The sequence below is a fragment of the Fundicoccus sp. Sow4_F4 genome, from assembly GCF_052116145.1.
GTDB lineage: Bacteria > Bacillota > Bacilli > Lactobacillales > Aerococcaceae > Fundicoccus.
This window is the reverse complement of sequence record NZ_JBQKLQ010000009.1, coordinates 57672-115342: the sequence shown is the minus strand read 5'-3', so window position 1 is coordinate 115342 and position 57671 is coordinate 57672. Positions and strand designations below refer to the sequence as shown.

Here is a 57671-nt window from a genome sequence, read left to right as displayed (position 1 = left end):
ACTTATGTCTTTAATACCGTCTTGCTTGCAGCTTTGAATCATTTGACAGAAAAAGAACAAAGAACACTCGTTTTATTCTTTGGACAGAACTTAAGTTTAACTGAAATTGCTGAAAGAGATCACATCTCTCCTCAAGCAGTATCCAAAACTAAACAAAGAGCTTTAGAGAAAATGCGGCAAATAATGGAGGGAACTCACTATGGATGAAATGTTTGTAAGGGCATTAAAAGAAAATGATTACACTCAGGTTATCGCTTATTTACGTCCATTGATCTATAAGCATCTAAAGAATGTACCACAGATAAGATTAGAGGAATTTAAGCAAGAGTATTATTTAGCAATCATACAATACATGGAGAAGTTTAATAGTGTGAAGGAGGAGTGACTATCGAGGAATTTGTTAATTTGTTGGCTAATTTTGGTTTTCCAATATTCTTAGTCATCTATCTACTAAATCGATTTGAGGTATTACTCAAAGAGATGAACCAAGCGATATTACAATTAGAGAATACTATCAGTCAATACATTGAAAAGGAGATACATTAAATGTCAAGATATATTAATTTATACGCAAAAAGAGCAAATTGGGCAGTTTATAATACGGGAGGACCGTATTCTGGAGCTTACCCAGTCGGTTATTTAAATCCAAGTTTATATGGAGGATTATCTTATAAAATATCGGAATCACTAGGAAATGATTTGTATGTAATAGCTACTGAAAGTTTTGGTAGAGTCGCTATTTATGTGCCGAACGACACAGAAGGCTTGACCTGGCCTTATGCATTTTACACAGATAGTACCTATTATGGAGCTGTTTCCAATCCCACACCTAGTCAGCCTGGTAATCCTGTTCCAACGCCAGGAATTTCAGGGAATTATTTAAATCTACATCCACATATGCAATCGTGGGCTATTTATAATGTAGGAGGTCCCTATGTATCAAATTCTAAAATAGGTACACTAAGTCCAGCAACTTATGGCGGGTTACCCAATAAAATCATAGGTAGTAAAGGGAATGATATCTTAATCATTCAAACAGAGTCCTTTGGACAAGTTGCTATCTATGCGCCAGTTGATGCAGATAGTTCTCGAACTAGCAATCCTACCTATCATAACTATAATAGTGTAATTGTTGATCCAGGAGATTCAAACGATTATGTGGAGTCAGGCAGTTTCTTGAATTTGCATCCTCATATGGCTTCATGGGCAGTATATAATGAGAATGGACCTTATACGTCAGCTTACTTGGTGGGGAGATTATCTCCTCAAGAATTCGGGGGGGGGGGCTATCGTACAAAGTTCTGGGTAATCCTGTGAATGATATTTATTTAATCCAGACAGAAGCTTTTGGGAAAGTGGGTATCTATGCCCCACGAGATGAGGATAGCTCTTTAACGACATCTCCACAATACCGCGATGGAGATTTCGGCAATCCGGTTCCAAGTGGTCCTGGTGGGACATCCACGTCACCAGTAGCAGGTAATTATTTAAATCTAAATCCACCTATGAATTCTTGGGGTGTTTATAATCCCAATGGACCTTATGTATCGGCTCATGCGATTGGCCACTTAGCACCTGCACAGTATGGTGGCTTAAGCTACGCGGTCGTTGGAAATCCAGCGCTAGATGTCTAAATTATTCAAACTGAGTCTTTTGGAAGAGTCGCTATTTACGCACCAGCAGATGAAGATAGTTCGCTATCACATTTGCCAAAATATGAAGAAGGCTCAACATCTATTGAGTCGGACATATCTTATATTTATGATGGTATTGAATTAGATGGAGAAGGCGTTGTAGATATCAAACCAAGAAGTTACTGGGGAGCTTCGGGGACGATTTCATCTGGTATGTCAGGGACTAGAAGTCTTGCTCAACTGTCACATATTGTGGTTCACCATACAGCTGGGTACAGTAGTAATGATGTATCGTACATGAAGGCAGTTCAAGATTACCACCAAAGCTTAGGTTGGGGTGATATTGGTTATCATTTTGCGATTGGTAAGTCTGGAGTTATTATGCAAGGACGATCTGTTAATTATGTAGGTGCTCATGCCAAGCAACCGATGAATACAATTGCATTAGGCGTCACCTTGTTAGGAAACTTTGAATTTACAATGCCTACATCTGCTCAAGTTAACAGCTTGGTTCGCTTATTATCTTTCTTATGTAATAAGTACAATATCTCACCATCGAATATTATCGGACACCGAGATGTACCAGGACCAGCGGGCAGTACAACCTGTCCAGGAAATCGCTTCTACAATGCGACGAATGCTTTATCAGCTATTCGAAATAAGGTTAAGAGTAGTCAGACAACCTCTTTAACAAAAAATCAGAAGGATCAGCAAGTAAAAACTTTTGTCCAGAATAAATTGAATTATAGTAAATATGATAATATCATGCCCAAAATAATTGGGTATGGAGTTGAAACATGGAGCCCCCTTATATACCTTTAAGTTTTAATGTTCGTGCACGACATGGATTATTCAATAGTTATAGTCCAGAAGTTGAGTTGTTTACAGATAATTATCGCACATCGCGAACGAAATATAGTACAGTTGCACGCCGAGAAGTTGAATCGATCTTCGATAGTTTACTGCAAGAAAATCTAGGCAAAAGCTTATCTGGTATTGAGTTTTTTGATTTATTTAGTATACTAGAACCTTTGAAGAATAGTAGCAACACTGGCCTAGGTTCATCCATTGAGTATGATATCGATTTGCCAAAACGTGAGCTAACCTTGCGCTTTATCACGTCTTATTCAGTTACATTAACCGACGGTTCATCTGTTGCGAGTGCTTTAGTAACCGAAGTGGTTTTCTCAGGAATGGGGCCATTGTATACGCCAGTAGGGTCAACAGAACCGGTAAGTAGTGTGGAACCGATTAAGCAAGATGTTAACTGGCTGAAAAGTGGTGGTAAATTGGTTATGATTGGAATTGGTGCAGGTGCTATAGTTGCATTTGGAGGCCCATTAATAGCTGGGCTCTTAGTTGGGAAAGGTTTTGTAGTTGGTTCTGCTACTGTAGCTGGAGCATTACTTTTAATGGTTGAATAAATAAATTGAGAAAAGGAGATTATAAACATGATAATCTATCAGACAAATAATCCTGTTAAATATCTAAAAATTGCTTGTAAGAGACAAATAAATAGTTTGAATCCAATGACTTTTGTTATGTTTGGAATTTTTTTTGTTCTTTCGTCATCGATTTCTTTATTATTTGAGGGAGTATTCTTGGGAGAGTTGTCTTGGATTGTTATGGTATCGACTTTACTTACGATAATTTTCTTTGCTTTACTCTATCCTTTGAGTTTAAAAAAACAATTTGATAAACTAGAGCGCGATATTAGAGAGAAAAATCTTTCAGAAAATCAGAAGGATATATATAAAGATGATGGAATCGAATTTAATATATTCGGTAAGATAAGTTACCATGATTATACTTATTTTAGCAGTATTATTATCTTAAAAGATGTAATTATTGTTAGACGTAACTTAACAAATGTATTACATTATGCTAGACACTCATTCATTAATGCAACTGAAGAAGAATGGGTGAAGCTTATGAGGAGCAAAAATCCTAAGATTAAAGTAAGGCGATTCAAAAGTGGTTTCTTTTGGTATTAATCAATAACTTGAGACTATCTGATGTATATTGCGCTAAAATGTCACTCATTCATCGCTTTTGAATGAGTGACATTAAAAGAAAACTAATCGTCGATTAATAAAAAACTAGGTAGAAACCACATGATGTTGGTTTCTACCTAGTTTTTAGTTTTATGGATGGTAATTCAATTCTTCAAACAAGTCAATTAATTCTTGTTTAGTCAAATTCCGCCATTTACCATGAGGCAAATCGCCTAAGTGAATATTCATGATTCGAATTCTCTGTAAGTGAACAACTTTGTAACCTAGGGCAGCCGTCATCCGACGAATTTGGCGGTTCAAGCCTTGTGTCAGAATTATTTTGAAATCAAATTTAGATAATTGTGTGACTTTACAAGGTAAGGTGGTCGTATCTAAAATTTCGACTCCGGCAGACATCCTTCTTAGAAAATCACGTTTAATCGGTTTGTCGACGGACACGATATATTCTTTTTCATGTTGATGTTCAGATCGTAAAATTGGGTTAACAATATCACCATCGTTTGTCATTAAGATTAAACCTTCAGAGTCCTTGTCCAAGCGACCGATATGGAATACTCGAAGGGGATGATTCATCAGGTCGACAATATTGCCTGCGATATCTGAATCGGTCGTACTAGTAATACCGACTGGCTTATTCAATGCCATGTAAACTTTCTCAGTTTCAACATACACTGGCTGGTCATCAATTCGAACATCATCACCAGCTTGAACGACACTCCCTAAAGCTGCCAATTCACCGTTTATGGTCACTCTACCTTCATTAACTAATCGGTCAGCACCTCGTCTAGAGGCTTTTCCCGATTCTCCAATGTACTTATTAATACGCATTCTGACACGCCCTTATTCATGAAATATTTTTTTACGCTAATTAGATGATGCCTGAAAAATGTAAATTTGGCTAGTAAAGAACGATTGAAAAAGCAACTTACTGATCAATCCTCCTTACCAAAGTTTAGCTAAAGTTTGTTGATAAAGCTCGATAATTTCTGTGCGACTCATTCTATCTTGATTGTTTTTATACCAATAGACCGATTGAATGGTGATTCCCATAATGATTTGGCCTTTGTATTCACTACCCATTGCGATACCACTCGTGTTCTCTCCACCACTGACTCGCTTGTTTAACATATTCTGGCCATATTCTTGAATGTTTTCTAACTCAATGTTGATATCAGAATTCATTTGAAGTCTAAAAATCAGGAAAGATAGATTATCGAATTGATCGAGTAATTGCTCAAATACCAGGATAAAGAAATTTGTCCCGTCGTCATTTAAATTGTGAAAGGCGTGGTCAAAAATAATCCCCATTTTGTGTTTGATAAAAAAAGATAGGAAGTCATATTTATCTAGAAAATGTTTGTAGAAAGTAGGACGCCTGATTACCGCGGCATCACATATTTCTTTAACAGATATTTTCTCGAATTCTTTTTCACGCAGCAAGCCTTCAAAGGAATCGATCAGTGACTTGTATGTTTTCTGGACGCGTAAATCTAATTTATCGATAATAAACGTCACCTCTTTCATAGTAAATGAACAGTTGGTTCGTAAGTGTCAATTAAGTGACACATGCAGAATTATGTCTGCCGACCTTTTTTTCTATTCAAGTATAATATTAAGTGTAACAGATGTAAACAAAGTAACAGATGATAGTTAATTTACATATGACATTTAGAGTGAGGGAGGGAATTCAATGTCAATTATAAAAGTAGAACATGTAACAAAAGATTATGGCCAGGAACGTGGGATATTTGATGTTTCTTTTGAGATAAAACAGGGAGAGGTTTTTGGATTCTTGGGTCCAAATGGTGCGGGAAAAACAACTACCATTCGACATTTAATGGGCTTTATTAAAGCGCAAGAAGGAGCATTATCAATCAATGGGAAAGATTGTTGGAAATCAGCAGCCATCATTAAACGTGAGATTGGTTATTTACCAGGCGAATTGGCTTTTCCGAAAAGCATGACCGGGGGCCAATTCATTGAATTTATGGCAAAAGAAAGACAAATTAGCGATTTATCGCGGACGGAGGAATTGAAAAAAACGTTTGAACTGGATACATCGGAGAGGATTAAAGAAATGAGTCTAGGAACTAAAAGAAAACTCGCAGTCGTGGCTGCTTTTATGCATAATCCGCAGATTCTGATTCTAGATGAACCGACATCAGGCCTAGATCCAGTGATGCAAGAGCGATTTATCCAATTTATTTTGAATGAAAAATCTGAAGGTAAAACGATTTTATTGTCTAGCCACATATTTAGTGAGGTCGAGGCAACGTGTGATCGAATTGGCATCATTAAGGAAGGACAGCTCGTTTCAACCATTGAAGCCAATGACTTAAAACGAAATACAAACAAAGCTTTCAAAATAGAGTTCACTACTTTTCAAGATTATCAGATGTTTTTGACTCAAACGACATTTATGATTTCAATTAAAAGACCCGAACAAAATCAAATCAAATTGAACTTAACAGATGAGAAGTTGCAGCAACTTTTTACTGAATTAAGTGAGGTTGAGGTCCAATTTATTTCGGAAATAAAATTTACACTAGAAGATTATTTTATGGACTTCTATGATCGTAAGAAAACGATCGCTGATGGGGAGGAGAATTTACGTTATGGCTTACATTGAGATAAACCATCTAACGAAAAATTATGGTAAAGGACGGGGGATTTTTGACGTGTCATTAGCCATTGAAAAAGGAGAAACTTATGGTTTTGTTGGAGTCAACGGAGCTGGAAAATCGACGACCATTCGGCATATGATGGGTTTTCTGAAACCAGACGAAGGTAGTATCATCATTAATGGGTTGGATGCTACTAAGAGCAGTGCTGAAGTCAAACGCTATGTATCCTATATCCCTGGAGAAATTAACTTCCCTGGTAATACGACTGGCGAAGCTTTTCTAAAAGAACAAATCTATTTATCTGGTAAAGGTAGCTGGCAACGTGCAAAAGAACTGAGTGAGCTCTTTCAATTGGATGTGAGGGCTAAAGTTCGTTCGATGAGTAAAGGAATGAAACAGAAAACAGCCATTGTATCAGCGTTTGCCTCTGATGCAGCCATTCTGATCATGGATGAGCCGACAACGGGCCTAGACCCTTTGATGCGAGAAGTTTTTCTTGACCTACTAAAAGAAGAAAAAGAGCAAGGGAAGACAATTTTTATGTCGAGTCATATTTTTCAGGAAGTTGAAGAAGTTTGCGAACGAGTAGCCGTCATTCGTGAGGGCCAAGTAATTGAAGTCATTGATATGGCAACGATTCGTTATAACAAAAATAAAAATTATCGACTAGAATTTTACAACCGGCCAGATTTTGACCGCTTTTTAAACTTAAATTATCAATTTGATCAGATAAAGCTAGATGATTTACAAGTTTTTGTGCAAATTCATGATGCGGACATTAACCGCCTCATCCGAGATCTCAAACAATTTTCTTTGGTCTATTTTAAAGAAATTAAAGTGTCATTTGAAGACTACATCACTGAAGCATTCAAGGGGGAAATATAAGTGTTTTCTAAACCATTATTCAAACAAAATATTCAAGTTAATTGGAAGTTGTCACTGATTATTACAATCGTAGCTTCGGTCATCCTAGCGGGTTTTATCGTTAATTATGACGCAGCCGGTTACGGATCAATTGCGGCGGCAGCGGAAGGAACCGCTTTTTCTAATATTCTGTCTTCCATGACCAGCCTTTTAGGGAGCTTAGAAAACTTTTATAAATTGATAGCCGTTATTCTTGGGATTGTTTATGTCGTATTTACGGCTAATAATCTTGTCGTAAATGAGGTGGACTCTGGTTCGATGGCCTATACTCTGTCAACGCCGATTAAACGTTCAAGCGTGATTTTCACTAAATCCCTCTATCTAATTTTATCAGTCATTTTAATGTACAGTGTAATCGGTTTAGTAGGTTTGGCGGCTTCACAAATAACTTACCAGAATGTTACGGGCTATCCGATAACTGATGATATTCGGGCTGCCTCAGACGCTTTAAATCTTGACGAACGGTATATTTCAGAACGTTTATATTTGATTCAAGAAGATAAGCAAGCGATGCGAGAAGCAGCTGTTGCACGCGACATGGACACAGAGGCTTATAGCATTTATTTAGAAAGCATCATTAGAGACCGTTCATATGAAGCGACAGCGACCATTATTACTGATGAACGGTTTGATTTTTATGAAGACACAAACGACATAGAAGGTGATGAGATAGAAATTACTGTAGAAGAATTAGTCGCTAATCCAGCTATGATTTTATCAAGCAATGAGGCGTTGAATGTCGGCGCGAAGATACATGGGATTTCCGTAAATGATTATCACCAATTTATTAGCGAGGAAATTATAGCCTTAGACGAAAATCTGGCACCTGAACTCGCGCGAACAGAAACAGTAATGAATCGGGCAGCTGCAGAAACTAGTCAGGATAGCGAAGCACAAGAACAGATGCAGGATAAAAGGCAACTGCCAGTTATCGTAACGGAAGACAATGCCAAACTCTTATTGCAAATGGTCATTGATTCTTCAGCAGACGCATTAAAGATTAATGCTGAGCAAGTCAGTGAGAATATGACTTTAATGAAGGATCCGATTGCTTTAGAAGCTGCCACTGACGCAACTGGCTTATCTGAAGCACAAGTTATTAACATGGCGAATCACGGGATGGTATCTTCTGCACGTTCAGTCGATATTGCGCTAGAGTTCGATTTAGAAGTCTACTTATGGTTGATGCTAGGACTGTTGCTAACAATCCTAGCAATGAGTTCTATCTCATTCCTCGCGTCCACCTTTTTCAACCGAACGGGCTTTGCCTTAGCAGTCGGTGGTGGGGTACCATTTGCTTTCTTCTTAATTACTATGGTTCAGCAGTTAATGGATAGCCCAGGTGCGCTCAAGTATCTGACACTAACAAGTTTATTTGATACAGAGACGATTCTATCGGGTGGAGACTTTGGCTGGGGTTTAATTGCTTTAGGCGCAATTGCATTAATTCTCTATATAGCGTCAAATATTATTTTTGTTAAGAAAGATTTACCCCTGTAATTATCTAGGAGTTTAGTTACTAATAGAGGGTTGGGTGTTTTTTGTGGGAAGTGAGCCACTAAAACTTGGCTGAGCGATTAGGTGAGCCACTAACTCAAAGACATCGCTAAAAAAAATGGACGCCCCTTCCAGCCAATGCGTATCCAGACAGCCTATCCATAGTGACTAGGAGCTGTCCCGATTAAATCCCACTCAACACTCAATCAAGGCCCGTAAACTTCAAAACCTGCCTCCTTTCATGCTATACTAGCCCTAAACAAGGAGGGGTAACGTGACTGAACATTATGTATTATCAGATGGATTTCAAATTCCAAAAGTTGGGCTGGGGACTTATCAATTAAAAGGAGTGGATGGCTCAAGGCGAATTGAACAAGCACTGAATGTAGGCTACCGTTTGCTGGATTCAGCCTTTAACTACGAGAATGAAGGGACGGTCGGACGGGCAATTCGCAACAGTGGTGTTCCCCGTGATCAAATCACCTTCACGTCAAAATTAGCAGGGCGCCATCATGATTATCAACTAGCCTTTGAAGCGATTGAAGAATCAGTGATGCGATCTGGTTTGGATTATATTGATTTATATTTGATTCATTGGCCGAACCCAAAGGAGAACAAATATGTGGAAGCTTGGCGAGCCTTAATTGATGCGCAAAGAGCTGGTTTAGTTCGTTCGATTGGAGTATGTAATTTTCTGCCGGAACATATTCAACGTTTGGAAGACGAAACAGGAATTCTGCCGGTCATTAATCAAGTTGAACTGCATCCTTACTTTAATCAGGCAAAGCAACTAGAATTTGATCAAGCAAATAAAATCATCACTCAGGCTTGGAGTCCTTTAGGACGCCAGAACGCTTCATTAAATGAAGCAATTATAACTGAAATTTCCAAGCGGTACAATCGTAGTAATGCACAAATTGTCCTAAGATGGTTACTGCAACTAGGTGCCTTACCGATTCCTAAATCAGGACACATCCTTCGCCAAATAGAAAATTTATCACTCTTCGATTTTAACTTGTCGGCAGAAGAAGTCGCGTTGATGAGTACGTTAACCCGTGAAGATGGTCGTAATAAAGACCAGAATCCGGCCGTATATCAGGAGTTTTAAGGACTTTAGATGGACAATTGTCTGTCAATCAGTTATAATTAAACAGTTGTCAATGACCACAACACTACAACACCACAAAATTAAATAACCTTGTTAGGTGAGGCTACTGAACTAGAGATATGCTGCTGCCCAGAAACATCCAAAGATGCCAATGGGTCAACAGGAATTTCCGAATTAAGGAAATTTTTAACGCAGCTGGGAAATCCCTATGCTGTTCAGAGCTAAAACTCGACGAAGAGGTGCAGCGTTTTTTAACGATTATAGTAAATTAATCTATATCAATCAGCATACTCTTTGGGGTGTGCTTTTTTTTGTGTTTAGAAAACTTCCAGGAGGTGAGGAGCATGGACCCAAGTCCCGATTTTCAGAGGTGCAAATTTAGAAATATTACAATAAATAATCAAGAAGCAGGGTGCCCGTGCACTCTATTTTGGAAGGAATGAAACGAATGATGAATTACGAAAAAATTTTTAAAGCAGCTAAGCAAAACGACCGTGAGGGCTTCCGAGCATTATTCTTCGGACTCCACGTGAAAGACCAAATGGATTTATTTCATACCCTATATCCTCAGAATAAACGTAAAATTGAAGACTTTTTAATGCCGGACGAGTTCGCTAAATTATTTGAATGGATGACGCCGAGCGAACAACAAGAGCTGCATGAGATTTTCTCAATAGACTATATTGGTCAACTCGTGTCATATATGGAAGTTGATAATGCTGTAAAATTTTTAACCTACTTACCTGATCAAGAAGCCACACAATTGCTCGACTTACTTCCAACAGACAAGCGACACTCAATTGAAGAACTACTGGCTTTTGAACCTGAAACTGCCGGTTCAATCATGAATAAAAGTTACCTGGTTGGGCGTGTCGAAGAAACAATCAAGAATGTCACTGACCGCGTTCGTCGCTTAGCCGAAGAAATTGAAACGGTCTACTATATTTACGTGGTGGATAACTCTGGAAAATTAACGGGCGTTGTTTCCTTACGTGATTTAATTTTGCACGCCGAAGAAACCGTTTTGGGTGAAATAATGAGAACACGACTTGTATCAGTCCGTGCGACCGAAGACCAAGAAATCGCAGCCCTACTCTTACAGGAGTATGATTTAGTTGCGCTACCGGTGACGGATGCTAGCGAGCAAATGCTTGGGATTATTACGGTTGATGATGTAATGGACATTATTGTCGAAGAAACGACTGAAGATTTTAAAGAATTTTCGGCCATCAGTAAATCGAAGAAACAAGCGACTAACGAAGAATCAACCTGGAGTATCGCTCGTGAACGGCTGCCTTGGATCATTATTCTGATTTTTCTAGGGATGATTAGTGCCGGATTAATTAATTCATTTGAGGAAACATTGAATGAGGTCGTCTTACTGGCAGCCTTTATTCCGATTATTATGGACTCGGCCGGTAACGTGGGAACCCAATCTTTAGCGGTAGCCGTTCGGAAAATTACGATTGGTGAGAACCGTAAAGGGAATCACTTAGGCAAAGTCGTTTGGCAAGAATTTCTAGTCGGAGCTATCTTAGGTTTGGCAGCAGGGGTGACTTTAGGACTAGTTGTCGCAATTTTCTATGGCAACAGCTTATTGGGCTTAATCATCGGTATTTCTCTCTGGATCACATTGTCCGTATCAACTGTGGTTGGCGCAGTGATTCCAATTTTAATCAATAAATTGAACATTGATCCAGCGGTCGCTTCTGGACCGTTCATCACGACCATTAATGACACGTTTGGCTTATTGATTTACTTTTCGATTGCCACCCAATTGTTGCATTTATTATAAATCGTTGACTCCCTTACTTCAGTGAAAGGGAGTTTTTCAGCAGCCAAAATATGAAAGAAAGCCTGTCTGCTTTAACTAACAATAGCTGATTGATACCCACAATTATAGTCAAGGTAGTGAAGACCTCATGATTAGTTTTCAAGGCTCTTTAAGACCTTGGAACAATTTGTTATAATAATGATTAGAATGTATTAGGAAATGAGGAAGTTATGTTCGCGATATTTAGAAAGTTAGGATGGTTTTTCAAAATGCGTTGGAAAACCTACAGTTTAGCCATTGGTGGCTTAATCGCTTGTGCGATTTTATCCGCAATGATTCCGTTAATTATTGGGCGTTTAGTCGACCAAATGGCACAGGGAACCATTACTTGGGATGGTTTGATTCAACAAACAGGCTTTTTGTTGGCGATTGGCGTGTCGATGTACGGCCTGCGTTATATGTGGCGTAGTAATTTATTTGGCAACTCTACTTTACTAGAAGCGATTATGCGTAATCGTTTGTTTAGTCACTTTACGAAAATGGACCAAAAATTCTACAATGATTATCGTACGGGGGATTTGATGGCACACGCGACCAATGATTTAGCTGCTTTACGTTTTGTGGCGGGTGGAGGCATTATGACTTTGGTGGATTCTTTGTTTATTACTTTGTTCACTTTGCTTTCGATGTTTTTCTTAATCGATTGGCAGTTAACCTTAGTGACAATTCTACCTTTTCCCTTGTTAATTTTTGTAGCACGTTATTTAGGCCAATTGATTAACAAGCATTTTCATGGATCTTTACAGTCTTTCTCAAAAATGAACGATCACGTCCAAGAAAGCGTCTCGGGCATGAAAGTCATTAAAGCTTTTGGTGAAGAAGAGGAAGATTACCAAGATTTCGTCAAAGAAACAGAGAATGTCGTTGAAAAGAATCGAAAAGTTTACCTGATTGATTCAGCTTACACGCCAGTAATTGATGTGATTACGGGCTTAACGTATGTTTTGACGATTGCTTTTGGGACGTATTTTGTCCAGAATGGTCGAATTTCGATTGGTCAATTAATTGCTTATTTCAGTTATCTTGGGAATATGACTTGGCCTTTATTGGCAGTTGGACGTTTGGTCAATACAATGGAACGCGGGAATGTCAGTTACGACCGTGTCACCGATTTGTTATCGGTGAATGCAAAGGTTGAAAACGCGTCCGATGCAGTCAGTGGTTTAGCTTATCATGATCTAGCGGTTAATATTGAAAGTTTTAGCTACCCGGATTCTGACGCAGTGATTTTAGAACATGTCGACTTTAAGTTAACAGCCAATCAAACATTAGGGATTGTGGGTCGAACTGGATCGGGTAAGAGTTCGCTGTTTTCCTTGTTAGTGCGTAACTTTGATATCGAAGATGGCCAGATTTTAATTGATGGTCAGCCGATTGCGCAAATTGACTTAACGGAATTAAATGACCGTGTGGGTTATATCTCTCAGAATAATTTACTGTTTTCAACGACAGTTCGCGATAATATCCGTTTTGGACGCCCAGACATGACACAAGCAGAAGTTGAACGTTTTGCGAAGTTGGCGGATGTGCATGAGGATATTCTCGACTTTGCTCAAGGCTATGATACCTTAGTCGGTGAACGTGGCGTCAGTCTATCTGGCGGTCAAAAACAAAGAATTGCGATTGCTCGAACCTTGGCAATGGAGCCGCAAATTTTAATTATGGATGATGCCTTATCGGCAGTCGATGCGAAAACCGAACAAAGAATCTTGGCGAATTTAAAAGCATTTAGAACACAAGGGATTACGATTATTGCGACACACCGTATCAGTTCAATTATGCATGCGGATGAAATCTTAGTCTTGGACAAAGGTCGTGTAAGCGAAAGAGGCGATCATGCGGCGCTTCTTGATCAGGCTGGTTGGTATGAAAATATGTTTACTCAACAACAATTAGAGGAGAAATTATCAGAAAGTGGTGAAGCGAATGAGTAAAGAAAAACAAAGACAGACTAGCTTCACACTGAAAGAACAGTGGAGTATTCTCGGTTACTTATTTTCTTTTGCTAAAAGTGAAGGGGGATGGTTTGCGGGATCTATTGTCGCCATGATTGCCGCGTCAAGTTTGTCCGCTTTCTTACCGATTATTATTCAGCGTTATATTGACCAATACTTGAGTAGCCGTTCAGCCACGCTTCAAATCACCTTATGGGTGTCAGGAACCTATTTCGGCCTCTTGATGTTAAGAATGGTCATTGTTTATGTCAAAGATTACACCTTTAAGATGGCATCCGAAAGAACCGTGGCGAATATGCGAAATAATATTTACCATAAATTAGGTCGTTTGAGTTTAGATTACTTTAATGTGACGCCAAACGGTGAAGTGGTGTCGCGTGTGACGAATGATACGGAGACTATTAAAGAATTCTGGAATGTCTTTTTAACCTTCTTCGATGGATTTATTAATGCGGCAACGATTGGAGTGGCGATGTTTTCGCTTAATGCAGCGATGTCTTGGGTGTTTATGGCTTTTATTCCGATAGTCCTAGGCTTAATCTATATTTATCAGAAAATTAGTACCGTCGTTTATCGTCGTATGCGTCAAGCGCTTGGGCAAGTCAACGCTCGCTTGAGTGAATCGACGATGGGCATGTGGTTAATTCAGCAATTTAATCAAACAGAGCGTATGAAAGCTGAGTTTGATAAGATTAATCAAGAGTACTTAATTGCTCGGACGAATATGTTTAAAATGAATGCCCTGTTATTGATGCCGGCGATTAATTTAATTGAACAAATCGTCTTAGTGATTGTAATCTGGATTTTTGCAGGACAATTACTGGGTGGAACAGTGGTGGATGTCGGAATCATTTATGCTTTTACCTCTTATACGAAGTCATTCTTTCGTCCAATTGGTAGTATGCTAGATAGTTTAAGTGTCTACCAAGATGGCTTAGTCGCAGCTTCACGTGGTATTGCACTCTTAGCAAGTGATCAGACTGAACCTCAACAAGCGACGGAAATGATTGATAAAGCGATCGAGGGACGCATAACCATTCAAGATTTAACTTTTTCTTATGATGGGGCGTTTGATGTCTTACGTGAGATTGAGTTGAATGCTGAACCAGGTGAGATGATTGCGATTGTGGGTCATACGGGCTCAGGTAAGAGCACCATCATTAATTTATTGATGCGTTTTTATGAATTCCAGCGTGGTCAAGTGATGATTGATGGACAGAGTATTCGTCAGATGAATAAGAAGAGTTTACGTTCGCAAATTGGTCTAGTTCAACAAGATGCCTTTATGTTCTATGGCAACTTCTATGACAATATCCGCTTGCATGGGGATTATACTGACGAAGAAGTCATTGAAGCAGCTAAATTTACCGGTGCTGATGAATTCATTAGTGAGCTAGAAGCGGGGTATGAGTCGCCAATCACCGAAGGCGGTGCGTCCTTGTCAGCTGGCCAAAAGCAGTTGATTAATATTGCCCGTACGATATTACGCCAGCCACGTATTCTTATTTTAGATGAGGCGACTGCCAATATCGATACAGAAACGGAACAGTACATTCAAAGCAGTCTAGAAAAAATACGACAACAAGCCACCCTAGTGGTGATTGCTCACCGTCTGTCGACCATTAAGAATGCCGACAAGATTTACGTCCTGCATAAAGGACGCGTGATTGAACAAGGCAAACACGATGAGTTGATTGACTTGGAAGGTACGTATTATGACATGTACCGTCTACAATCACTGCAAGGGCTGACTTAAGCCACAATAATAATAAGAAGAAGACCGCACCAAGCTGATTAACAAGCTTGGTGCGGTCTTTATTGTTGTTTGGTAAAGCGTATTTATATATAATGATAATGAAATTCAGTGTGATTGTTATTAAATCTGCGAATTCTCAAGTAACTTTGGATTGGTTCTTTAGTAGCAATTCATCAAATTCTGTCTGAAGAATGTTAGCAACATCTATAGCACCGAAATGGCTCATTAAGTGAATAGCTTCTTGTCAGAGTTCCTTACCTTCTTCTAACATACCCATCTTGATTTTGTAGATGCCTTTCAGATAAATTAATCGATTTTTGTCATAAAAGTAGTTCTGATTGATTAATACACGGTCAACTTCTTTAATTAATGAACTAACAGGAGCCAAGTGGTCAGCCTCTAAAAAATAATTGACTATATTCATCATAACAATCGCAAATGTCGAAGAATTTAAGAGTAGGTCCTCATATTTATGAGCTTTCTGGGAAGCTATTCGGGTTAATTTCTCTACTTGAGGCAGACTCATAAAGAAAGCACTATTACCAAAGAGGCATATCTCATAGTAATGCCATTCTTCACAGTTAATTAAATAATGATAAATTGAATTGGCGTCTGTTTGATTAAAAGAAAAATCAGAAAATTGATTTAAACGTTGTTTTAAAATAATGACATTATGTTGAAAACGAGGCAGTTTAAAATTCCTATATAGTTTGTTTTGAGAATCAATCAATTCGTTAAATTTTACAATGTTGCGAGATTGATAAGCTTTCCCATAGTGAGAGAGAAAATGTTGTTGAGTTTGTTCGGTTAGTTCATCTGAATGAATTTTAAACTCAGTTATCTGAACATTTATCTTATCTAGTAGCGAAAAGAAGTTCAAAACAGAAATATTACTATGACCTCGCTCAAACTCTGAAAGAAACTGTGAGGAGATTAAGCCATCTGCTGTTTCTTTGAGTGTCATACCTTTTGATTTTCTTAAATGTCTAAACACAGTTCCTATAGTTGACAAACTATCGGCTCCTTCTGATTTTATAATAGACAATATATATTGGAATAATTATATCATGACTTTATTAGTATGGTAAAATTTAAATATGAAGGTGGTACAATTAAGAGATATTCTTGTTGGTTACTTGGGCTTTGTGTATGCCTAATGCTAGATGGTTTAACAGAGCGAGCGGAGGGGAGTTTAAATTACCCAGATTATCGGGATACTGTTGGAGAAGAGGAATAATCATAAATGAATTGTACTGTTGAATTGAAGTTAGAATAATAATTGGCTAGTTGAAATGTAAGGGTTATCATGGTGAGCGAAGGAGAGATTGGAAGAGATAAGCTATTTCACTTACTGTTCCTTCTATGGAAGTAACAGAGTTTTTAACTTTTGAGTGGTATGATCACACTACTAATATTTTACTACCTTTGTACTAGTAGTTGGTGTTCACTACAGCTTATATCAGCATTCTGCTTTTTGTTGAAATGTAAAAACATCTCATCTTAAGACAAGTTATTGTCTTAGTATTGTCTTAATTTTTATGTATCATTAGTGTTTCTAAGGTCAAAGTGAAAACTGAATATAAAGACCTCTTTAATTATGTTAGTTAATTATTAAAAAGATAGTTAGTTCTTATTTAACAGAATAAAAAAAATTTAAGGAGACATATAATGAAAAAAATAATCTATTTAATGCTTCTTATATTATGTATTATTTCGGGAAATACCATTGTTAACGCCTCCGGAGATATCAGTGGTACGTTAACTAATGAGTATGGTGATAGTTATACAGTAAAAGTAATTGAAATGTCTGATGTTCAAATTATGACTAATAGTGAAGAGGGTTTTTCGCAGACTGTAGTGATTGATTTGACACCTGAGAATTTAATCGCAAATAATTCTGATACTAGGTTTGCATGGGATAGTACAAGTAGTGTGCGTGCTACTCTTACTGTCTTTTGGGGATTCAAAAACTCTGATGGAATAACTCTGGTAAAGGTAAATAGTGTTTCTGGAGAATATACAATCTCGCAGTCAGGTGTGCAAGTTACTTCAGCGAGTTTAACTATTGGAACAAGTGGTTGGTCGGACACAAGTGCAAACGGAAATCCCCCTAAATATTACAATGTTTCAAGCAGTTTTAGTATAAATCCTGGATTCGCACATTACGTTACAACCTCTGGATATAGTGGAGCCAATATTACGCTAGGAATAAATAGAGGGGGTACTAATTGGACTCTATATTTACAGAATAATTATTAGCAACTTTAAGGAAGGATGAGAAAAACATTGAATGTTCACGATATGCCTAATCTTGGCACTAAATTTTGTAAGTTTATTTTGGTGATTACTCTAATTTGTATTAACCTCCCTGCTGAATTAGTTTATGCAAATTCTTCATTGTCATTTTATGAGATGACATCAGAACAAGAAGTAATCTATAAACTTCTTTGGCCTCAATCTACCAAGGTTTATCAAATGGAGATAAGTGATAATGAAAGTAAGGAACAACATTTCAGTGTTAAATTAGAAAAGTTGACCGCAGATGGATGGGAAGCAGAAGATTTTGTTGATATCGTTGCGATGGGAGCATTAAATATCGCTTTCACCTTAGACCAACCAGTAAAGCTTTCGTATTCGTATGATAATGTGAATTTCACGAATTTTGAAATGGAAAGTTATTTGTTACCTGATCAGAAATCACTTAATGAACAAGGAGAATTTCTAAAAATTGACTGGTTAGATGATATTCGTTTAGAAGACGGAACTAATATTATCGCTTTAATGAGTATTATTAAGATTGAGAATATGTACGACGTTGAAGAGGAGCAAAACTTGGATTATGATTCTCTAAGGAATATAGAAGAGCTATTTGATAACACTTTTGCACTGACAATCGAAATTAATTAATTGGGCAACAACCGAGGCTAATTGATGTGATGCTGGAAAAAATAAAACTCTCTAAATGCTTATAATAAAGCAATTAGAGAGTTTTTGTAGGTAATATAAAGACAGTCTGGGTAGTTTGTTCTGTATTAATTAGGGTTGGCTATCCCGTAGTAACGTATCAAACTCTGTTTGTAATATATTGGCAATATCCATCGCCCCGAAATGAGCCATCAATCGTATCGCTTCCTGACAAAGTTGTTTGCCTTCTTCGATTTTCCCTATTTTAATTTTATAAACGCCTTTAAGATAGTTTAAACGATTTTTATCATAAAAGTAGTTCTGATTGATTAATACTTGATCAACATCTTTAATTAATGAACTAACCGGAGCCAAATGGTTAGCCTCTAAAAAATAATTTATTAAATTCATCATAACGGTGGCAAATGTTGACGAATTTAAGAGTAATTTTTCATACTGATTAATTTTTGATAAAGCTATGCGGGTTAACTTTTCTACTTGAGGTAGACTCATAAAGAACGCGCTGTTACCAAAGAGGCAAACTTCATAATAATGCCATTCTTCACAGTTTACTAAATAGTTGTAGATTAAATTGGCATCAGTTTGATTAAAAGGTAAATTAGATAGTTGATTAATACGTTGTTTTAAAAGTATGAGATTATGTTGGAAACGAGGAAGATTAAAATTCCTATATAGTTTGTCTTGGGTACCAATTAATTCGTTTAATTTGATGACATTACGAGCTCGATAAGCCTTTCCGTAGTTAGAGAGAAAATGTTGTTGCGTTTGATCGGTTAGTTCATCAGAATGAATTTTGAACTCAGTTATTTGAACGTTTATCTTATCGAGCAACGAGATAAAGTTCAATAAGGAAATATTACTATACCCACGTTCAAACTCAGAAAGAAATTGAGGGGAAAGGATACCAGCTGCAACCTCTTTTTGTGACAAGCCTTTTGATTTTCTAAGTTTTCGAAATACAGTCCCTATATTTGACAAAACACCCACTCCTTCAGTTTTTATATAAGACAATATATATTGGAATAATCATAACATTATTTCGTTAATGTGATAACATTAAAATACAGAGGTGATACTATTAAGAAATGGTTGCTTGAATTATGTACATGTTTAGTGTTAGGTGATTTAACCAATTCGGCAGAAGATAGTTCGAATTGTCCAGGCGGAGCATTAACTGGAAACTTAGATCCCACGAATGAATCAACAGAAATATCAGCTAAAGAGGATCAGCAAATCTTAGCTTTACAATTTGTTGAAATAACTGAAGCACCTCAATTTCCTTTTTATAAATTAGTATTTTCTAATCCAGAATATACTTTAATAGAATGAAAATTGATAATTAAATTCCAAGGCAATAGAATCTGGGAACTGAGCAAAGGGGAAGAAGATTTGCAGCTTGTTGATGGAAAAAATTCAGTATTTACGTTAATACAAGAAGAATAAAGACTAAGCGATATGAATGGCATCAAAACAAGCTGTTGGCTCATTTTGATACTATATTACAAAATAGTCACTCGTGAAGAGTAACTAATCCAGTAATACAAATCAAAACTTCTACTAAGATTAAAAAGAAACACCGTTCTATCACGAAACACAAGAATGTAATAGAAAGGTGCTTTTACTATTGGACTTTCTTTTCGAAATAAGTTGATACTGAGTCTGTGGTTGGTGAAAAACATGTATAAACATCTTAAGATTTTCACATTCAGTGCCCAACATTCAAAGTTATAGTAAGTGATGCCGTTTAATCCTTGTATTGGATTGGTAAAGCATATATTGAACTATGCAGCACCATGTGATCATCAGAAACAATGTTCAGTAGGTGATAATTCTCTTTTGAAACATTATCTCCTGAAGTCGTTTCGCTCTATTTCAGTAAATCATCAAGTTCTATTTGTAGAATATTTGCAATATCTGAAGCGCCGAAATGACTCATCAATCGAATGGCTTCTTGGCACATACTAACTCCATCTTCAATTGCACCTGTTTTAATTTTGTAGATACCTTTGAGGTAGTTTAATTGGTTCTTGTCGTAGAAATAATCTTGTCCCTCCAATACGCTATCCACATCGTTAAATAACGCAGCCACGGGTTCGAAATGATTTTTGCTTAAGAAGTAAGTAATTACATTCATCATGACGAGGGCAAAGTTAGATGAATTTAAAAGGAGCTCTTCATATTTGAGTGAGCGTTTGTAGGCGGTTAGACTCAACTTTTCAACTTGAGCAATGCCCATAAAGAAAACACTGTTACCAAAAAGGCAGACTTCATAATAGTTCCACTCGTCACAGTTAATTAGATACTGAAAAACTATTTTTGTATCTTTACCATCATAAGGGATACCAGCTAAATTATTAATGCGTTGCTTTAATATAATGACATTGTGTTGGTGTCGTTCATTATTAGTCATCTGATATAGTTGAGTTTGTAAATCAATTAATTCATTGAGTTTGACAATGTTACGAGAGTCATAAGCCTGTGCATACTTGGCTAAAAAAGACTGTTGTGTCCCTTCTGTAAGTTCTTCAGAGTGGAGTTTAAACTCAGTAATTTGTACATTGATTTTGTTTAGGAGAGCAAAAAATTTTGTTGTGGAAATATTACTGTTGCCTCTTTCAAACTCTGAAAGGAACTGTGGTGTAAGTATCCCTTTCGCGGTGTCATTAATAGTCATATTCTTTGACTTGCGTAAGTAACGAAAGCAGGTACCAATTTCTGACAATACAATCATCTCCTTAGATGGAATTTATAATAAACAATATATATTGGAATTATTATAGCATATATAATGAATTGTGTTATTTTTCTTTGTAAGAGGAGGTGATCTTATAAAGAAATATATTGCGTGGTTACTGGTATCTTGTATTTTATGTTTGTTGGGTGATCCAGTATTGGATCACCAAGAAGAAGTCTTAAATCCAAATTATGATAATGTTATAGGCAAAAAGAAATAAAAGTGGGTTTTGAGCCTGATATGTCAAAAGAATCATAAACTAAAAAACGAGGTGATTAATGATATTCTTTTTTATTGCAAGTTGTTGAAGAAAAACTAAAAAACAGGGGGATTTATCTACTGCTCTTTATACTTGTTATTACACCAATTGATAGTTTTGATTCTAAAAATTTTAGTCCGGATTATACAGACATTATCGGTGAAGATGAATAATCTAGGAATATTCGGAACATATTATAATAGGATGATTCAAGTTGAATTTAGATTAGTTATTCTAATTCAATATACTGATAGGATTATGCCAATTATAAGTGATGTTTCACTGTGAAGAAGTGTTTTTTAGCGCTTCATTTACATTGAGGTTAGATCGAATTAATTTTTTTGATTGTTGTTGAAGCTAAAAATAGTATTGCGAACTAAGTCAAAATGAAATCAACTATTTTATAGATAATAAATAATTTTATTTTTTACAATAAATATTTACACGCAGAGAGGATTGAATAAAATGAAGAAGATATTTACTATGGTTGCGGTGATGCTACTGTCTATATCAATACTTGCACCAACGACGACGGCACATGCTGCCAAAGGTGGTTTTGGATTTACGTTGAGGATAGGTGATAATCAAGGGCGAGATTACTCATCGAATGTAGAGAAAACTGATTCAGCGGGATACGGTGCAGCGACAACATCTTATAATGATTTGGTATGGTCTGATAAAGTTTACTATAGAATACATAGAAAAAATTGGCTTAATAGTCGTATAGCTGCAACTAGTTATTATCAAGTAACGGGGAATAGTACAATAAATATGTGGTATTTTGCCGGACAAGCAATTAACGGCAATAATTATCAACTAGAGGGTGATACAGACGTTTATGATGCCGTTGTTTCAGGTATATGGGAACCGTAAAAGAGATTAAATGAGGAGATTATGAAATGCGGTTATCAATTAGGAACAAAGGATTTTTGCTTCTATATTTTGTGACGATACTTTTAAGCGGTTGCTTCCCTTCAGAAAAGAGAAATAATATCTCTATTAAAGAAGTAACGGGCAATATAGATTCTCAAGGGATAATAGATGAACAAGTTGATATTGAACTAACGGATCTAATTAGTATAAAAGGGCAGGTAAATATAAATCAAGCGCAAGCTCTAAATACTTATCAGATTGATTATCGTCAGTTTACAGATGTCGATCTAAGCTCTATCGATTCCGATTTGGTAGCAAATGGAGAAGTGTATCGTGAAGAGGCTAGTGAGTTCTTTTATGAAAAATACAATTTGGCTGGAGTGCAGGCTGAGATTTATCCTTCTGTCTTAAATTATACCAATAATTATAGAGGGGAAAAGGAATGGGATTTCTTGGTATCTACATTACTCCTTAATGAAAATATTTATAATCTCCCCTCCTTCGATGAAGCAGCACAAGATCTCGAACATGTTACGGTTTTGAATGCGATTCAACAAGCAGATGAAATTATTGATAAGCTAGAAGTTGAGACTCTAGCAACCCCACAAGTCTTTACAATAGATGATGCGATGCTTACAGCGGTCAATCAGCTAGATTTAGGGGCTAAAACAGATCTGTCACTTTTTGATGAACATGATCAAGCTCAAATGTTAGTGTACCAGTTAGCATTAGACGGAATTCCTTTTGGGAAAAGTGTTTTTTCGATGGGGCAGGAACAGAATTTTTCATATAATGGCGGAAAAATTGTATTTATCTATACAGAAGATGGCTTGACATGGCTATCGATGAGCGATGTGTTTAGTAAGGAATCTGTTCGAACTGAACTATTGGATCAGATTAGTTATGAGGATTTGCAGAATAGGATTATTAATGAATATGATCAGATTATTGGGCTAGAATCTATTATAGTGAATGATATACAGGTCGTATTATTACCTAGAATTCAAGATTCAGATAACTTCGTGTTTGACTTGCAACCTTATTATCAAATTAGTATCGAGAGTAAACAAACAAGCGGTGATAAAGATATTTCACGTAATTTCTATGATTACTATTCGGTGTCTAATGGAGAAAGATATAATTAAAAAAATGTCTCAGAGAGCCCCGTCTGAGACGGTTTTATGATGAAAGGAACATATTGATGAGATTAATCTATATTGAGATGAAAAAATATCTAATAACGAAATGGAGTCTCATCTCGCTTGTTTTAGTAGCTGTCATCTTCGTAGTTACGATGTATTCGCAGTTTAATCCCGATAGTAGCATTACATATTTGGTCGAAATGTTTATAGGTTTATCCCATGCTAAAAAATTGTTTATTGTTGCAATTACGATTCCATTGGCCAGACTCTACGTCGATGACGTGAATCATAGACATTTGGTATATGTGTTAAATCGAACTTCAATCTTAAAGTATGTTTCTTCTAAGATGCTCATGAGCTTTCTTGGTGCATTTGTACTATCCTTAGGTGCCTTTGTAGTAGTGATGTGCTTGCTTTTGTTAATGCGTATTCCGATGTTGACAAACATCGATCAAATACGTCTTATCCAAGAGGGTTTTTATCCAGAACTGATTGAAGCGGGGCGAACATTATTTGTCGTCTTTACTTATGCTTGGAACTATTCACTATCGGTTGCTTTCTGGAATACTACTGGCTTATTGTTCTCGAGTTATATTCCTAATAATTTTATTCCGTATATTAGTCCCTTTGTCATCAGTTATTACGTTGAAACTTTCTCTTTGCAGTTGCCAACAGGTGTTAATATCTATAAATTAGGCCGATCGCATCAAGTTTTTCATGAACAATCTATTTGGCTTAATCAATTATACATTACTGCTGTTTTTCTAGTGTTAACAAGTTTAGTTGGCTATTTATTTTATCGACAAGTTAGAAGGAAGGTACCTTATGCATAATTTACGTTCGATTTGGTGGATGACTCGGATGAATCTGTTTAAATGGAGCCGAGATTTACGAATTCTCCTCATACTTGTCCTTGTGGGCACTTTGACGCATATGCATATTTCAGGACTAATTAGTTTTGTTCATAATGAACATTTTACGATTCATTTTGCTCTCTTGCCTTTTTGGACAGAGTCCAGCTATGTAAAAATCTTATTCTTTTTACCGATATTTATTTTGTTTGCTGATGCCCCCTTTATTGATAATCTTCAACTGTTTCTCATCATGCGTAGCAATCGTAGAAATTGGGTATCATCTCAGATTCTTTACGTAATGATAACTAGTATGAGTTATGTAGTTTGTGTGGCAGTGTTTTTCGGTGTGTTTTTTATCCCGCATCTAGAGTGGGGAAGTGATTGGGGAAATGTTGTAAATACCTTATCTAAGTCGAACATGGGTTCACAATTAGGTGTTCTAATTAACTTTCCTCGCAAAATTATCGATTATTTCAGTCCTTATCAAGCTTTGTTTTTCAGCTTCATTCTTCAAAGTTTGGTGATTAATCTAATGGGGTTAATCATCTTATTGATGAATATTTGGTCATCGCAGCGCTATTTAGGTTTGTTTATTGCTGCTTCTTTCTTGATGTTAGATGTGCTAATTCGATCATCAGGCGTTTTGACATGGGTGTCGCCCGTATCATGGATAAGGCTGACAATGATTAATATTAATGGAGAGCTGTCACATCCTAACTTTTATCAGATAATTTTCATGTTAATATTGCTGACAATTGGTTTAGTTTACTTGATAGTAAAGCGCATCCGTCGGTATGAAGTGTAGGAGGGCATATGGATAATACAATAATTGAAATCAAACAAGCAACGAAAAAAATTGGGAATAAGATTATTTTGGATGAGATTAGCCTAAACTTTGAAAGAGGTATGATTCATGGAATTGTTGGGCGTAATGGTGCGGGGAAGACGATGCTAATGAAATCAATCTGTGGCTTGATGCGCCTAACTTCAGGTAGTATTCGAGTGGGCGAGACGACGCTGAATGAGCAGTCAGAATTTATTCCTGAGAACATCGGTATTGTTATTGAGTCGCCTGGTTTTCTACCTCAATTTAGTGGCTGGAAAAATTTAAAATTTCTAGCTGGGATTCAAAATAAAGTATCTGATGAACAAATACTCCATTCTTTGGAAATTGTTGGCTTGACTCATGCTAAAGACTTGAAAGTATCTGGTTATTCAATGGGGATGAGGCAACGACTTGGTCTAGCCCAAGCTTTTATGGAGCAACAGAAGATTCTTATTCTAGATGAACCAATGAATGGGCTTGATAATCAAGGTGTACAAGATATGAGAACTCTATTATTGGAACTTAAAGAGAGTGGTCGAACGATTCTGTTAGCAAGCCATACTCAAGAAGATATCAGAATACTATGCGATACTGTTGTTGAATTAGACCACGGAAAAGTGATAAGTCAAGAGATACTTAGTAAATAAATATAGACTGCTTAAACCGGTTGTAATAATTAACTAGTAGTCTCATAAACTAATAAATATTTCAGTAGAATACATAGAAAAGAGGAAATAAAATGAACAAGAAAATTCAAAATATGATGATTGCAATTGGATGTTTTACACTTTTAGGCTTATCAACTCCAGCTACTGTTTTAGCTGAAAGTTTACAGGAAGTAGAAAATCAGGAGGTATACTTTGCGCCAGTTCCATCGGTGACGATTCAACGGTATTATGGCGGATATCAAGGGAGTTCAATTTCTGCTTCGGTTATTCGAGATGGGTATGTCTATCGAGGGACTTTAGTTTATCAAGGATTAACATCAGCTGGTTACTTATATTCTGGAACTCTTTATTTGACACAAATTTCCCCAACCAGTCTTGAGTAAAGTGTAGTGTGTTGAAACTGAATAATGGAACGAAGAGTGCGTTACGTGTTAGATTACTGTAATGCACTCTTTAATTGAAATGTCAAAATATCTGATAGGAGATCGTTATGTCTAGTTTGAAATTCGTCTTTAAAAAATTATATCGGAACAATAGTTTTTTGATTGTCATGCTTACAGCAATTATTTTATCCGGTGCAAATGTTTTGAATATGAATTCGCGTAGTTCGCTAGAATCTTATTCAATTACTGATCTTGATTTATATTATCGACTTGAAGTGTTGTTAACACCTCCTATCGAAAGCGTAATGGATGTATCATTTACCCAGAGTGCAGGGCAGCAACATATGTCAGAATTGATAGAAGAAGTGGCGAGCCCAACAGGAGAATTTGAAAGTGTGGGGATGTATCCAGAAAATTCTCAGTATTTCAGCTATTTATTGGAAGCGGTTGAAATGGACGGTGTTGAACTAACTAGTCTTGATAAAGCTGATATCGGCTATGGTCTTCATGCCTCACGATATATTGAACAAAAAAAGAAGCAGAATGAGTTTTATCAACCAAGTGGTGCAATCGACTACTTAATTGAAGATAACTGGCTATTATATGGAATTATTCCAATGCTTATAATTTCTTTATTAACGATACGCCTTGTGGCAGAAGATTTCCAGTTGGGGAGTAATGTATTTAATCGAACACTACCGGTCAAACGGTCGCAAACACTCTTGGCTCATGGACTAGCAATCTTGGTGTGTTTGATAGTATATTCACTATTGACGGTTGTTACAACGGTTTTCTTAGTGAGGTTGAATGGAGAAGGGGTAGGAGATTGGTTTTTCCCGATTCGTATTATGAGTGACGAGCTAGTAATCCAACCTTTCATCATTGTTTGGCTGAGGATGATGGTTGTGTTTTTCTTAAAGTTCCTAATTGTATTGGGCTTTGGTTTAGTCTTGGCAATTGGCTTCAGACAAGTTCATTTATCTTTGCTGTTCCAAGTCTTTGTCGTCAGTATTCTCGCTTTTTTAACAACATATGTACCAGATCTTCAAGTTAATTGGAATCCTTTTTATTTTAATTATCAACAACAGTTAATCGGGACGCGCAGTTTTGCTACTATTTCGTCAACTGGTGGTGTCTTGTTAGAAAACTTGACTAGTTACATTTATCTCAGTTGGCTCTTGCTGATTGTAGTATTTTTAGGATTGGCTGGCTGTTTGTATAGAAAGAATGAATTACCGTTGAGAAAATCACGACTAGAGGCAAAGACATCTAACCTGTGGAGTCACCCGTTTTACGGTTTAGCATTTGAAGGAATGAAACTAAACCACATTGTGTCGAAGTCGACTGTCTGGTTTTCAATGATTACGTTGAGTGCTCTATTGCTGTTTATTATTGGTATCTCTGATAAGAGTCAAGAGGATTTAGTTCTTAGCCCTCTTAATACTATTCAAGAAACACAAGACGTTGTTGAGATTATGGAACAGGGCGTGAGGGAATTAGAAGCTATGATGGCGGATGAGTCAATTTCTTTTGAAGAGAAGCAAACAAATAGGATGCTTTTTGAAGACACGCAGCATTATTTAGACATCCTTGTTCAATTTAATGAGACGCTACTTGATAGACAACATTATTTCCAATCGATGAGTAGTGAACAATTCTATCAAAGTTATAAGCAAGATGTGGAACATCACTATAATGCTGATAATAAAACAATTGATGATTCCTTTGAATATTTCCCCAAGTATGATTACTATCAGAATGGTAATTTTCCAACTCGTTTTGGCTATCATGTTTCTAATGAACGTCTAAATGAAATGATAAAAAGGGGAATACGTCCGATTGCTAATGCAGAAATTCTGTGGACGCCATACGATAAGGCGGTTGAGCCTCGTGATCAACTAGCTGATCAACTAAATTATCAAATGGCTGACCGATCAGCAATGGGGATATGGCATCGACTCATCACAGTCTATCGATTAGATATTATGTTACTAGGCTTGCTTGTCTTATTCTGTGGCTATGGCTACACAATAGAACGAGGATACGGGAGTTCATCATTAAGTTGGCAATACACATTGCCGGAATCTAGGCAAAAACTGTTATTTAATAAATGGGGAGCGAGTGTTTTTAAGGCAATGCAACTCAGTATGATAACAGGTCTGTTAGTGTTTATAGCTGGAGTGTTACAAGATGGTTTAGGAGAAAGTGACTTGCCAGTTATTTACTACGAGCAAGTTTTGAGCGCGCCAAATGAAAGTCAGGCATTTCAGGGGACCTATCAATGGTTAGGTTTAGGAGATGTAGTAGGGAAATCAATCTTACTTTTAGTATTTGCGACACTCTTCGTAGTGACTCTAGCGATTTTTTTATCCACATTTACTAAGCATATATTGGGTGTTTGTCTGAATATGATTTTAATTTTGGGTTTAGGTGTACTTTTATTGCAAAGTACTCTATTAGAGCCGTTTAATATATTTCTTCCGTTTATGTATCTCAATATTGCAGCGGTATTAGATGGGAGTCTTATGTTTACTACGGCATTAACTGATGTGAACCTATTATTAGGTTGTGGCGTGCTGTTCTTCTGGACAGTTATGGTATATATGTTAACAGCTTGGCGCATTCATATTACTTCGTTGAATAGTTGAAAACAAGAGGGAGGAAGAGAAATGGCAATCATTGAAGTAAGAGCAGTTAATAAAGGTTATGGGAAACATCAGGTTTTAAGAGACGTAAGTTTTTCGATTGAAGAGCCTGGGATTGTAGCCTTAGTAGGACCGAATGGCTCAGGTAAATCAACTCTGATGAATTTGATGATGAACTTACTAGACTTAGATGCTGGCGAGATAAAGTTACTAGGTAAATCGAATAAAGATGTTTCGATTTTTAAGGAGGTTGCATTTCTTAAAGACAATACTATTCTGTATCCTTACTTGACTGGATGGGATCACTTGAGTTATGCAGCTCGGACTTATGGCTTATCTAAAGAACGCGTCTGGGAAGTAAGCCATCAGTTGGGTATCGAAGGATATGTTAAACAGAAAACAGGGAGATATTCTTTAGGGATGAAACAACATCTGTTGCTTGCTTTAGCTATTTTGAATGAGCCGAGTATTCTTGTTTTAGATGAGCCTTTAAATGGTTTGGATCCAACAAGTATTTTAAAAACTCGTCAGTTGATTAGAGAGCTAGGCGCAAGTGGAAAGACAGTTTTGATGTCATCGCATACTTTAAGTGAAGTGGATGCGGTAACGAGTCATATATTGTTCTTAAAAGATGGGATGATTAGAGAAGAACGTTTAGATGTGGCCGAGCTATCCTTAAGAAAAACTGCTGAACAACGTTATCTGGAACTATATCGTGATGAAGTGCAATCCTGAAAAAACGCACTTAAAGATTGTTGAGACCTTTCTAGTTGCAGATTAAAAATAATAAGCTCACTAAGAGAAACAGAAAATAATCGAAACTATTAATTATTAAATATTGATTAGTGGCTAGCGATGGTGAATCATATTTTGATAATGTAAATGATTTTATTCGGTTGAATTTCAGCGTATAATAGAGACATCCAGTTACACGCATGAAAAAGGAGAAATGATTAAGATGGATGTATTATTTCATAAAGATGAGTTAGGTTATCACCAACGGATAACGGAGATTATTCATGCGGATTACGATCATGTGTATCGTTATTTAGCGACGAAGCAAATCTCAGATTGGTTCCCGCAGTTGTCCTTCCAGCAAATTGATAATGTAGAGATGTTGGTGTTTGACATGGGAGAGGATGAACCGGCAATCCAATTCGATATTCTTGTCAAACAATTGAATCAGGAAATCAAATTTCAATGGGATGAAGGTGTTGTGCGTATCGTATTGGAAGCAACCGAGAACGGTACATTATTGACTTTAGAAGAACAAATGCCTTTGAATCAGGAATTGGATCAGATTGCGAATGATTTCGTGGGCTGGTATTTTCAAGTACTAAATATTCGGACGATTAGTGAAACTGGTGAACCTGCCTCACTCGATGTCATTGATTTTATGGCACTAGAAGAAGAAACTTTGGAAGTTTTAGAAAATCTTTAACTTTTAAGAAAACGCGTTCATCATTTGACTGCGGTCCAAACGTGGTACAATAAGATAAATCGTTTTAGATGGTTGCCGACAGACGTAGGTCGGTAGTTTTTATCTGATGCCTATATAATCGATAAAGAGCCTTGGAGGTGCCTGATGTGGGACCTGTGGAGGCTAAAAAGATTGTTGTGAAGCTCAGAGTTTTTATAATAAAAAATTTCCAAACAAAAAAGCATCGACACCATCATTAGATTGCAATGTACGAGGATTTCCTACGACCGCAGTCTTTTTTGCGTTGTAGTGACTTTCCTTGTCAGTCATGAATAAGGAGTGGAAACATGCTAAGCAAATCGCTAAGCAAACTGTCGTTGCCGAAAAAAGAAATCGTACTAATCGCTTTAGGGTGTCTCATTATGGCATTTGGTATTGTAAATATTCATATGCCGTCTCAGATTACTGAGGGGGGTGTGCTAGGGTTGGTTCTATTCTCGCATAAAGTGTTGGGGTTAGATCCGTCTGCTATGAGTATCATCCTAGATGTGGCATGTTATGCGTTAGCATTTACGATGTTGGGTTGGAAATTTCTAAAGAAAGCCATTATAGCTTCTAGTTTCTTTGCCGGTTTTTACCGTCTATTCCTAGCAATCGGACCCGTTGTTCCAAGTTTATATAATTTCCCCCTAATTGCAGCAGTGCTTGGAGGAATTTTTATTGGAGTTGGGTGTGGCTTTGTGGTAACACAAGGTGGAGCTGCTGGGGGCGATGATGCGCTCGCTTTAGTGCTATCAAGACGTTTAAACTGTTCAATTGCCCGAGCGTACTTAATAACGGACGGTGTCGTGCTGTTATTATCACTCATTTATATTTCACCTACTCGTTTGGTGTATTCCTTTATAACGACGTTAGTCTCGTCATTTTTAATTGGACAATTTGAATTAAGATTGGTTAAACCCAGTTTTTCTGTTCAGCGTCCCGCAGCCAAAATTAGTTAATGAGACCAGCTGATTTTTTCCCGTCTGTAACTTACTTAAGTGAGTGACAGGCGGGGATTTTATTTTTATGTTATTCATGACTTAGGTAGCTTGGCTAGTGTGGATAAGGAGACAAACTTTAGAGCGAGGAATAAGAAACAATAGTTAGCGAATTCTGTTCAAGCGACACTGAAACTTCACGAATTTGTCATACATATTTGCGACAATATTGCTTGAATTCAAAGGGCAGCAATGCTATTGTAAATTGGAAGTAAAATTAGAAGGAAGTTAGATATGAACCGATTAGCCAAACAAATTTTTCGTTTTATGCTTGTGGGAGGTCTGTCAACGGCCATTGATTTCATCGTTTTATACGTATTACATCATCAATTTCAAATGAATTATTTACTGGCAACAGGAGTGGCCTTTGCGGTCGCAACCGTGTTTAATTATTGGGCCAGTATGACCTTTATATTTGAAAGTAAATTTACACAAGAACAGAAGAAGCAAGAGTTTAGCCTCTTTCTAATCTTGAGTTTATGTGGCTTAGGTTTAACGGAGCTTTTGATGTTTATCAGTGTGGATCTATTTGCCAGTCCGGTCATGTTAGGGAAATTATTCGTTACAGCGATTGTAATGGTCTTTAATTTCGTCACACGCAAGCGGTTCATCGAAGGAAAAACTTCTTAAACATTGGAAGCAGAAAGGGATGACAAGAGAATGAAAACAGGCACACTATCGATTGTCGTGCCATGCTACAACGAGGCCAACAATTTACAGGCCTTTATCGAGGTGATTTTAACCACGCAAGCACAACTACCAGCTGCTTTTATTGAACTGATTCTGGTCAATGACGGCTCTTCGGATGAAACATTAAATAAAATGCGAGACTTAGCTAAGCAGTATCCTGAGCGCATCTCTTATTTATCATTTTCTAGAAATTTTGGTAAGGAAGCAGCGATGTTAGCCGGCTTTGAACATGCGCAGGGTGAGTGGGTAGCGGTGATGGACGCGGACTTACAAGATCCACCAGAAATGTTGATTGAAATGCATCAGCTATTAACGACTAAGGCGTATGATGTCGTCGCAACACGCCGTGTCAGCCGAGAAGGCGAACCTAAGATACGTTCTGTATTTGCGAACTTATACTATAAATTAAACAATCTAATTTCAAATGTGAAAATTGAAGAAGGTGCGCGGGATTATCGCTTAATGACCCGACCGGTCATTGAGGCGATTTTAGCGATGCCCGAGCGCAACCGCTTCTCGAAAGGCTTATTCAGTTGGGTTGGTTTTGAAGTAAGATATTTAGAATATCCCAATATCGAGCGTCAAGTCGGCGAAAGCTCTTGGTCCTTTGCCAAATTGTTCGATTACGCGATTGAAGGTCTGATTAGTTTTTCAGATGTGCCACTAACGATCGCTAGTTATGTTGGTCTATTAACTTTCGTAGCAGCCTTTATTTATGGCGTTTATATAGTTATTCGCACTTTGATTTTCGGAGCAGCAACGCCAGGTTGGCCCTCACTGGCCGTTCTGGTCGTCGGCATGGGCGGACTACAACTTCTGTGTTTAGGCATCGTCGGTAAATATATCGGCAAAATATTTATCGAAAGTAAACAACGACCAATGTACATATTAAAAGAAGTCCATTTGAATGAACCGCCTTCTGTATTAAAGCAAGAAAAGTTAAATATATAGAAAGAAAACAGGCAGCCTTTGCACAATTAATGTGTGCTTTGGTTACCTGTTATTTTATTTATTCAGCGTCTGATTCATCGGTGTTTGCTGTTGGACCTGATTTTTTGTCAGCAAGATTTAAAGCCCAACCTTGGTTAACCACTATGAATTGTCCCAAGTACTCTTCTTTAAGTGCTTTCGCAAATTTTTCCTCGACAAAAGTGAGTAGACTATCGTGAAAATCAACGAATAATTGCTCATCTTCTGTGATATATAAAAGTTTTGTTGTAGCTTCATGTTGATAGAAGTAACGTGCTTTAACCACTGCTTCTGGTTTTTCTTTCGCAAACAGGCCATCTGTTAATATCTTGACTAATTCGATGGACTGATCGTTGAATCCCTCGTCAAAAATTTGAATTTTTTCAATTAAATCGGCCTGACGGTTGACGATGCGTAGACGGTAATCATCTAAAGAAACAGGTAACTTAGCACGAAGCGTTTCCAAACGGTTCAATGTGTCTTCGCGTGCTTCACTGATTTTTGGTGCAAGGAAAACCACTAATTTTAAGTTTGGATCGTGATACAAGGTTTCGACTTCTAAGTGACGTTTAGCGCCACAAGTATCACATTCAAAGTTTAATAAAGTGCCAGCAATCAACTGTTCTTTTAGTTCTGGATGTGTATTAGCATTGATAGCTGTATGGATGTTGCGCTTGGCCTCTGTTTGACAGACCGGACAAGCAAGTGTAACAGGTTGAGTCATTAAATTTCCTCCTACTAAATGCAATCGACTATTGATTTGACAACAAGATTATGGATAAGTGTGCCTTAACTATCCCATAAAAAAAGTATAACAAAAATAGCACATAAAAACGATGATTATTCGTTCGGTCATGAACAAAGATGTGTTATAATTGAAATGACAGGGTTACCATGGCAACTTGAGGATAGAAATTTTACGTCACAATCTCCAAGTTTACCTTCATACGACGTAAACTAATCATGTGTATTAACGACTAGGTGGGGTAAGCCTGCGAGCAGACCTCAAAGGGGTGAAATTTTGAAAAAGATAGTAATTTATGAAACAACTTATGGTTCGACTGAAAGTTATGCGAAACGTATCGCAGAAGAATTAGGTGCAACCATTAAAAAACATGAACAAATTCGCGTGGAGAAATTAGCGGATTATGATTTAGTGATTATCGGCACGTGTTTATTAAGTGGGAAAATTTATGATACTGACAGAATTGAGCAGTGGATTAACACTTATCCTGATAAGACATGGGGCTTATTTACGGTAGGTTTATCTAACCCATCCTTAACGGATTTTGAACCGATTTTTAAAGATAATTTCTCTGAAGTTGTCCAAAAACGGATCACGCCTTTCCATTTTAGAGGGACAATTCGTTACAAGCGACTGAATCTGATGTACGGCTTATTAAACAAAGCGCACATCAATCGTCAGAGTTCAATTGATACGGTACCTTTAGATGACGAAGGGTTAGCTTTACTAAAAACATATGGTACTATTATTGATTCACGTGATGCGGATTCAATTAACCCATTGATTGAGTGGGTTGAAGAAGCAGAAGAAAAACATAAAGAAGCAAATTAAATCATTTAATTGCGAGCAAGGAGTTGTTATGATGACAAATGTAAAAGAAGTAGTAGGACGTCGAGCGGCTGATTATGTAGAAAGTGGTATGGTTGTAGGTCTTGGGACTGGTTCTACTGCTTATTGGTTTGTAGATGAAATTGGACGCCGGCTGAAGTCAGGTGAACTGACTGACATTCAAGGCGTTCCGACGTCCAAACAAACAGCAGATCAAGCACGTAAATTAGGTATCCCATTGGTAACTTTAGATGAAGTAAACCATATTGATGTTTTGGCTGATGGAGCGGATGAAGCGACGACAGAATTTAACGGTATTAAAGGTGGCGGAGGTGCTTTATTGCATGAGAAGATCGTTGCTCAGAATAGCCGTAAAATCATCTGGATTGTTGGCGAAAATAAAATGGTCGACTTTTTAGGTAAATTCCCATTGCCGGTTGAAGTGATTCAATTTGGTAGCTGGAAGTTATTCAAAAACTTTGACCGTGCAGGAATGCAGCCGACTTTTAGAAAAAGTGGCCGTGATTCTTTATTTATTACAGATTCTAGCAATTATATTATTGATTTACAATTAGATCATATTCAAAATCCTCAACAACTCGCATTTGAATTAAAGAACATGGTGGGCGTTGTGGATCATGGGTTATTCTTAAATTACCCAGACGTCATCTTGGTAGGTCAAGAAGACGGTGAAATTATAATCTACGAGCGTTAAAAATCCATAAAATAGATCTTACAAAAGGAGAACGTTTTATGAGCATAAGAATGGTCGATTTAATTAGTAAAAAACAAGCGGGTAAAGCATTAACAGAAGCGGAAATTAACTTTATCATCGAAGGCTTCACCACTGATACTGTCCCAGATTATCAAATGAGTGCCTTTGCGATGGCAGTTTACTTTAAAGGGATGACTGAAGAAGAGGCTGGTTATTTAACGATGGCCATGGCAGAAAGTGGCGATCAAATAGATTTATCTGCCATTGAAGGCATTAAAGTCGATAAACACTCAACTGGTGGGGTAGGCGATACGACGACTCTGGTATTAGCGCCTTTAGTCGCAAGTTGTGATGTCCCAGTGGCGAAAATGAGTGGCCGCGGTTTAGGTCATACTGGTGGAACAGTTGATAAGTTTGAAGCCATCAAAGGTTTCAAATATGAATTATCCACCGAAGACTTCATTGATACAGTGAACAAACACAAAGTGGCAGTTGTTGGTCAGTCCGGCAACTTAACACCGGCTGATAAAAAACTCTACGCTTTACGTGATGTAACAGGTACGGTTCAATCCATTCCGCTGATTGCCAGCTCAATTATGAGTAAGAAAATTGCGGCAGGTGCTGACGCGATTGTCCTTGACGTTAAAGTAGGCGACGGTGCCTTTATGAAGACGGTTGAAGAGGCTGAGCAATTAGCTCGCACAATGGTCCGTATCGGCAACCATGTCAACCGTAAAACACTCGCAGTTATTTCTAACATGAATCAACCTTTGGGTTGGGCTGTTGGGAATGCTTTAGAAGTCCAAGAAGCCGTCGAAACCTTGAGAGGTCAAGGTCCTGATGACTTAACTGAACTATGTTACGAATTAGGCGCACGTATGTTAGTAGCAGCTGAAAAGGTAGCGACGGTCGAAGAAGGAAAAGCCCTCCTTGCGGACAAAATAGCGAGCGGAGCCGCTTTGGAAAAATTCCGTGAATTCATCGAAAGTCAAGGCGGAGACGCAAGCTTCGTGGATGATACCAGTCTATTACCTCAAGCAGCTTATCAAATCCCCGTACCAGCAACAGCTGACGGCGTTATCAGTGATTGGGTAGCTAATGAAGTTGGAGAAGCAGCGATGTGGCTAGGGGCCGGTCGTGCAACGAAAGAAGACGAAATCGATCCAGCTGTCGGCTTAATGTTACATGCTAAAGTTGGTGACGCAGTCAATAAGGGCGACAATATCGTGACTATTTACAGTAACCGTGAAGACGTTGATGATGTGATTGCTAAAATCCAAGCAGCCGTTACTATAAGTGATTCAGCCCAAGCTCAACCACTTATTTACGAAACAATTGATCAAGCATAATTAATAGTGTCCCAAAGGCATTCCTGTGAAAATGGGGATGCTTTTTTCGTTAAGCGTACTAGGAATACTAGCTAGGGACGGCACGATTTTAAGTTGATGTGCTTAAATTTAATCGCCTCGAACCGAAAGGAAGCGATACTATTGAACTTTGAGGTTTGAAACGATGACACTTTATAGGATGACAAGGACTTTTAGAAAATAATTTTTTTTCAAAACCTAATCTTCTCGAAAAACTGCAAGTGTCGCGAATGTAAAGGCTAGAAAATTGTAAGGAACAGTTTTCAATTCATTACCATCCAGAGGATAAGATTCGCCCTATTTGGTAATAAAACATTTATGTGGTTAGCGCTTTCATTATTGTGTTAAAAAGCTTAAACTAGAGAGGTGATTATTATAAAAGTTAGTGAGAGGAAGATTTAATGTATTTAGCAAATGGACAGCGTTACGATAGAATGGTTTATAACCGTGTGGGTAAAAGTGGCTTAAAGTTATCTGCAATTTCATTGGGCTTGTGGCATAACTTTGGTGACGTGGATGCTTTAAGCAATCAGCGTGAAATTATTCATGGAGCCTTTGATATGGGGATTACGCATTTTGATTTAGCGAATAATTACGGCCCACCTGCTGGCAGTGCAGAAATTAACTTTGGACGGATTCTAAAAGAAGATTTAAAACCTTATCGTGACGAATTAATCATATCTTCAAAAGCAGGATATTATATGTGGCCTGGACCTTATGGTGAATGGGGTTCGAAGAAAAACTTGATTGCGAGTTGTGATCAAAGTTTAGAACGCTTAGGCTTGGACTACGTTGATATCTTCTACCACCACCGCCCAGATAGTGACACGCCTTTATCAGAAACGGCGCATGCATTAGATTTATTGGTGCGACAAGGAAAAGCCTTGTATGTAGGGATTTCGAATTATTCTGCAGAAGACACGAAAAAAATGTCCGAGATTCTAAAAGCTCAAGGAACGCCATTTATCATTCATCAACCAAGTTATAGTATGTTTAACCGTTGGGTAGAAGATGGTTTGAAAGATGTCTTAGTAGAGGAAGAATTAGGAGCGATTGCTTTCAGTCCTTTAGCGCAAGGCTTACTGACAAACCGTTACTTAAATGGTGTGCCAGAAGATTCACGTGCAAGTCGCAGTGACAGCCCGTTTCTTTCTGAAGAAAATGTGGTGCAAACAATCGATAAAGTGAAAAAATTGAATGACATTGCTGCACAGCGTGGTCAAACGTTAGCAGAAATGGCGATTGCTTGGATTTTACGTGATGGTATTATTACGAGTGTCCTAGTAGGAGCAAGTCGTTTAAGTCAATTACAAGATAACGTCAAAGCGCTTGACCATTTAGACTTCACCACAGAAGAATTAACGGCGATTGACGCAGTCATTCAGTAACGATAGATAGCAATAAACACTTAGCCTTGGAGTTCGCTCCGGGGTTTTTTTGAGTTGCTTTGAATGCATGCAATCTTCTGGTGAGAATTAGATACCTGACAAAGTGTGGGAAGTTATTCGCATGAATAAAGAACAAAATTGTTAAATAAAGTCAAGAAATATATATAAATGAGACTTTATATTTAAAAAGTAGGCAAAACGTAACCTTTAAAATAAAAAAGGGCGTTATCTAACGATATGAAAGCGCATACTCTATTTGTATAATGAATATAATTCATAGGAAGGGAAGGAATTACATTGGAAAAAAAGAGTCTTAGAACTATCTTACGTCGTATGGTAATTGTTGCTACTTTATTAGTCACAGCTTTACAAGGAGGCGCCCTTAATAGTGTCAGTGCTCAAGAAGTTGTCTTAACATATGGTATTTGGGATTCAAGACAGGAACCAGGATTACGTGAAATTGCTGATGACTTTGAAGCGGAAAATCCAGGGATAAAAATTGAACTCCAAGTAACTGGCTGGGGAGAATATTGGACGATGTTAGAAGCAGCTGCAACAGGTGGCTCTCTACCGGATATTTTCTGGATGCACTCTAATGAGATCTATAAATATGGATCAAATGATATGTTGCTAAATTTAGATGAATATATTGGACGAGATAGCATTGACTTAACGAAATTTCCACAAGGACTTGTTGATATTTATAATGTCAACGAATCGCAGTATGCAATTCCAAAAGATTTTGACACTATCGGATTATGGTATAACAAAACAATGTTTGATGAAGCTGGCTTAGACTATCCTGATGAAACATGGACTTGGGAGACATTGCGAGAAGCAGCTGAAATTTTAACTGATGAAGAAAAAGGTCAATATGGAATGTCAGCCCAACTTTCAAACCAAGAAGGTTATTATAACTTTGTCTATCAAAATGGTGGAACAATTTTAACTGATGAACGTACATCTGGTTATGATTTACCTGAAACAATTGAAGCTTTAGAATATTATTTCAGCTTCGTTCATGATGGTCTTTCACCAGAAAGCTATACAGATACTGATAGTCGAGCATTCTTAGAAAATGGTATTGCAGCGATGGCGACTTTTGGATCATGGCAATTACCCGCTTTCCTTGATAATGAGTATTTAGTGGAAAATTTTGACGTTGCACCACTACCTAGTAAAGAAGGGAATTCAACAACTATTTATAACGGCTTAGGAAATGCGATTGACGCAAATACTGAAAATCCTGAAGAAGCATGGCTATTCTTGTCATACCTTTCAAGTGAAGCAGTCCAAAGAAAAGCATCAGAACTTGGAATCGCAATATCTGCATATGAAGGAACAGCAGAAGCATGGATTGACTCTAATACAGAATTTAATCTTAAAGTTTATGTTGATATGGTAGAAAGTGGACAAATTAGACCCTACACAAACGAAACAACTGTATGGGAAGAGAAGGCTTATGAATTGTTAAATGCTGCCTATCGTGGGGAGCAGTCAGTTGAAGAAGGGGCGAAAGCTACAGCAGAAATGATGAATCAATTCATCAGTCAAGAATAATCGGATGAGTTAACAGAACACGAGTAGTCATTCTGCTGAGTGAGAATGGCTACTTTTTATTATAAGGTTAATTTTTGAGAAGGAGGAGTATCATGGGCGTAGGAAGTAAGAAGTCAACTTGGGCCTGGGGCTATGGAATGATCGCCCCTACAATTATTGGTTTAATCATTCTGAATATCATCCCTAGCTTTCAAACGGTTTATTATAGTTTCTTTAAAACAGGTGCTTTCGGTAAAGGTTCAGAATTTGTTGGATTAGAAAATTATTCAAGACTTATTAATGATTCTCAAGTGTGGCAAGCGACTTGGAATACAATTCGTTATACACTACTAGTCATTCCACCAGCTATAATTATTTCTTTAATATTAGCGGTTCTCGTGAACAATATAAAAGGAAAATCAATTTATCGAACAATTTACTTTTTACCAATGGTAGCCGCTCCGGCAGCGGTAACTATGGTTTGGCGGTGGTTGTACAATAATCAGTTCGGGTTAATCAACCAAATCTTAGGTTATGTTGGAATTGGACCAATTAATTGGATTGAGAATCCAAGCGTAGCTATTTATTCTGTAGCCATAATTGGTATCTGGAGTACGATCGGCTATAATATGGTGCTTTTATTGGCCGGATTACAAGAAATTCCTCAAGATTATTATGAAGCCGCTGATATTGATGGTGCCAGCATGTTTAGTAAAACTGTTAACATAACATTGCCACTTTTATCACCACAACTATTCTTCGTATCAGTTACTGGGATTATTCAAGGGATTCAAGTTTTCGATGTGATTTTCATGTTAATAAATCCATCGATGCCTTCTTACCCGACGACAGTTTCACTAGTATATTTATTCTATAACAATACTTTTAAATACAGTGATCGAGGTTATGGTTCAGCAATTGTTGCTCTTATATTAGTAATCATTCTGATTTTGACCTTTATTCAAGTGAAGTTACAGAATAAATGGGTTCATTATATGGGAGAGTGATAAAAATGAAATCGAAACCAATAATTTCCAAGATTGCGGTACATGTTGTGTTGATTCTGATTGCCGCTGTTATGATACTACCATTTATCTGGATGTTGTTAACAGCCTTCAAGACTCAAACAGAAGCAACTGCGTTAAATCCGTTTGTTATATTTCCATCTAGTTTAAAGTTTGATAACTTTAAAGCTGTATTGGCTAGATATGATTTTGTTATTTTATACTTTAATACTTTTGCTATGATTGGTATTAGAGTAGTTGCATCGACCTTGTTTAGTGCAATGGCTGCATATGCATTTGGGCGACTGGAATTTCCAGGAAGAGATTTCTTATTCAGCTTGGTTTTATTTCAAATGATGATTCCAGCACAAGTATTTATTATTCCACAATATTTGATGGTTGATGCGCTGGATATGCGAAATACAATTATGGCCTTAGTGTTTCCAGGAATTGTCAGTGCGTTTGGTACATTCCTCTTAAGACAGTTTTTCATGGGGTTGCCTAAATCCTTAGAAGAATCAGCAGTTTTGGATGGCGCTAATATAGGTCAGACGTTCTTCTCAATCATGTTACCTCTTGCAAAATCAGGCTTAGTTGCATTAGGTATATTTACGGCATTATTTGGATATAAAGAGCTAATGTGGCCAATGATTATTAATCCACAAGCTGACAAAGCGACTTTATCTTCAGCCTTATCATTAATACAAGGCGCTTATACAGTTAATTATCCCCAATTAATGGCTGCAGCAGTGATGGCCACTTGGCCAATGATTCTTATCTACGTAGTTTTCCAAAAACATTTCATTCAAGGTATTGCATCTACAGGAGGAAAACTATAATTATTCTAGTTTATGAATGTTTATTTCTCCAATCAAATGGAGAGAAGTTGTAATGTTTTTTAAAAGTAGCAGAAAAATTAAATTGATTTGAATAACCGATTTCTTCTGAAATACACTGTATTGAAAGATCTGTATTCATTAATAAATCTGCTGCTTTATTTAAACGATATTTAATCAAGAACTGGGAAGGGGTCAAGTTCAATTCTGCTTTAAACAAGCGAGTAAAATAGTTTCTGTTTAAGTTACAATGGTTAGCAATATCTGCTACAGAAATATCATTTTGATAATTATCTCTAATATAGTCGATGGCGCGTCTAATATAAACATTGGAAATTTCATTACGTGTGTCAGAAACTTGTTGGCTAGAATTTTGAATTAGAGCATCTAACAACTGATATAGATTACCTAATAATAAATATTCATTGCTAACATTTGTTTCTAACGTATCAGCAAAAATATGTGCAATCTCTTCAATTTTATTATCAGTGCGCGGTGTATAAATTAATTGAGTATCTGTAAAACCAGCAAGTTTCATAGATTGCTTCGCTTGAATGCCGTTGAATTCAATCCAATAATATTCCCATGGATCATCCGAATCAGCAGAATACGAACAAATTGTATCAGGTGGCATTAAGAAGCCTTGACCAGAAGTCAACTCTGTACCATCACTATTGTCTGGTTGGAAGAAACGACCTTTTCCCGAAACGATATAATGAAACAGATAATTATGCGTCAATATCGGACCGAAGCTATGTGAGAAATCACATTGTTCGTGTCCATGTTGAACAATATATAAATCAACAAATAAACTATTCGGAGAAATATGTATACGTTTTCTTTTCCTTTTCATGATGAAATCCTTTCGTCAATTCTGATGTGTGATAAGAACAGTATATCATATGACTAAGCAGTTTTATCTTTTGATATTCATGTAATTTATTTTGTATATATAAGAAAATTTTAAAAATATAATGAGGATTTACTTTTATCACACTAAAAAAACAATAATACATTTATAAAGGAGTCTGTCTAATGGTTAAAATCACGTTTATTGGTGCAGGAAGTACAATATTTGCTAAGAATATTTTAGGTGATGCAATGCTGACACCCAGTCTTTATCATGCAGAAATCGCACTTTATGATATAGATGAGAATCGATTAAGAGAATCAGAAAGTATGCTTAATACAATTAATAAAAACTCAAACGAAGGGCGTGCATCAATTACAGCTTATCAAGATCGTAAAGAAGCATTAAGAGATGCCAATTTTGTTATCAATGCCATTCAAGTGGGGGGCTATAAACCGAGTACAGTAATCGATTTTGAAATCCCTCAAAAATATGGACTACAACAAACTATCGGTGATACGATGGGGATTGGTGGAATATTCAGAGCCTTACGTACGTTCCCGGTGATGTTAGAATTTGCTAAAGAGATGGAGGAAGTTTGCCCGGATGCTTGGTTACTTAACTACACCAACCCTATGTCTATGTTAACAATGGGAATCCTAAAAGCGACGAAAATAAAAACGGTAGGCCTTTGTCATAGTGTGCAAGTTTGTGTGCCAGAGTTATTTGAACATTTGGGAATTGCGGAAGAAGAGAATTTAGATGATTTTCAATGGAAAATTGCCGGAATTAACCATATGGCGTGGTTATTAGAAATCACTAAAAATGGTGAAGACTTCTATCCTACTATTAAAAAATTAGCAGCAGAGAAAGAAAACCCACACCGTGACTCAGTTCGATTCGAGTTAATGAAGCGATTCGATTATTATATTACTGAGTCAAGTGAACATAATGCAGAGTATCATCCTTACTTTATTAAGAGTAAATATCCAGAACTTATTGAGCGTTTTGGAATTCCGCTGAATGAGTACTTGCGTCGTTGTGAACAGCAAATTTCTGATTGGGAACATCAAAGAGATGATATCGTTGAAAATGGAGATCTAACTCATACTCGTAGCCGTGAGTATGCCTCATATATTATGGATGCTATTACGACAGGAAATCCAACCATGATCGCGGGTAACGTATTGAACAAAGGTTTAATTACTAATTTACCTGAAAACTCTTGTGTTGAGGTGCCATGCTTAGTTGATAAGAACGGAGTACAACCCACTTATGTCGGAGATTTACCTACTCAACTAGCTGCACTAAACCGTACAAACATTAATGTGCAAGAGTTAGTCGTTGAAGCAGCATTAACTCTAGATAAGAGTAAAATCTATCAAGCAGCTTTCTTAGATCCACATACGAATTCTGAATTATCAATGGATGATATTGTTGCAATGTGTGATGAGTTAATTGAAGCACATGGGGATTATTTACCAGCCTATCAATAATCATGCTTAGTAATAAATGCCTTGGAGGTCGCTCCAAGGCTTTTTATATTTATCTAAACAAAAAAAGGAAACGCCAAGCGTTTCCTAGTCATGTCTAATTTTAGAATAAAGTGTTGTAGCGGCCACGTGTGGCAAGTTTTGTGAAGTCTATTTGACGTGCTTGAGCCCAATCACGCAAGTCACCAGAAATCACTAAGTTCGTACGACGTAATTCTGCTAAGTTTGAACAACCTAACATTAACATCATATGACGCAACGACGTTTCCCAATCACGAACAGTTTGGATTGTTTCAGCCACCCCTTTTTCGTGAACCGAAGCAAGGAATTTACCTGATAAACCAGTCGCTTTAGCACCAAAGGCTAGGGCTTTAATGATATCCGTGTAGTGACGAATCCCACCACTTGCTAGAACATCAAGAGTTCTTTGCACGCTAAGAGACTCTAAAAGTGATTCAGGTGTGGTTTGTCCCCAACTTGCTAAGTCGCTGAAGTCTAAACGATCACGACGGTCATTTTCAATTGTCACAAAGTTTGTTCCACCGCGACCGCTTACATCTACGGTTTGGACGCCTAAACGGACTAATTGTTCCATTGTTTCGCGGCTCATGCCGAAACCAACTTCCTTAACGATAACCGGCAAGCCCAAGCCATGGACAATATCAGCAATGTTATCAGGCCAGCTACGGTAATCGCGGTCACCTTCAGGCATTACGACTTCTTGAGGGACATTTAAATGAATTTGCAAAGCATCTGCTTGTAATAAATCAACGGCACGCTTAGCATTTTCCAATGAATGATGAGCCCCTAAGTTGGCCATCACGAAACCATTTGGATTGACCTCGCGAATCACAGTAAAACTATCTGCAACACTAGGGTCTTTTAAAGCAGCGCTGATTGAACCTGACGCCATCGCCAGTCCCGTTTCACGGGCTACCTCTGCCAATTTTTGGTTGAATTGCTTGGTAAAACTAGAACCACCAGTCATCCCATTGATATAGAAGGGGAGGTCGAACGTATGCCCAGCCCAATCAGTGGATAAATCGACTTGAGCCATGGATAAATCGCTAAATGAATGGTGCACGAAACGCACATCATCAAAAGCCGAGTGTTTCATGGCGGCTTGTTGCTCTAAAGCTAAATTAACATGATCATCTTTACGCTGTGAATCTATCGTTTGCTTGTGTTCATCTGTCATAAAAGCACCCCGTTTCTTAAGTCTTGTTAAGTAAATTCTAACACATCTATAACTAAAAGCCGACTATTACTTCATTAATGAAAACACTACTAACAAAATAGCTCCCTACACCTGTAAGGGAGCTACTTTAATATCCAATGGTATAATGCCAGTGGCTTTCCACTGTTCTTGTAAAAGCTCAGACTTTTGATTCTTATGGCCGATCGCGATGCCACAATCGCCGCCGCCTGCGCCGGAAGACTTGGCTTCAAATTGATAAGCCTGTGATAAATTAACTAAATCGCTCAAAGCAGGTGTTTCAATTGTTAAATTAAATTGCTTGCTGAGTTTCAATAATAGGTGGCGGTAATTAGCCAACTCTTCTTGGATGAGTGTAATATTCTTAGTCTTAAACGCTTGATGCATGCTTTCGACGCTCACTTGGCTGTCCTCTAGGAAAGTCTTGTAGGGAGAAGTTGTATCAGCATCATTCATTTGTTGACGTAGGTAGCCTACTAAGTCGTCTGTTGAAGCTGGGGATTGAGTCCAACCAATTAAAACGGTCATATCTTCAATCGTTTGGATGGTTTCTAATTTTAGATAGGGCCAGTCAACATGTAATAAATCGAGGGTCGATGGATTAGTACTTAAACGAGCGCGTAACCAATCGCGGTCAAAGGATTGATAGTACACCCAATTACCTAATGTAATGGCTGCAATATCACCAAAACTGCCGTTCGTATTCAATTTAGTCAAAGCAATACAAGCCAGCTTGAAAATTGTTTCAGCGGAAATCGCTTGAAGTCCGTAAAATTGAATCAAGGCACGAATCGTAGCAACTGTGACAGCGCCACTTGAGCCAAAACCATACTTCTTACCTTCTTGCGAAGCAAGATCACTTGAGAAAGTCAGCTGATAGTCTTGAATCGGGCGGCCAATTTCAGTAATCAACGCTTCAACCACCTCAATGGCTGCTAAGACATAACGCCAATCCTTCAGCGAGCCGGCAGATTGTTGTTCGATGTTGATTTGAATATCATTTGTGTGTGGGTTTCGGCGGTAGTTTAAGTCGTTCATTCCTGGTAAATCTGATTGAATACAGCCATGATAAGGTTTCAAGCTGATAGAAAGTTGGCTATTTAAGTATTGGTCAACGGCAATTAAAATGGCAGGATGACCAGGTTCTAAAATGGCATACTCGCCTGAAATGTACAATTTACCTGGCACTTTGATGCTTTGTGTTTGGAAGTTCTGTTCAGGTTTCAATTCAAATAAGTTTGACATAACAGATGAGAAATTCATACATTACTCCTTATCTAGCGGGTAGGCATTAGGCCCGGGTTTTGCAATAACAATTTGTTCTTCGCCAAATCGTGACACAAAAGCTGCTTTGACACGTTCAGCTTCACTTGCACGGCAAAGTACTTTGACATTTGGGCCGGCATCCATCGTGAGGTATGCCGAAATGCCCTCTTCACGTAATCGACGCACGATTTGCATCGCTTCGATTGAGCCAGGTTCCCAATAGGTGAAACTTGGGTTAGCGGCAATCGTCATGGCATGCATCTTCATGGCATTATGTTCAGCGATTGTACCTACTGTGTCGATGTCATGGGCTTTAATCGCTGGTTTTATTTTCTCTAGATCTTTTGCCACTTCGCGTGGCCATAGTTCATAGAAAGGGGATGTCTCGTTAGTGTGTTCCATACCAAGTCGACTGTCGACTTTCTTAGCTTGTCGGTTAATGATGACGAAAACCATTGCAAGGTCCCAATCGGCATCATCAAATACTTCTGCATAACTTGATGCACTGTCGTCACCTTGCCCTTTATGCCACTCAACGAAACCGCCGAGTAAGCTACGACTGGCACTGCCTGATCCTTGACGAGCGAAAGTTGATAGGGTTTGTGTATCGATAGCTAAGTCAAGAGCCAAATTACAAGCACCAGCTAGAGCCGCAAAAGCGGAAGCAGAGGAAGCTAACCCAGCTGCTGTTGGGACATGGTTAATACTACGTACAGTCGCAAATAAGTTAGGTCGATTAGCTTCTTTTCTAAATAAGTCGAGGAAGCGGCTGACTTTTGCTGTATGAAAGTCATTTTGTAAGACGCCGTCTAAATAAAACACGTCACTCGTAAGTGACGTATCGAACTCGACTTCAGTATCTGTATAAAAAGCATCCAACGTTAATGAGAGACTGTTGGTAACGGGTAAGAATAACTCTTTGTTTCGCTTACCCCAATATTTAATAAGCGCAATGTTTGTGTGAGCACGAAACTTTGCAGAGAATAATTGCTTGGTCATGACGAACTCCTTTTATTAGTGCAAGTTATTGTACGGAATTTTTGGTCCTATTTTGTCCAATAACTTGCTTTGATAAGTAGTGTTTAATCTAATGGGATATACCATGACTGGATGGCTCCAGCCTCTTTCATTTCTTGAGCGACTACTTGAGCGCTCGCCTCGTCCGTTGCAAGTGCGATGACGCAACCGCCTAAACCTCCACCGGTTAATTTAGCGCCGAGGGCGCCGCCTAACCAGGCTGCATTAATGATGCGGTCTAATATTGGATTTGAAATGCCTAGTTGATTTAAATAGTAGTGGTTGTAAGTCATTAAGCGGCCGAGCTCGGTCGCATCATTAGCTTGGATGGCATCGTGTGCTTGTTGAACGAACTTTCCAATCGCTGACATTAATTCCTCTACTAATAAAGGTTTCTTTTCTTTCAGTAGTCGGACATGGTTAACCGCAAGTTTCGTTTGACCTGCCTGGCCGCTGTCTGCGACCACTAAGAAGGCATCCATTTTCAAAGGAAACGGACGGGGTGTCTGACTTTTTCGATAGATGACAGGATTAGGTGTGCTAGTCATTAGAGTATCTAGTCCACTAGTTGATTCATGGGCAATGACTTCTGCTTGATTGACAATCAAGTGAAGCTGCTTGTCAGAAATAGGGACGCAATAGTAATCACAAATTGCCCGAACAATCGCGACAGAAACAGCAGCAGAAGAGCCCATGCCTCTTTCTTGAGGGATGGTACTGTCAATCGTAATCTGAATCGGTTGTGAAAGTATCTTAAAGCTATCAAGAGTTAAGCTGATGGCTCGTTTAAGGTTCGCTAACATGGAAGGAGCATCTTCCAATGGCCCAGCGTAATATTGACAATCAATATAAGAATTGGAGTGTTGTGAAGCTTCGACTTGGACGTGAACTTGCACAGCAGGGAATGGTAGCGCTATCGCAGGGTAATCATAGACCACAGCGTGCTCACCCATCAGAATAATTTTACTGTGTGCATACCCATGACCTACCTTAGAAGTCGTTTGAGTTGCTTCTGATGTAATGCCTGCTTGTTCTTGATTGACTAGTTCAATTGATATATCTAATCGATTTTCATCAAATTGTCCCTGATAACGTGACTCCATAAAAGAACTGCCTCCATTCAACCTGTAATTGTCTGTTGTTACGACGTACGACCTTCAATTGTATTGTACCAATAGTTCGCATGGTATTAGTACGATTAATCGTATTATTTAAATAAATTTAAGCTTTATCTTGAACTGTTTAAGATTTATTGAATACAAAGCACATCTTTCTGTGATAAAATTAACTAAATATCCAAAAGAGATAAAGCTGTCTGCTTTAACTAGCATAGACTATTATAGTTGAACAGCTGTTACTCTCGCAAGTCTAAATCTATGAATGAATTATATAAACAATATATCCCAAATGAAGGAGTTTAAAAGTGACTCAATTTAAATTGTATACTCGTTACACACGTCAAGAATGGCAACAATTCCAATATGATGGACCCGAAATTGCTCCGGTTCAACAATTATCAGATTTAGTTTCCTTACATGACCGTCTTTCTCAAAGAGATGTGCGTGAAGTTTATGCCCCTCTGGTTCATTATGTCGATATAGCCATCAGAAGTGATCATAATTTTCAGAATAAGAGAGATGAATTTTTTACGACGGATCCAGAAAGTCCGGTTCACTCACCGGCCATCCCATTCGTCATTGGTATTTCAGGGAGTGTAGCGGTAGGTAAAAGCACAACCGCTCGAGTACTTCATCAATTATTGAAAGAAACGTATCCAGGACGTAAAGTCGAGATGTTAACGACAGATGGTTTTTTATATTCAAATGAAGCATTGGAACAGCAAGGCCTTTTAAATCGTAAAGGCTTTCCAGAAAGTTATGACATGACTGGCCTATTGAATTTTATGAGTATGGTCAAAACGTCTAAAGAAGCCGTGAAGTATCCAATTTATTCTCATGAAATTTATGATGTGATACCGGGTGAATACGGCGTGGTTGATCAACCAGATATACTGATAGTTGAGGGAATCAATGTGTTCCAATTACCGCAAAACCAACAACTTTATGTCAGCGACTTTTTCGATTTATCGATTTATGTTGATGCCGAAGCGCGTAATATTCGTAAATGGTACAGAGAACGCTTTGATATGCACATGGATTTAGCCGAGAATGACCCGACTAATTACTACTATGAAATCAGTAAACTCCCACGCGAAGAAGCGCATGACTATGCGGACGAGATCTGGTATTCAATCAACCTACCGAACCTCGTTCAATACATTCAACCGACCCGTAGCCGAGCGAATATTATACTGCATAAGACGGATGATCACGCGATAGATGCAATTTATGTTCGCAAATACTAAAATTTCGTGTAGAATAGAACAATACTAAAGAAGTAAATGGGGGAATAAAGTTGACCGCGACATTAAAAGCGATTGAAAAGATTATTGTTTTAGATTTTGGAAGTCAATACAATCAGTTAATCACACGTCGAATCCGCGAGTTCGGAGTATTTAGTGAATTACTACCGAATGACACAAGTGCAGAAGCTATTAAAGCAGAAGGAAACGTCATTGGTATTATCCTATCTGGAGGTCCACATAGTGTGTATGCAGAGGATGCTTTTACAGTAGATCCTGCAATCTATGATTTAGGTGTACCGGTTCTAGGCATTTGTTATGGCATGCAGTTAACAACACAACTATTCAATGGTACTGTCTCTAAAGCGAACAAACGCGAATACGGACGTTCAATGATTAACATTAGTGAAACGTCAACTGGAATTTTTGAAGGTTTAGCTGATGAAGAACAAGTTTTAATGAGTCATGGCGATTTAATCACTGAATTACCTGAGGGATTTGAAGTCATCGCAAGCAATGATCATTGTCCAATCGCAGCTTTCCAGAATACCGCGCGTCAAATTTATGGTGTTCAATTCCATCCAGAAGTTCATCATAGTACACATGGTAATGAAATGTTACGTAACTTTGCCTTTGAAATCTGTCAAGCAACAGGTGACTGGACAATGGACAATTTCATTGAGTTTGAAATTGCTAAAATTCGTGAAAAAGTCGGCGACCGTAAAGTATTACTTGGTTTATCCGGAGGGGTCGATTCAAGTGTGGTTGGAGTTCTTTTGCAAAAAGCAATTGGCGATCAATTAACATGTATCTTTGTTGACCACGGACTTCTACGTAAAGGTGAAGGCGACGCAGTTATGGAAGCATTAACAGGTAAGTTTGGCCTAAACATTATTCGTGTGGATGCTAAAAAACGCTTCTTCGATAAATTGCGTGGGGTGAGCGATCCAGAAGAAAAACGTAAAATTATCGGTAACGAGTTTGTTTACGTCTTTGATGACGAAGCGACTAAGTTAGAAGGTGTGGATTTCCTAGCACAAGGCACGCTTTACACGGATATTATTGAGTCTGGTACAAAAACAGCTCAAACAATTAAATCTCACCATAACGTGGGTGGATTACCCGAAGATATGGAATTCGAATTAATCGAACCATTGAGTACTTTATTCAAAGATGAAGTGCGTTCATTAGGAACAACACTAGGCATGCCTGACAGCATTGTTTGGCGTCAACCATTCCCAGGACCCGGTCTAGGGATTCGTGTCTTAGGTGAAATTACTGAAGAAAAAGTTGAAATCGTTCGTGAATCCGATGCGATTTTACGTGAAGAAATTGCAAATCACGGTCTTGAACGTGAAGTATGGCAATACTTTACAGTCCTACCAGGTATTCGTAGTGTAGGTGTGATGGGTGACGGTCGTACGTATGATTATACGATTGGTATTCGCGCAGTGACATCGATTGATGGTATGACTGGTGAGTTCGCTCGTATTGATTGGGATATTCTTCAAAAAATCAGTACGCGTATTGTAAATGAAGTCGCACACGTAAACCGTATCGTGTATGACATCACAGGAAAACCACCAGCAACAATTGAATGGGAATAGAAGAATAAAAGAAAGCAGCGACACCCCTTTTAAAATAGGGGCGTCGCTGTTTTTATAGTATAAGGAATTATTAGGTTAGAGTTGATAGAATGCCTTTTGTGCTTCGCTTACCTTATTGGTTTTCCAATGCGTTGGTCGCTTTCAAAGCCTCACTGGCGTTCGTGCTTTTTCAGCTGAATCGGCTAGGTTCTGTCTAATTCGCGTTGCTCAGAGTCAGACCAAGCTACGCCGATTCCCCTTATTACCGCTTTGGTAAACCACCACGATGAGCTGCGCTTAATAGTTCAACTAAAATAAAAATCACGATATAGTATAAACGAATCGAACCTAAGAAGCCTAAGACATAGTTCTAGGTTTTCTTACTTAGTCTATTACAGTGTGTGAAATTTCGATACTAGTATCCGGAATTTCTTGTGAGAATTCAACTTCCTGTGACAAGTTGTCTACTAGACCATCAGGAGTGCCTGATGGTCCGGTGCTAATACCTTTTCTATGTAGAATAATAGAATTTCTAAAAAATTAGAATTTTTATTTTGAACTTCAATCAAATCATTTTGTATTAAATTGTTTACATAACGATTTTCAGAAATTCTAATGACATTTGTAACCAAATGGTATATTAGTAGTATACCAACGGAGGAGCCAATCCCATATGTAAAATAATCCCAATTATTGGTCAAATTCGTAAAAAGTCAACCAATCATTAGCGACCCTAATATATCTAAAACTAGAAAAATGCCCTTAACGAAGCGTGAAGACCTACTTCGCAATCGAGCTTCTGTTCTGTATTTATAAATATTATTATCAACTCTCTCTTCAGCTGCGTGATTTTCGTGATTTTCTTTTTCATTTGAAGGTGGAAGCAAAACCCAAACAATCGTCCCTAAAGGCGCTTTCTGTTGTTTCTCTCGGTTCAAAAAAGGAGCATAAAAATGAGGGAAAACATAGCGGAAATCTTAAGTTTTATTTGTGTTGTAATGATTTTTTTTACCATCTGTGTTTCCGTTATCAAACGCTATTGCTTATGCTAATTCATGGGATCAGCTAGAACCATACTCAGTTATTGAAGATGGAGAAAACATTGAATATGTGTACAAGGTTACTGAGGAAGAATTGGCTGAACTTGAACAATACTATGGTTCAAGTTCCTTGATGAGAGCAAATACAATCTATGGTTCTATTAAAAAACCTGGAACTGTAGTAGGACTTGCTGGAGCAATTATTGCTGTTGCAGGTATGGGTACGGTTGGTGGTGTTATAGGTATAGCTGGCACATTAATTGAATATAATACAGATTATATCTACTATACTTACAAGCAGTCAAGTTGGAGAGAATCTAATGGTAGGTTCCACGTTACTGTAAGGATGAATTTCTATAGTAATGCGTCCTATACTAATTATGTAACAGGGACAACTTTTACTCACACATATGAAGTTTGGGAATAAATAAAAAAGAGGGCTATCATGAAAGATATAAACTATAAAAAGTATAAAAAGAATTTTCAAATCTTAAGTGCGATCTCTATGCTAGTCTATAACATTTTATTTAATGCACTAGAAATAGATTATTATAAATTTTTTTTTAGTACATTATTAGTTGTCGTAATCCCGTTGGTATGTAATCTATATATTTTGTATCAGTATTCTAAATTAGGAATGAAAAGTAAAATAGAATTAAGTAAAATACTTTTGCTTATAATATTAATTCTGATATATGCTTACTTTTCGCTTGGTTACTTACTCTAAAAAGTAGAAGGACTATCATTAGTATTTTCTAGTACAAATAATCCACTCTCTTAACCGAGTGTTGGGTTGTTTTTGCTGTCTAATGTCCAACGTATTCATAAATTCTGACCATCTAAGCTTCAGAAGCCATCTTAACGTTAAAAATAAAATAATGATTTTCTCGATCAAGTGAATTTTATCTGTTCAAGATAAAGTAATTTTTTTGAGAGACCGCCATTGATAATAATAAGTCATCAGTAACAAAAGTCATAAGAAGACTCATGGTGAAATTTTCCAAGTGGTAAAACCCGTATTGTCTTTAGATTAATCCGCTAAATTATAGATGATTTCTGCAGCGGTTTGACCAACAATTGCATAGTGAAATTTATTTTGTACATTAGCGTAAAATAATTTCGTTATTTCACTGGAATTTTCATATTCGGTACTTACTTCGGAAAATATGGCAGTCAGTTTTAGCCACATTCTTCGTTCGCTCGCATGAATTGAGCGTACTATTTCGAGAAGTTCTTGAAAATAGTCTTTCTCTAAAAGATTCGCTCCTTGTTTTAACCTTTTATCATATACTCTTTTAAAACACCGGTAGCCCATTATTTGAAATGAGTAGCGCGTATAAAGTTCACTCGATATCCAACTGATATATTTCCATCAATACTATAATAGGTTAAATCCCTAGAAATCTCTCTATTACCTTCTTTTCGAACTGTTGCAATTTTTACAACAGTTGAATTAAGTTCTAACTAATTATCGTTAAATATATTGGATACAAACGTCGCTCGAAATTTGCTTTGAGTTTATTTAAGCTCAAATGAATAATACTAACCAAAAATATAAAACACTCCGATAGTTATAAGAACACCCGGCACATTAAGACGTATTAAATCGATAAACTCATGAAATAAATAAAATAATTTTGTGTCAGCTAACAATATAATAAAATTGATTAATTTATATAATACAAACTTTTGTGTTTAATCTTTTGTAAAGAATTGAGATTAGCGCATTTAAATACAGAACTTATTAGTAAGCTATCAATTTAATAGATGGGAATTATAGTGATAACCATCCCCGATATTAATTTATATTTATTATGCAGATTTTAAAATGAGGGGGTGTTAATAAAGTGATAACAATTCTAATTGAATTATAATAATAACCTTGACAAACGCTTTCATTAATGTGAAATTATGTATATTAATGGATAAGGAGTGTTAAAAATATGAAGAAAAATTTTGTTTATAAACTCTCAACTTTTTTTATGGCATTAATTGTTTCATTTGGAGGGTTATTTCCACAACTAGCAGTGAGTGCTCAGGAGAATATTCTAAATTTAGCTATTGGATCTGAACCACCAACGATTGACCCAGCTATCGCAACGGATACAACATCTGGTGCGATCATTGATAACGTGTTTGAAGGCTTAACAGATACGACGCCAGAAGGAGAAGTAATTCCTGCACTAGCAGAATCATGGGATATGAGTGAAGATGGTTTGGTGTATACATTCTATCTGCGTGAAGGCACATTATGGTCTAACGGTGATGAAGTGGTAGCGGGAGATTTTGAGTATGGTTGGAAACGTGCTTTAAATCCTGAAACCTTATCACAACGTGCAGAGTTTTTATACGTCATTGAAGGCGCACAGGCGTATAACACTGGTGAAGGTAGTGCCGATGATGTCGCTGTTAAGGCATTAGACGACTATACTTTAGAAGTAACTTTAGTTTCGCCAACAGCTTACTTTACTGAGTTACTCGGTATGTATACATTCTTACCCGTTCATCAGTCGGTAGTGGAAGGTAATCCAGATTGGGCGGTTGGTTTAACAGATGATTACATCACAAACGGACCATTCTTATTAACAGAGTGGGTTCATCAAAGTCACTATGTATTAACGAAGAATGACCAATATTGGGATAAAGAGAATGTAGCCTTGGACGAAGTTCATGTACAAATTATCGAATCTCAAGCTACACAAAGTAATGAATACTTGTCAGGCTCATTGGATTATTTAGGTTCACCGTATGGAGAAGTCGCTTTAGGGATGATTGATGAATTTGCTGATCAAGGGATCTTAAAAACTCAACCTATTTCTGCGATTTACTGGTATGTGATTAATACAACTGATCCAACAATGGCGAATGTGAACATTCGTAAAGCTCTTGCTTTTGCCGTTGACCGCCAGAATATTGTCGATAATATTACGAAGGGTGGACAAGTTCCAGCTTTAGGTTATGTTCCAAACGTGATTCCTGGATTTGAGGAAGATCGCGGCTACTTCGAAGATGCTGCCTACGATTCGGCTCGTGAATACTTGACGGTTGGTTTAGAAGAATTAGGTCTATCGGATCCAAGTGAGTTAACGATTAATATTTCAATCAATACAAGTGAAGCTCACTCTGTTATCGCACAAGATATTCAAGAGAAATGGGCGCGTGAATTAGGCATCAATGCAAAAATTGATAACACTGAATGGCAAGTTTACTTAGATCGATTAGATACTAAAGATTACCAAGTTGGACGTATTGGTTGGACGGGTAAATACAATGATGCGACGACTTACCTAGACAACTACAAGACTGCTGATGCCGGTAATAATGATACTGGCTGGGAATCAGAAGAATATAAAGAATTATTAGATCAAGCGATGTTTGAATTAGATGTTGATGCGCGTCTAGATTTGTTACGTCAAGCAGAAGCTGTCATGATTGAAGATATGCCAGTTATTCCACTTTACTACTATAGTAATGCTTACGTGCAGAATGAAAAACTACACGGTATGGATTATGATGGAGTGGGGCGTATTAATCTGAAAGATGTTTATTTTGCAGAGTAATATTTATTTTGATTTATGAAATATTGTAGAAAAACCGCCAAAAAACACTATTAAAAGTGTTTTTGGCGGTTTTATTTATTGGCTTAGCTAGCGCTATTTACATGAAACTTAAAGTATATACAATAATAATATGAATAGATGTTTATGAGAGTCAATGTAAGAGAGCAGTAAATTTCATAGGACGATGAAATCAAATATGCTTTGATTGAATCCGCTATTGTATGTGTTTGCTCGTACACGTCTTTTTTTAAGTGCTACTATTATTACATCAAATTTATATAATGAATTGCTATTGGGGGTTTAAATATTCATAATATAGGATTGATAAATTATTTTATTGTTCAAGCCCACTCTCTTAATTGAGGATGAGTTTTTTTTTGGTATATTTATGAATGGTTGTTGATTAAGCGAACGTACATTCAAATGTTTGTAATCAAACAGTGAAACTTATGATAATAGGCAGAAGCTATTGTCTTTTAAAATTGATAGAGAGTATCAAGACCGTAAAATGCAAAAAGTGGCTAATTTCTTATTGATCGAGAACACCGCCAATTTAAATAAGCATGATATAGAAATAGACTACCTCTATCGTTTTGGTCCCCAGAGAGAGTACGGCGAAATCAGACAGAATCTAACCGAGTCATACGACCACACCATCGCTCAAGACGCCACGAATCTCAGGCCATGTTTCACATCGTCGCTCAAGTCGCCATGATGTGGTTAGGCTATTTAGAGACTAAGAAACGCTGAATAGATGAAGGGGACAGCCTGATGCGTTGTGTTTCAATTTGAGTCGAGTATGTTTACTAACAAATCCGGTATGTCTTAATTTTTGCTACCAAGCATAGAATATCAACAGACTTACTTGAGTTATCCGATTTATCTGCCCAACTATCTAGCTATAAAGAGCTAAACTTGATCAAAAGGCGTAAGAACATGATGAGAATTATTATAATTCAATTAATGGGGAATTTTAGATGATGAAAATCAAATGGACTATTATTGAAAAATATAGAGAAATAGTTAGCGTAAACTAAGAAAGAACGGACTAGAGTCACCCCCTAAAGAGTGAGAAGATTGAAAATCAAAAGCGATTAAATCTTTCTGGAAAGCGAAACCAACTTTGATGTCTAGGCAATCAAATCCAAATGTTGGAAAGGAAAAGATGTCATTTACTAAGAATATGAATGTGTGAGTGCTTCAGACAATTTTGCATGCCCAATAAAATGATACAGAAAAATATCCCTAATGAAACAGATTAAAAGTCATGATTTTATAAAAAAGAAGGTGTCAAGATAGATAGATATGTAAAGACGTTTCGGATATAATTAGTTCCAATGAACAGAATAGTGTTTATAAAACGTATTAAATGGGGAGAAATCTTAGATATAAGATTTTGGGCGTTAGATTTAAAACATATATATTTTGTCTAAATTCAATTAGGGGGATTATTATAATGACAACAGGTAAAACAAAAGTTAGTACAGCTTCTTTAAAAGTAATGGCAGATTGGGGTATTGAAACAATTTACGGTATTCCTTCAGGTACATTAGCTCCATTAATGGAAGCACTAGGTGAACAAGAAGAAACAAACATTGAGTTTCTTCAAGTGAAGCATGAAGAAGTTGCAGCAAAAGCAGCTGTAATGCAATGGAAATTTGGTGGTAAAATTGGTGTTTGTGTGGGATCTGGTGGACCTGGTGCGTCTCACTTAATCAACGGTCTTTACGATGCAGCTATGGATAACACGCCAGTATTAGCTATCTTAGGATCTCGTCCACTAAAAGAATTAAACATGGATGCATTCCAAGAATTAAACCAAAACCCAATGTTTGCGAACATTGCAGTTTACAACCGTCGTGTTGCTTACGCTGAACAATTACCTAAATTAGTTGACGAAGCAATCCGTACTGCTATCGCTAAACGTGGGGTTGCTGTATTAGAAGTTCCTGGAGACTTTGGTTTCCACGAAATGGATAACGATGCATTTTACTCTTCAGCTAAAAGCTTCCGTGATTATACATCTTCACCAATTAACGAAGCTGATATCGACGCAGCAGTTGAAGTGTTAAATAACTCTAAAC

At 37.4% G+C, this 57671-nt stretch carries 57 protein-coding genes and 1 riboswitch (2 of these 58 cut by a window edge); of the genes, 43 read left to right on the top strand and 14 right to left on the bottom strand.

Annotation, left to right across the window (positions count from 1 at the left end; all coding sequences use genetic code 11):
* From ACTQ5J_RS12225 to ACTQ5J_RS12190, 8 genes are all read left to right on the top strand, one after another.
* On the top strand, positions 1 to 207 hold the 3' portion of the coding sequence (locus ACTQ5J_RS12225) for a sigma-70 family RNA polymerase sigma factor (protein WP_441753341.1). The gene continues 198 nt to the left of window position 1, outside the view; 207 of the gene's 405 nt are visible here — the last part of the coding sequence; the start codon falls outside the window, past its left edge; its stop codon occupies positions 205 to 207.
* The gene (locus tag ACTQ5J_RS12220) at positions 200 to 385 is read left to right on the top strand and encodes a hypothetical protein (RefSeq protein WP_441753339.1); all 186 of its coding nucleotides are present in this window, start codon (positions 200 to 202) and stop codon (positions 383 to 385) included. Before ACTQ5J_RS12225 ends, ACTQ5J_RS12220 begins: the two co-directional genes overlap by 8 nt.
* The gene (locus ACTQ5J_RS12215) at positions 382 to 546 is read left to right on the top strand and encodes a YvrJ family protein (RefSeq protein ID WP_441753338.1); all 165 of its coding nucleotides are present in this window, start codon (positions 382 to 384) and stop codon (positions 544 to 546) included. The genes ACTQ5J_RS12220 and ACTQ5J_RS12215 overlap by 4 nt, the downstream gene beginning before the upstream one ends.
* The gene (locus tag ACTQ5J_RS12210; RefSeq protein WP_441753337.1) at positions 547 to 1317 is read left to right on the top strand and encodes a hypothetical protein; all 771 of its coding nucleotides are present in this window, start codon (positions 547 to 549) and stop codon (positions 1315 to 1317) included.
* Positions 1314 to 1634 carry a hypothetical protein gene (locus ACTQ5J_RS12205; RefSeq protein WP_441753336.1) on the top strand — a complete coding sequence of 107 codons (321 nt, stop codon included), beginning with the start codon at positions 1314 to 1316 and terminating at the stop codon, positions 1632 to 1634. The genes ACTQ5J_RS12210 and ACTQ5J_RS12205 overlap by 4 nt, the downstream gene beginning before the upstream one ends.
* Positions 1635 to 1706: 72 nt before the next feature.
* A complete protein-coding gene (locus ACTQ5J_RS12200; protein WP_441753334.1) occupies positions 1707 to 2456 on the top strand; it encodes a peptidoglycan recognition protein family protein in 750 nt (249 codons plus the stop codon).
* On the top strand, positions 2432 to 3058 hold the full coding sequence (locus ACTQ5J_RS12195; RefSeq protein WP_441753333.1) for a hypothetical protein: 627 nt from the start codon (positions 2432 to 2434) through the stop codon (positions 3056 to 3058). The genes ACTQ5J_RS12200 and ACTQ5J_RS12195 overlap by 25 nt, the downstream gene beginning before the upstream one ends.
* Before the next feature lie 27 nt (positions 3059 to 3085).
* A complete protein-coding gene (locus ACTQ5J_RS12190) occupies positions 3086 to 3628 on the top strand; it encodes a hypothetical protein (protein WP_441753331.1) in 543 nt (180 codons plus the stop codon).
* Between the two features lie 150 nt (positions 3629 to 3778).
* Here ACTQ5J_RS12190 and ACTQ5J_RS12185 read toward each other — a convergent pair whose 3' ends face one another.
* Both ACTQ5J_RS12185 and ACTQ5J_RS12180 read right to left on the bottom strand, forming a co-directional pair.
* A complete protein-coding gene (locus ACTQ5J_RS12185) occupies positions 3779 to 4477 on the bottom strand; it encodes a pseudouridine synthase (RefSeq protein ID WP_441753329.1) in 699 nt (232 codons plus the stop codon).
* 114 nt (positions 4478 to 4591) lie between these two features.
* Positions 4592 to 5173 (bottom strand): TetR/AcrR family transcriptional regulator, encoded by a 582-nt coding sequence (locus ACTQ5J_RS12180; protein WP_441753328.1) that lies wholly within the window; start codon positions 5171 to 5173, stop codon positions 4592 to 4594.
* A 166-nt stretch (positions 5174 to 5339) separates the two neighbouring features.
* On the opposite strand from ACTQ5J_RS12180, the gene ACTQ5J_RS12175 reads away from it, so the two are divergent.
* The 7 genes from ACTQ5J_RS12175 (at position 5340) to ACTQ5J_RS12145 (ending at position 15347) form a co-directional block, all read left to right on the top strand.
* The gene (locus ACTQ5J_RS12175; RefSeq protein ID WP_441753326.1) at positions 5340 to 6278 is read left to right on the top strand and encodes an ABC transporter ATP-binding protein; all 939 of its coding nucleotides are present in this window, start codon (positions 5340 to 5342) and stop codon (positions 6276 to 6278) included.
* Complete coding sequence (locus tag ACTQ5J_RS12170) at positions 6265 to 7158, top strand: ABC transporter ATP-binding protein (protein WP_441753324.1); 894 nt, start codon at positions 6265 to 6267, stop codon at positions 7156 to 7158. The genes ACTQ5J_RS12175 and ACTQ5J_RS12170 overlap by 14 nt, the downstream gene beginning before the upstream one ends.
* Complete coding sequence (locus ACTQ5J_RS12165; protein WP_441753323.1) at positions 7159 to 8697, top strand: ABC transporter permease subunit; 1539 nt, start codon at positions 7159 to 7161, stop codon at positions 8695 to 8697.
* Between the two features lie 271 nt (positions 8698 to 8968).
* Positions 8969 to 9802 (top strand): aldo/keto reductase, encoded by an 834-nt coding sequence (locus tag ACTQ5J_RS12160; protein WP_441753322.1) that lies wholly within the window; start codon positions 8969 to 8971, stop codon positions 9800 to 9802.
* Between the two features lie 82 nt (positions 9803 to 9884).
* A riboswitch (M-box (ykoK) riboswitch) is annotated at positions 9885 to 10048 on the top strand.
* Positions 10049 to 10250: 202 nt separating this feature from the next.
* Entirely contained in the window at positions 10251 to 11597 is a 1347-nt protein-coding gene (gene mgtE / locus ACTQ5J_RS12155) for a magnesium transporter (RefSeq protein ID WP_441753320.1), read from the top strand.
* Between the two features lie 209 nt (positions 11598 to 11806).
* Positions 11807 to 13570 carry an ABC transporter ATP-binding protein gene (locus tag ACTQ5J_RS12150; RefSeq protein ID WP_441753318.1) on the top strand — a complete coding sequence of 588 codons (1764 nt, stop codon included), beginning with the start codon at positions 11807 to 11809 and terminating at the stop codon, positions 13568 to 13570.
* On the top strand, positions 13563 to 15347 hold the full coding sequence (locus ACTQ5J_RS12145; protein ID WP_441753316.1) for an ABC transporter ATP-binding protein: 1785 nt from the start codon (positions 13563 to 13565) through the stop codon (positions 15345 to 15347). Before ACTQ5J_RS12150 ends, ACTQ5J_RS12145 begins: the two co-directional genes overlap by 8 nt.
* Before the next feature lie 244 nt (positions 15348 to 15591).
* Here the strand turns inward: ACTQ5J_RS12145 and ACTQ5J_RS12140 are convergent, their stop codons facing one another.
* On the bottom strand, positions 15592 to 16359 hold the full coding sequence (locus ACTQ5J_RS12140; protein ID WP_441753315.1) for an Rgg family transcriptional regulator: 768 nt from the start codon (positions 16357 to 16359) through the stop codon (positions 15592 to 15594).
* Positions 16360 to 17015: 656 nt separating this feature from the next.
* On the opposite strand from ACTQ5J_RS12140, the gene ACTQ5J_RS12135 reads away from it, so the two are divergent.
* The gene (locus ACTQ5J_RS12135; protein WP_441753314.1) at positions 17016 to 17606 is read left to right on the top strand and encodes a hypothetical protein; all 591 of its coding nucleotides are present in this window, start codon (positions 17016 to 17018) and stop codon (positions 17604 to 17606) included.
* Positions 17607 to 17621: 15 nt separating this feature from the next.
* Positions 17622 to 18254 carry a hypothetical protein gene (locus tag ACTQ5J_RS12130; protein ID WP_441753312.1) on the top strand — a complete coding sequence of 211 codons (633 nt, stop codon included), beginning with the start codon at positions 17622 to 17624 and terminating at the stop codon, positions 18252 to 18254.
* A 129-nt stretch (positions 18255 to 18383) separates the two neighbouring features.
* Here ACTQ5J_RS12130 and ACTQ5J_RS12125 read toward each other — a convergent pair whose 3' ends face one another.
* Positions 18384 to 19250, bottom strand: coding sequence for an Rgg family transcriptional regulator (locus tag ACTQ5J_RS12125; RefSeq protein ID WP_441753310.1), 867 nt, complete (start codon positions 19248 to 19250; stop codon positions 18384 to 18386).
* Between the two features lie 111 nt (positions 19251 to 19361).
* Here ACTQ5J_RS12125 and ACTQ5J_RS12120 point away from each other — a divergent pair, with 111 nt between their 5' ends.
* Positions 19362 to 19601, top strand: a complete 240-nt coding sequence (locus ACTQ5J_RS12120) for a hypothetical protein (protein ID WP_441753308.1) — start codon at positions 19362 to 19364, stop codon at positions 19599 to 19601.
* 538 nt (positions 19602 to 20139) lie between these two features.
* On the opposite strand, the gene ACTQ5J_RS12115 is transcribed toward ACTQ5J_RS12120, so the two are convergent.
* On the bottom strand, positions 20140 to 20994 hold the full coding sequence (locus tag ACTQ5J_RS12115; protein ID WP_441753306.1) for an Rgg family transcriptional regulator: 855 nt from the start codon (positions 20992 to 20994) through the stop codon (positions 20140 to 20142).
* A gap of 736 nt (positions 20995 to 21730) precedes the next feature.
* Here ACTQ5J_RS12115 and ACTQ5J_RS12110 point away from each other — a divergent pair.
* From ACTQ5J_RS12110 to ACTQ5J_RS12055, 12 genes are all read left to right on the top strand, one after another.
* Positions 21731 to 22138: a hypothetical protein gene (locus ACTQ5J_RS12110; protein ID WP_441753305.1), complete on the top strand. Its 408-nt coding sequence runs from the start codon at positions 21731 to 21733 to the stop codon at positions 22136 to 22138.
* Between the two features lie 26 nt (positions 22139 to 22164).
* Positions 22165 to 23283 carry a hypothetical protein gene (locus ACTQ5J_RS12105; protein ID WP_441753303.1) on the top strand — a complete coding sequence of 373 codons (1119 nt, stop codon included), beginning with the start codon at positions 22165 to 22167 and terminating at the stop codon, positions 23281 to 23283.
* A 56-nt stretch (positions 23284 to 23339) separates the two neighbouring features.
* Positions 23340 to 24113 carry a hypothetical protein gene (locus ACTQ5J_RS12100; protein ID WP_441753302.1) on the top strand — a complete coding sequence of 258 codons (774 nt, stop codon included), beginning with the start codon at positions 23340 to 23342 and terminating at the stop codon, positions 24111 to 24113.
* Complete coding sequence (locus tag ACTQ5J_RS12095; protein WP_441753300.1) at positions 24106 to 24939, top strand: hypothetical protein; 834 nt, start codon at positions 24106 to 24108, stop codon at positions 24937 to 24939. The genes ACTQ5J_RS12100 and ACTQ5J_RS12095 overlap by 8 nt, the downstream gene beginning before the upstream one ends.
* An 8-nt stretch (positions 24940 to 24947) precedes the next feature.
* On the top strand, positions 24948 to 25607 hold the full coding sequence (locus tag ACTQ5J_RS12090) for an ABC transporter ATP-binding protein (protein WP_441753298.1): 660 nt from the start codon (positions 24948 to 24950) through the stop codon (positions 25605 to 25607).
* A 92-nt stretch (positions 25608 to 25699) separates the two neighbouring features.
* Positions 25700 to 26011: a hypothetical protein gene (locus ACTQ5J_RS12085; protein ID WP_441753296.1), complete on the top strand. Its 312-nt coding sequence runs from the start codon at positions 25700 to 25702 to the stop codon at positions 26009 to 26011.
* A 107-nt stretch (positions 26012 to 26118) separates the two neighbouring features.
* Entirely contained in the window at positions 26119 to 28659 is a 2541-nt protein-coding gene (locus ACTQ5J_RS12080; RefSeq protein WP_441753294.1) for a hypothetical protein, read from the top strand.
* A 21-nt stretch (positions 28660 to 28680) separates the two neighbouring features.
* The gene (locus ACTQ5J_RS12075) at positions 28681 to 29391 is read left to right on the top strand and encodes an ABC transporter ATP-binding protein (protein ID WP_441753292.1); all 711 of its coding nucleotides are present in this window, start codon (positions 28681 to 28683) and stop codon (positions 29389 to 29391) included.
* Positions 29392 to 29614: 223 nt separating this feature from the next.
* Entirely contained in the window at positions 29615 to 30097 is a 483-nt protein-coding gene (locus tag ACTQ5J_RS12070; protein ID WP_441753291.1) for a hypothetical protein, read from the top strand.
* A gap of 326 nt (positions 30098 to 30423) precedes the next feature.
* Positions 30424 to 31077, top strand: coding sequence for a YitT family protein (locus tag ACTQ5J_RS12065; protein ID WP_441753289.1), 654 nt, complete (start codon positions 30424 to 30426; stop codon positions 31075 to 31077).
* Positions 31078 to 31350: 273 nt separating this feature from the next.
* Positions 31351 to 31746, top strand: a complete 396-nt coding sequence (locus tag ACTQ5J_RS12060; protein ID WP_441753287.1) for a GtrA family protein — start codon at positions 31351 to 31353, stop codon at positions 31744 to 31746.
* A gap of 30 nt (positions 31747 to 31776) precedes the next feature.
* Positions 31777 to 32757: a glycosyltransferase family 2 protein gene (locus ACTQ5J_RS12055; RefSeq protein ID WP_441753286.1), complete on the top strand. Its 981-nt coding sequence runs from the start codon at positions 31777 to 31779 to the stop codon at positions 32755 to 32757.
* Positions 32758 to 32815: 58 nt separating this feature from the next.
* On the opposite strand, the gene ACTQ5J_RS12050 is transcribed toward ACTQ5J_RS12055, so the two are convergent.
* Entirely contained in the window at positions 32816 to 33499 is a 684-nt protein-coding gene (locus tag ACTQ5J_RS12050; protein WP_441753284.1) for a CpXC domain-containing protein, read from the bottom strand.
* 297 nt (positions 33500 to 33796) lie between these two features.
* Here ACTQ5J_RS12050 and ACTQ5J_RS12045 point away from each other — a divergent pair, with 297 nt between their 5' ends.
* From ACTQ5J_RS12045 to ACTQ5J_RS12015, 7 genes are all read left to right on the top strand, one after another.
* Entirely contained in the window at positions 33797 to 34351 is a 555-nt protein-coding gene (locus ACTQ5J_RS12045) for a flavodoxin domain-containing protein (RefSeq protein ID WP_441753283.1), read from the top strand.
* 31 nt (positions 34352 to 34382) lie between these two features.
* Positions 34383 to 35063 carry a ribose-5-phosphate isomerase RpiA gene (gene rpiA / locus ACTQ5J_RS12040; RefSeq protein ID WP_441753281.1) on the top strand — a complete coding sequence of 227 codons (681 nt, stop codon included), beginning with the start codon at positions 34383 to 34385 and terminating at the stop codon, positions 35061 to 35063.
* Between the two features lie 44 nt (positions 35064 to 35107).
* A complete protein-coding gene (locus tag ACTQ5J_RS12035) occupies positions 35108 to 36412 on the top strand; it encodes a pyrimidine-nucleoside phosphorylase (protein ID WP_441753360.1) in 1305 nt (434 codons plus the stop codon).
* Positions 36413 to 36831: 419 nt separating this feature from the next.
* A complete protein-coding gene (mgrA, locus tag ACTQ5J_RS12030; protein WP_441753279.1) occupies positions 36832 to 37818 on the top strand; it encodes an L-glyceraldehyde 3-phosphate reductase in 987 nt (328 codons plus the stop codon).
* Positions 37819 to 38115: 297 nt separating this feature from the next.
* Complete coding sequence (locus tag ACTQ5J_RS12025) at positions 38116 to 39378, top strand: ABC transporter substrate-binding protein (RefSeq protein ID WP_441753277.1); 1263 nt, start codon at positions 38116 to 38118, stop codon at positions 39376 to 39378.
* A 92-nt stretch (positions 39379 to 39470) separates the two neighbouring features.
* Positions 39471 to 40364, top strand: coding sequence for a carbohydrate ABC transporter permease (locus ACTQ5J_RS12020; RefSeq protein ID WP_153831199.1), 894 nt, complete (start codon positions 39471 to 39473; stop codon positions 40362 to 40364).
* 5 nt (positions 40365 to 40369) lie between these two features.
* Positions 40370 to 41200: a carbohydrate ABC transporter permease gene (locus ACTQ5J_RS12015; protein WP_153831200.1), complete on the top strand. Its 831-nt coding sequence runs from the start codon at positions 40370 to 40372 to the stop codon at positions 41198 to 41200.
* Positions 41201 to 41210: 10 nt separating this feature from the next.
* Here the strand turns inward: ACTQ5J_RS12015 and ACTQ5J_RS12010 are convergent, their stop codons facing one another.
* Entirely contained in the window at positions 41211 to 42050 is an 840-nt protein-coding gene (locus ACTQ5J_RS12010; protein WP_441753274.1) for an AraC family transcriptional regulator, read from the bottom strand.
* 182 nt (positions 42051 to 42232) lie between these two features.
* Between ACTQ5J_RS12010 and ACTQ5J_RS12005 the strand changes: the two genes are divergently transcribed.
* Entirely contained in the window at positions 42233 to 43543 is a 1311-nt protein-coding gene (locus tag ACTQ5J_RS12005) for an alpha-glucosidase/alpha-galactosidase (protein ID WP_153831202.1), read from the top strand.
* Positions 43544 to 43643: 100 nt separating this feature from the next.
* On the opposite strand, the gene fni is transcribed toward ACTQ5J_RS12005, so the two are convergent.
* The 4 genes from fni to mvk form a co-directional block, all read right to left on the bottom strand.
* Complete coding sequence (gene fni, locus ACTQ5J_RS12000; RefSeq protein WP_441753272.1) at positions 43644 to 44738, bottom strand: type 2 isopentenyl-diphosphate Delta-isomerase; 1095 nt, start codon at positions 44736 to 44738, stop codon at positions 43644 to 43646.
* Positions 44739 to 44843: 105 nt separating this feature from the next.
* A complete protein-coding gene (locus tag ACTQ5J_RS11995) occupies positions 44844 to 46019 on the bottom strand; it encodes a phosphomevalonate kinase (protein ID WP_441753271.1) in 1176 nt (391 codons plus the stop codon).
* A gap of 3 nt (positions 46020 to 46022) precedes the next feature.
* Positions 46023 to 47021 carry a diphosphomevalonate decarboxylase gene (gene mvaD / locus ACTQ5J_RS11990; RefSeq protein WP_441753269.1) on the bottom strand — a complete coding sequence of 333 codons (999 nt, stop codon included), beginning with the start codon at positions 47019 to 47021 and terminating at the stop codon, positions 46023 to 46025.
* 83 nt (positions 47022 to 47104) lie between these two features.
* Positions 47105 to 48142: a mevalonate kinase gene (mvk, locus tag ACTQ5J_RS11985; protein WP_441753268.1), complete on the bottom strand. Its 1038-nt coding sequence runs from the start codon at positions 48140 to 48142 to the stop codon at positions 47105 to 47107.
* A 320-nt stretch (positions 48143 to 48462) separates the two neighbouring features.
* Between mvk and coaA the strand changes: the two genes are divergently transcribed.
* The 3 genes from coaA (at position 48463) to ACTQ5J_RS11970 (ending at position 52454) form a co-directional block, all read left to right on the top strand.
* Positions 48463 to 49404, top strand: a complete 942-nt coding sequence (coaA, locus tag ACTQ5J_RS11980; protein WP_441753267.1) for a type I pantothenate kinase — start codon at positions 48463 to 48465, stop codon at positions 49402 to 49404.
* A gap of 44 nt (positions 49405 to 49448) precedes the next feature.
* Positions 49449 to 51008 (top strand): glutamine-hydrolyzing GMP synthase, encoded by a 1560-nt coding sequence (gene guaA / locus ACTQ5J_RS11975; RefSeq protein WP_441753358.1) that lies wholly within the window; start codon positions 49449 to 49451, stop codon positions 51006 to 51008.
* 996 nt (positions 51009 to 52004) lie between these two features.
* On the top strand, positions 52005 to 52454 hold the full coding sequence (locus tag ACTQ5J_RS11970; RefSeq protein ID WP_441753265.1) for a hypothetical protein: 450 nt from the start codon (positions 52005 to 52007) through the stop codon (positions 52452 to 52454).
* A gap of 475 nt (positions 52455 to 52929) precedes the next feature.
* Here ACTQ5J_RS11970 and ACTQ5J_RS11965 read toward each other — a convergent pair whose 3' ends face one another.
* Genes ACTQ5J_RS11965 through ACTQ5J_RS11955 form a run of 3 tightly spaced genes read right to left on the bottom strand, consistent with a single transcriptional unit; the run spans position 52930 to position 53431 of the window.
* Complete coding sequence (locus tag ACTQ5J_RS11965; protein WP_441753263.1) at positions 52930 to 53031, bottom strand: DUF5960 family protein; 102 nt, start codon at positions 53029 to 53031, stop codon at positions 52930 to 52932.
* 26 nt (positions 53032 to 53057) lie between these two features.
* Positions 53058 to 53342 carry a RhuM family protein gene (gene rhuM, locus ACTQ5J_RS11960; protein ID WP_441753262.1) on the bottom strand — a complete coding sequence of 95 codons (285 nt, stop codon included), beginning with the start codon at positions 53340 to 53342 and terminating at the stop codon, positions 53058 to 53060.
* Positions 53342 to 53431 (bottom strand): hypothetical protein, encoded by a 90-nt coding sequence (locus ACTQ5J_RS11955; RefSeq protein WP_441753356.1) that lies wholly within the window; start codon positions 53429 to 53431, stop codon positions 53342 to 53344. Before ACTQ5J_RS11955 ends, rhuM begins: the two co-directional genes overlap by 1 nt.
* A gap of 539 nt (positions 53432 to 53970) precedes the next feature.
* Between ACTQ5J_RS11955 and ACTQ5J_RS11950 the strand changes: the two genes are divergently transcribed.
* Complete coding sequence (locus ACTQ5J_RS11950; RefSeq protein ID WP_441753261.1) at positions 53971 to 55587, top strand: peptide ABC transporter substrate-binding protein; 1617 nt, start codon at positions 53971 to 53973, stop codon at positions 55585 to 55587.
* Between the two features lie 1456 nt (positions 55588 to 57043).
* Positions 57044 to 57671, top strand: partial view of a pyruvate oxidase gene (gene spxB, locus ACTQ5J_RS11945; protein WP_441753260.1) — the start only. Its footprint extends 1154 nt past the window's final position; 628 of the gene's 1782 nt are visible here — the first part of the coding sequence; its start codon is at positions 57044 to 57046; the stop codon falls past the right edge of the window.

Coding starts and splice junctions, on each gene's coding strand:
- ACTQ5J_RS12195 (WP_441753333.1), top strand. CDS start 2,432: ATGGAGCCCCCTTATATACCTTTAAGTTTTAATGTTCGTGCACGACAT.
- ACTQ5J_RS12055 (WP_441753286.1), top strand. CDS start 31,777: ATGAAAACAGGCACACTATCGATTGTCGTGCCATGCTACAACGAGGCC.
- ACTQ5J_RS12010 (WP_441753274.1), bottom strand. CDS start 42,050: ATGAAAAGGAAAAGAAAACGTATACATATTTCTCCGAATAGTTTATTT.
- rhuM (WP_441753262.1), bottom strand. CDS start 53,342: ATGGGCTACCGGTGTTTTAAAAGAGTATATGATAAAAGGTTAAAACAA.
- ACTQ5J_RS12090 (WP_441753298.1), top strand. CDS start 24,948: ATGGATAATACAATAATTGAAATCAAACAAGCAACGAAAAAAATTGGG.
- fni (WP_441753272.1), bottom strand. CDS start 44,738: ATGACAGATGAACACAAGCAAACGATAGATTCACAGCGTAAAGATGAT.
- ACTQ5J_RS12170 (WP_441753324.1), top strand. CDS start 6,265: ATGGCTTACATTGAGATAAACCATCTAACGAAAAATTATGGTAAAGGA.
- ACTQ5J_RS12020 (WP_153831199.1), top strand. CDS start 39,471: ATGGGCGTAGGAAGTAAGAAGTCAACTTGGGCCTGGGGCTATGGAATG.
- ACTQ5J_RS12080 (WP_441753294.1), top strand. CDS start 26,119: ATGTCTAGTTTGAAATTCGTCTTTAAAAAATTATATCGGAACAATAGT.
- ACTQ5J_RS12105 (WP_441753303.1), top strand. CDS start 22,165: ATGCGGTTATCAATTAGGAACAAAGGATTTTTGCTTCTATATTTTGTG.
- ACTQ5J_RS12075 (WP_441753292.1), top strand. CDS start 28,681: ATGGCAATCATTGAAGTAAGAGCAGTTAATAAAGGTTATGGGAAACAT.
- ACTQ5J_RS12005 (WP_153831202.1), top strand. CDS start 42,233: ATGGTTAAAATCACGTTTATTGGTGCAGGAAGTACAATATTTGCTAAG.
- ACTQ5J_RS12135 (WP_441753314.1), top strand. CDS start 17,016: ATGAAAAAAATAATCTATTTAATGCTTCTTATATTATGTATTATTTCG.
- ACTQ5J_RS12060 (WP_441753287.1), top strand. CDS start 31,351: ATGAACCGATTAGCCAAACAAATTTTTCGTTTTATGCTTGTGGGAGGT.
- ACTQ5J_RS11950 (WP_441753261.1), top strand. CDS start 53,971: ATGAAGAAAAATTTTGTTTATAAACTCTCAACTTTTTTTATGGCATTA.
- mgrA (WP_441753279.1), top strand. CDS start 36,832: ATGTATTTAGCAAATGGACAGCGTTACGATAGAATGGTTTATAACCGT.
- ACTQ5J_RS12015 (WP_153831200.1), top strand. CDS start 40,370: ATGAAATCGAAACCAATAATTTCCAAGATTGCGGTACATGTTGTGTTG.
- ACTQ5J_RS12110 (WP_441753305.1), top strand. CDS start 21,731: ATGAAGAAGATATTTACTATGGTTGCGGTGATGCTACTGTCTATATCA.
- mgtE (WP_441753320.1), top strand. CDS start 10,251: ATGATGAATTACGAAAAAATTTTTAAAGCAGCTAAGCAAAACGACCGT.
- ACTQ5J_RS12095 (WP_441753300.1), top strand. CDS start 24,106: ATGCATAATTTACGTTCGATTTGGTGGATGACTCGGATGAATCTGTTT.
- ACTQ5J_RS12190 (WP_441753331.1), top strand. CDS start 3,086: ATGATAATCTATCAGACAAATAATCCTGTTAAATATCTAAAAATTGCT.
- ACTQ5J_RS12180 (WP_441753328.1), bottom strand. CDS start 5,173: ATGAAAGAGGTGACGTTTATTATCGATAAATTAGATTTACGCGTCCAG.
- mvk (WP_441753268.1), bottom strand. CDS start 48,142: ATGGAGTCACGTTATCAGGGACAATTTGATGAAAATCGATTAGATATA.
- ACTQ5J_RS12100 (WP_441753302.1), top strand. CDS start 23,340: ATGAGATTAATCTATATTGAGATGAAAAAATATCTAATAACGAAATGG.
- ACTQ5J_RS12175 (WP_441753326.1), top strand. CDS start 5,340: ATGTCAATTATAAAAGTAGAACATGTAACAAAAGATTATGGCCAGGAA.
- mvaD (WP_441753269.1), bottom strand. CDS start 47,021: ATGACCAAGCAATTATTCTCTGCAAAGTTTCGTGCTCACACAAACATT.
- rpiA (WP_441753281.1), top strand. CDS start 34,383: ATGACAAATGTAAAAGAAGTAGTAGGACGTCGAGCGGCTGATTATGTA.
- ACTQ5J_RS12150 (WP_441753318.1), top strand. CDS start 11,807: ATGTTCGCGATATTTAGAAAGTTAGGATGGTTTTTCAAAATGCGTTGG.
- ACTQ5J_RS12065 (WP_441753289.1), top strand. CDS start 30,424: ATGCTAAGCAAATCGCTAAGCAAACTGTCGTTGCCGAAAAAAGAAATC.
- ACTQ5J_RS12210 (WP_441753337.1), top strand. CDS start 547: ATGTCAAGATATATTAATTTATACGCAAAAAGAGCAAATTGGGCAGTT.
- ACTQ5J_RS12050 (WP_441753284.1), bottom strand. CDS start 33,499: ATGACTCAACCTGTTACACTTGCTTGTCCGGTCTGTCAAACAGAGGCC.
- ACTQ5J_RS12130 (WP_441753312.1), top strand. CDS start 17,622: ATGAGAAAAACATTGAATGTTCACGATATGCCTAATCTTGGCACTAAA.
- ACTQ5J_RS11995 (WP_441753271.1), bottom strand. CDS start 46,019: ATGAATTTCTCATCTGTTATGTCAAACTTATTTGAATTGAAACCTGAA.
- ACTQ5J_RS12145 (WP_441753316.1), top strand. CDS start 13,563: ATGAGTAAAGAAAAACAAAGACAGACTAGCTTCACACTGAAAGAACAG.
- ACTQ5J_RS12220 (WP_441753339.1), top strand. CDS start 200: ATGGATGAAATGTTTGTAAGGGCATTAAAAGAAAATGATTACACTCAG.
- ACTQ5J_RS12085 (WP_441753296.1), top strand. CDS start 25,700: ATGAACAAGAAAATTCAAAATATGATGATTGCAATTGGATGTTTTACA.
- ACTQ5J_RS12185 (WP_441753329.1), bottom strand. CDS start 4,477: ATGCGTATTAATAAGTACATTGGAGAATCGGGAAAAGCCTCTAGACGA.
- ACTQ5J_RS12070 (WP_441753291.1), top strand. CDS start 29,615: ATGGATGTATTATTTCATAAAGATGAGTTAGGTTATCACCAACGGATA.